The sequence below is a fragment of the Paraburkholderia polaris genome, assembly GCF_012927345.1.
Lineage (GTDB): Bacteria > Pseudomonadota > Gammaproteobacteria > Burkholderiales > Burkholderiaceae > Paraburkholderia > Paraburkholderia polaris.
In genome coordinates this window covers 1-45,294 of record NZ_JABBGJ010000062.1, presented here as the reverse complement: position 1 = coordinate 45,294, position 45,294 = coordinate 1, and the positions used below count along the sequence as shown (strand labels likewise).

The following is a 45,294-nucleotide window of genomic DNA, read 5'->3' as shown; positions in this document are numbered from 1 at the left end:
TATAAGCGCACCGGCGGCAAGATCGCATGGGACGACAGCCGCGATCTGTGGATGCACGAACTCACCCAGGCCGAATCGGATCAATGCGCACCCGAGTGGGTCGGCGCCGAGCATCCGCTTTTCATCCTCTATACGTCGGGTTCGACCGGCAAGCCCAAGGGCGTGCAGCACAGCACCGGCGGCTATCTGCTGTGGGCCGCGCAGACCTTGAAATGGACCTTCGACTGGAAGCCTACGGATGTGTTCTGGTGTACCGCCGACATCGGCTGGATCACCGGCCACAGCTACATCACGTATGGCCCGTTGACGCTCGGCGGCACCCAGGTCGTGTTCGAAGGTGTGCCGACCTATCCGAACGCCGGCCGCTTCTGGGACATGATCGCGAAGCACAAGGTCACGCTGTTCTATACCGCGCCCACGGCGATCCGCTCGCTGATCAAGTCCGCCGAAGCGGACGAGAAAGTGCATCCGAAGAGCTACGACCTGTCGACGCTGCGTATCATCGGCACGGTCGGTGAGCCGATCAATCCGGAAGCGTGGGTGTGGTATTACGAGAACGTCGGCGGCGGCCGCTGCCCGATTGTCGATACGTGGTGGCAAACCGAAACCGGCGGCCACATGATCACGCCGCTGCCGGGCGCCACGCCATTGGTGCCGGGTTCGTGCACGCTGCCGCTGCCTGGCATCATGGCAGCGGTCGTCGACGAAACCGGCCAGGACGTGCCGAACGGGCAGGGCGGCATTCTGGTGGTGAAGCGTCCGTGGCCGTCGATGCTGCGCAACGTGTGGGGCGATCCGGACCGCTACAAGAAGAGCTATTTCCCCGAAGAACTCGGCGGCAAGCTGTATCTCGCCGGCGACGGCGCGGTGCGCGACAAGGAAACCGGCTACTTCACGATCATGGGCCGCATCGACGACGTGCTCAACGTGTCCGGCCACCGTCTCGGCACGATGGAGATCGAGTCGGCGCTGGTGTCGAACCCGATCGTGGCTGAAGCGGCCGTAGTGGGCCGTCCTGATGCGACCACCGGCGAAGCCGTGTGCGCGTTCGTGGTGCTCAAACGTGCGCGTCCTGAAGGCGAAGAAGCGGTGAAGCTCGCCAACGAACTGCGCGCCTGGGTCGCCAAGGAGATCGGTCCGATTGCCAAGCCGAAGGACATCCGCTTTGGCGAGAACCTGCCGAAGACGCGTTCGGGCAAGATCATGCGCCGCCTGTTGCGCTCGCTCGCGAAGGGTGAGGAAATCACCCAGGACGTGTCGACGCTGGAGAACCCGGCGATTCTTGATCAGCTCGGCGGCGGAGTTTAATAGGTTGATAGTGATCGGCGACCGGACCACCATGGCCGATGTCCGATCCGCCGGACTGAAGTGAGGGCGGCACGGGTTGTAGAGGTCAGGTAAGCAACGATTGACTGCCGGTCTGGCTGATCGATTTATACACATTCAGATACATCTCCTCTTACTTCACACTGCGCCACGACTTTGTCACCTTGCCGGAGCTGTCGCGTAAGAGCGTGTGACGAAGAATTCAAAATCGCTTCATCACAGTCATCGCTTTCCGGCTCCCATTATCAGTTGCACTGTTCGCTGGTATTTTCGCTTTCAGTTGAGCGTACGCGACATAGAAGAGTTGCTGTTTGCGCGCGACATGGTTATCAGGAGTACCTTTGATTTTCGTGCATTTTTCCGGTTAGGGGCACGTAAGCGTGGCGCGGCTCCGCCTTGTGACCCTGTATAAATTTTAATTCCAATCAAGCACGTGCTGACTACTCGTTTTGGGGGGACTCGCATTTGCGTGATGGCGGTACCAGCCCGATGCGCTTCGAAAAGGGTATTGAAAAGCCAATAATGCAGACACCGTCTGCATTATCAATTCACTGGCAGGAGTCGACAGCGTGGGCTCGACGACTGGCGGTCGATGTGTGCAGATCACTCGCGGGACTTGGAAGGATTCGTCGCGCGTACCGCGCCACCGGGAAGTTGAATGTCCCGCGCAGATTGATGCCCTCCAGGTGGGCCGGCGCGATCCGCCTTAACTGTTCAGATTCCAGTGGCTGGCCCGCGGCTGCCTGTATTTCTCCAAGGACGCGTTGCATGTGGGTGGTGTTCCATGCCATCAGAATATTCGCTAGATGTGTCAGTGCAGAGGAAACCGCCGAGAGTGATTCCTGACGTCGGGCCAGTTCAACGGGAATCTTGCCGATATGGATTGCGCGTTGAACGTTGTGTACGGCTTCACCGCGGTTCAACACATGCTGCAACTCGGTCCTGAACGCGGTATTTGTGAAATAGTCGATCAGAAAGATGCTTCTGAACAGACGCCCGATGTGAACGCCACCTTCATACACGGCCTGCCCACGCGCTGCTGAGCCAAAGCGGGTGAGGGCGTCGACTGCAGTACTCTTTCCAGAGCGTATGGACGCGGCGATCCTCACAAACTCATCCCATACGTCCGCGATGAGATTGAGTCTGACATCGCGATCAGTAATCGGACAAGTCGCAGTGGGACATCGTGCCTGCGGGGAACGTGAAGTCGACGGTCACGAAGATGGAACAGACGAGGGCACAGATCAAAGCCTGGTGCCCGGGACATACCAATCGCAAAGTCGGTATATTGGAGGCTAGCCCGCAAGGACCTGATCCGACGCGCCACGCGTCTTTTTTGGCCTGTCACGGCTATTGATTTTGCAGTATGGGTAGGACGATGGGTAGGCCATCGCCTGGAGAAGTGGGAGTCAAACCTGACGGGGCTTTGCAGCCGCTTGTTGGAATCGGCTGCCTTCCGCCAGAACGCCCTGCAGGCGCTCCGTCAGCTTATCGTTGTAGAGGCAAAGCGACGTCGTCCCGGCGATCTCCTGCGCGCACGCTTCACCAATCTGCGGCCCGCGAAGCGCTGGGTCTGCTGCCTCGCTCACGAAAGTTCGAATCTTCACGACGGATGGTTCTGCTGCCCGGTTTACCATGTGTCGCGTCGACCTCACCGCGACTGCAGACGGGCCGTTGATGGGTCGTTGAGGCGTGGGCGCCGTGGATGCCGGTCGGCACTCCCACCCTTTCCGGAGGCGAACAAGTCGACTGTGCCCAACGACACGACGACACGCCGCTTGTTGCGACCTTGAGTACCTTTCAGTCAGACTCTGTAGATTAACGGATGAACGACCGATCAATCGTGGCCCGTTTTGACACAACTTTTGTACCCATCAGGAATAGATTCATGGACAAAATGGCAGCGCTGACCATGTTCATCGCGACGGCGGACTTTGGAGGTTTCAGCCGGGCCGCAGAGCAGTTGGGTAAGACGCTTTCCTCCGTCACCAAAGCGGTTATGCAACTGGAGGCCGAATTGGGTGCCCGGCTCTTCGAGCGGCCCACGCGAAGAATGACCCTTACATAGGCGGGGCAGATCTATCTGGACGGTGCAAGACAGGCGTTAGCGGAAGCGGGACAGCAGCAGATTGTGCCGTGCCCCCCCTGAAGGGGGGCATACCGGAGGGAGTCGAACCGATAACTTTGTCGACGGTTTCCTCATTCAAGGCACAAGAGATTCACATGACAAAACTGGTTCGAGACATCATTGCGCTGGGCGCGGGTATTGGCGAATACACAAAGCTGAACTTCGGCATGGACGAGAGCGATTGGCGCGCCGCGCAAGGCCAGAGCCGCAATTACATCGTCGGCTGGTGGGAGGGCAAGGTCGGTGCGGTGGAGTTTCCGGAAACAACGGCGGACGAAGTCGTCTGGCTTGTCGAAGGGCGAATCGCGCTGACCGACGCCGAGGGTAATCGCAAGGAGTTTCGTGCGGGCGAGGGCTATCTGCTGCCGGCGGGTTTTGCTGGCCGCTGGGAAACCATCGAGGACGCGAAGAAGTTCTACGTCCTGCTCGAGCAATCCTGAGCGCGTTGCGAACCGTTGCGCGCGCATGCGTACGGCGCGCGCCGACGCCTTCTATCCTCTGTACCGGTTCCCATTCATGAGTCAAGAAAACGAAAACAGGGAGACGCCGGCCGACGTCGTCTTCACGAATGCGCGCGTCTATACCGTCGACCCACACCGCCCCTGGGCGAGCGCGATTGCCACGCGTGAAGGGCGGATCGTGTTTGTCGGCGACATGGGCGCGGCACAACGTTTCGTCGGCGCGAAAACGCGCACGATCGACGCGGGCGGCCGGCTGATTTTGCCGGGCTTCGTGGAATCGCACTGGCACTTCTCGACCACGGCGTTCGCCTCGCAAGCCTTTCTCAACTTCGAAGACCCCCAACAGGTGCTCGAAGGGCTGCGCGCCTATGTCGACACGCACCCGGACGAGAAAAGCATTATCGGCATGGGCTGGGTGCAGGCTGCGATGCCGCCCGAGTTGCTGCGCCGCGAAACGCTCGACGCCATTTGCGCGGACCGTCCCGTGTGTCTGCTTTCCACCGACTTCCATACGATGTGGGTGAACTCGAAGGCACTGGAAGCCGGCGGCATCGACGCCGCCACGCCGCCCGTGGAAGAAGGGGCTAGCTGGTTCGAGAAGGACCCTGTCACGGGCGAGCCGACCGGCCTGGTGGTGGACGGCGCGGCCTATTCGCTGCTCATGCGCCGCCTCTCTGAGGCAGGCTATTTACCGCCGTGGGGCGAGCTCTATTACGCGTCGTTTATCGCGTGGCAGAAGAAGCTCGTGGCGGCGGGCATCACAACGGTCTTCGATGCGGGTTTTCTCGATCCAAGCGGCGACCAGACCTGGCTGTACGAAACGTTGCAGCGCATGGAGCGCGACGCTGTGCTCAAGCTGCGGGTGGTGGGCAGCTACGTCGCGGTCGAGACCCTGCGCGACCCCGTCGAGACCATCCTCGACTATCGTGCGCGTTACCAGTCACCGCTCGTCAAGGCGCGCACGCTCAAGCTGTTCCTCGACGGCACGGAAGTGAATCACACGGCCTATCTGCTGGAGCCCTATGCCGACCGCCCGCACTACTGCGGCGAACCGAACACGCCTATCGAGGACTTCAACCGCTACGTTCTGGAAGCCGATCGGCATGGCGTCGACGTCATGGTGCATTGTGTGGGCGACGCCGCGGTGCGCGGCGCGCTCGACGCGATCGAGCGCGCTAACACGCTCAATCCGCCACGTGACCGCAGGCATGTGATCACGCACGCGTTTCTCACCCATCCGGACGACATTCCGCGCTTCCGGCGTCTCGGCGTGCTCGCGAATACACAACTGCAATGGGGTGTGGTCGACACCTATACGAAGGCGATTCGGGCGTTCTATGGCGAGAAGCGCTGGAGCAGCATGTACAAGTTCCGCACCTTCATCGAAGAGGGGGTGACGGTGTCGATCGGGATGGATGGACTTGCCTGCCAGTGCCGGTGTCAGCACCGGCCGGTCGAGCATATCGAGTCCGGCAACACGCGTCAGCTGGCGGGCGAGCCCGACGCGCCCGTCTTTCCGGACATTAACGAACGGCTCAGCATTCCGCAACTTATCGCGGCCTACACGATCCACGGTGCGTACCAGCTCGGTATGGAGCACGAGATCGGCTCGCTGACGGTCGGCAAGCGCGCGGACCTCATCGTGCTTGAACAGGATCTGTTCGAGGTGGGCAAGTACGAGATCGGAAAGGTAGAGGTAGGCCTCACGATGATGAATGGCGAAGTCACGCATGCGCAGGGCCATTTCGTGGAGGAGGCCCAGTATGACTGATGCGACGATCCTGGGCCGTGTGCGCAACTCGCCCGAGGAATACGCAAAACCGCTGGGCGCGCCTGCCGCGCTCGCCGAGGCGAAGCTCTTTCCGTACTGGCTGGACAATCCGGCCGCGCCGGGCGCTGAAGCGGAACTCGTGGGCGCGACCGAGGCCGATCTGCTGATTGTGGGCGGCGGCTTCACTGGACTGTGGGCAGCGGTGCAGGCGAAGGAACTCATGCCCCATCTCGACGTGGTGCTGATCGAGGCAAACCTCGTCGCACACGGCGCCTCAGGGCGCGCGGGCGGCATCATTTCGACTTCGGTGATGCACGGGCTGCCGAACGCGGTGCGCGTATTTCCGAACGACATCGACCAGCTCGAGCACTTCGGCCAGCTCAACCTCGACGGTTTCGAGGCCACACTCGCGCGCTATGGCATCGATGCGGACATCGAATGGAACGGTGAGATGACCGTTGCAGTGGATGCCGGCCACCTCGATCATTTGCGCGGCGACTACGAGCTGCATCGCAAGCATGGCCACGATGTCGTACTGCTCGGCCGCGACGAGACGCGTGCGCAACTGAACTCGCCACTTTTCGAGGGCGCGTTGTGGTCGCGCAACCGCAGCGGCATCGTGCATCCGGCAAAGCTCGCGTGGGGACTCAAGCGCGCGGCGCTTGAACTGGGCGTGCGGCTCTACGAGCACACGCCGCTCGTCACGGTCACAGACGAAGGCAAGGCGGTGCGCGTCGATACACCGAAGGGCAGTGTGCGCGCGCCGCGCGTGGTGTTCGGCAGTGGCACGGCGAAGGTGGGTGTGCCTGACATCAACCGCCGCGTGATGCAGGTGCGCGACCACGTGCTCGCGACCGAGCCGCTCACCACCGAGCAGCTTGAACGCATTGGCTGGCGCAATCGTCAGGGGATCTATGACACGCGCACGCAGCTCAACTACTTCCGGCTGACGCGCGAGAACAACATTATCTTCGGTGGGCTCGTGAGCTATCACTTCGATGGCGACCCGGATCCGCGCACGGATGGCCTGCGCGAAACGTACGCCCGTCTCGCGCAGGCGTTTTTCCGGACCTTTCCGCAACTCGCCGACGTGCGCTTCTCGCACGCGTGGGGCGGCCCGATCGACTACTGTTCGCGCGGTTCGGTGTTCGCTAAACGCTACTTTGGCGGCAAGGCCGTGTTTGTGGCGGGTTATACGGGATTCGGCGTGGCGGCGAGCCGCTTCGGCGCGTTCATGGGATTGAACATCCTGTTTGATCGCAAGAGTCCGGAACGTCAACTCGATATTGCGAACGTGAGCCCGAGTTACATCCCGCCCGAGCCGTTTCGATGGATCGGCGCAAAGATCACGTTCCACGCATTCGACGGCGCGGATGCGCAAGGCGGCTGGAAGCGTGCCTGGATCAACGGACTCAAGGCGATGGGCTTTCCGATGTGAGGCGCGCGGCGGCGCGCCGCGCGGCAATCCGGCCTTTCTGCCGCGCTGCGATTAATGAGTCGCATGCGCGCCTGCCGATAAGCTTGCGCACGCGTTTCGCAAAACGGCTCGATGGGGGCAGAAGAACCCATGGCCAGATCGCAGGGGGAAGGGGAGCATGTTTTCGAATACCACCGATCTTGATTTGCGACTCATCCGCGTATTCCTCGCGGTAGTCGACGCGCGCGGCATTACGGCCGCCGAGTCTTCACTGGGCGTGCGCCAGTCGACCATCAGCAGTCATCTGGCCGCGCTCGAGGCGCGCGTCGGCTTTACGCTGTGCGAACGCGGGCGCGGCGGCTTCCGCCTCACCTCGAAGGGCGAGCGCTTCGCCGCGACGGCGCGCAGCCTTATCGCCGCGACCTCAGACTTCGTCGCGCACGTGCGCGACATCGACCGCAAGCTGGTCGGAACCTTGTCGGTCGGCTTGATCGGGCAGGCTCCCCTCGTCGAGAACGCCCGCATCGCCGAGGCAGTCGGCACGTTTCGCAAGCGCGACCAGGCCGTGCGCTTTACGATGAAAGTAGCCTCTCCGCAGGAACTTGAAGAGGGTGTGATCAACAACCAGTTCGACCTCGCAATCGGCTACTTCTCGCATCGCGTGCCGGGGCTTGTCTACACACCACTCTTCAGTGAGCAGCAGACGATCTACTGCGGGCGCGGTCATCCGCTTTTCCATGCGTCCCGCGCGCCGACCGCCGACGCATTGAAGGACTACGAATGGATCTGGCGCACGTATCCCGTGCCCGAAGAGCACAGCCCGTTGAGCGGTCGTCGCGTGACGGCCAACACGGACAGTATCGAGGCTGCGACGATCCTCATTCTCGCCGGAGGGCATCTGGGTTATCTGCCCGCGCACTACGCCGAAGCGTTCGAACAACGCGGCCTCGTCAGGGCGATCGGGCGCGAAGTGTTCAGCTTTGACGTGCCGTTCCATCTGTTGATGAAGCGCAGCATAGAGGGCAAGCACATCGTCAGAGCGTTTTTGCAGGATCTTGCGAGCGCGTTCACGATCCAGTCGGACGGTCGTGGCGGCGATTTCGAACGCCTGTGCGCGCCGCTTGATGCGGTGGAGCACGGGCGTCAATACGCCTCGACACGCTGAAATTTGAACGATGTCAGGAGGGTTGGGCCCATAGGTTTCGGCGCGCGCCCCCTTTATGGGGGCACGGCGCAATCCGCAACTGTGCCGCTCCCGCTCACATTGACGCAGGCCAACGTCAGTATTTCGACTTCGGAATCTATCGGCGGATATTCTCTACTACGATGCGCGGGTCCGTCTTTCCTTTCGTACCAGAACAAACAGGGACCCAGGCCCCATGACACCCGAATTCAACCAGCCGCTAGGCGGCAACGCGATGCCCCGTTTTGGCGGCATCGCCACGATGATGCGGTTGCCGCAAGCCGACACGACCGCGGGACTGGATGTCTGCTTTGTCGGTGTGCCTCTCGACATCGGCACGTCGAACCGTTCGGGCGCCCGCTTCGGACCGCGCCAGATCCGCTCGGAGTCGGTGCTGCTACGCCCGTACAACATGGCGACGCGCGCCGCGCCGTTCGATTCGCTCCAGGTGGCCGATATCGGCGACGTGGCAACGAACCCCTACGACCTCAAGGACTCGATGACGCTGATCGAGGCCGCCTATGACCGGATCGTCGCGAACGGCTGCCGGCCCATCACACTGGGTGGCGATCACACGATCGCCTGGCCGATCCTGCGGGCCCTCCACAAGAAATATGGCAAGGTCGCGGTGGTGCACGTCGATGCGCACGCCGACGTCAACGACATGATGTTCGGCGAGAAGATCGCGCACGGCACGCCGTTTCGCCGCGCGGTGGAAGACGGTCTTCTGCAATGCGACAAGGTCACCCAGATCGGCCTGCGCGGCAGCGGCTATCATGCCGACGACTTCGACTGGTGCCGCGCCCAGGGCTTCACGGTGGTGCAGGCCGAGGCCTGCTGGAACCGCTCGCTTGCGCCGCTGATGGAAGAGGTGCGGGCGCGCGTCGGCGACACGCCCGTGTACCTGAGCTTCGATATCGACGGACTCGATCCGGCCTTCGCGCCGGGTACCGGCACGCCCGAGATCGGTGGTCTGAGCGTGCAGCAGGGTATCGAAATCGTGCGCGGCATGCAGGGGCTCAATCTCGTCGGTGCGGATCTCGTCGAGGTGTCGCCGCCCTATGACCAGGCGGGTACCACTGCGCTCGTCGGCGCGAACCTGGCTTTCGAAATGCTCTGCGTGATGCCGGGCGTCCACTACCGTTGAGAGGCCGCGCGCCATGACGACAAACGACTCGCTCCGCGCGGCTGTGGCCGGCGGCTTGCCGGTTCTGCCTGCCGCCCGGATTGCCGGGCGCGCCGTACACGCCTGCGACACCTCCCAGCGCAGCGCGATTTACAACGCTTCGACCGGCGCCACGATCGGCTGGCGGGAGACCGCCTCTGCCTCCCAGATCGACGAGGCCGTGCAGGCGGCCCGCGCCGCGTTCGACCCGTGGTGCGCTACGCCGCCCACCGTGCGCGGCGCAATCCTGCGTACGGTGGCTGAACGCGTCGAAGAGGCGCGAGAGCCCCTCGTCGCGCTGCAGATGCGCGTGAGCGGCAAGCCGCGCGTCGAGGCCGAGGCCGACGTCAGCGACGTCGCCGCGACCTTCGCTTACTACGCCGGGCTGTGCAACGAAGCGGCAATGTTCGACGCCGAGCCCGTCGCCCTGCCCGATGCCACGGTCCTGGCCGAGCGCTTCTACGACCCGGTGGGCGTCGCCGCGTTGATCGTGCCATGGAATTTCCCGATGGTCACAACGGCATGGAAGCTCGCGCCGGCGCTCGCGGCGGGCTGCACGGCCGTGCTGAAGCCTTCCGAACTGACATCGCCCGCTGAGCACGCGCTGCTCGATCTGCTTGCACAGGCCGGCGTGCCCGAAGGGGTAGTCAACGTCGTGAACGGCGGTGCTGAGGTCGGCGCCCGATTGACCACGCATCCGCTCGTCGACAAGATTTCGTTTACGGGGAGCACGGCCGCGGGCCGCCACGTCATGCACGCCGCCGCCGAAGACATGAAACGCGTGACGCTCGAATTGGGTGGCAAGTCGGCACTGATTGTTCGGGAAGATGCGGACGTCGATCTCGCGGTCTCGCTAGCCGTGGGCGGTGCGTTCACGAATGCGGGGCAGATGTGCTCGGCGACCGCGCGCATTCTCGTCCATGACCATGTGTACCGCAAGTTCATGGCCGCATTCGAGACGGCCGTGCGTGCGCTCGTCGTGGCGCCGCCGGAGACGAGCGGCGCCACCATGGGGCCGCTCATTTCCAGCGCACACCGCACACGCGTGCAGGCGCTGGTCGAACGCGGTATGGCAGAGGGGGCGCGCGTTGCGTTCTGGGGCCAGGTGGCGGATAAGGTGATGGTGGAGGAGGCTGGCTTCTTTATGGCGCCCATCGTCGTGGCAGAGCCCACCGCCGACAACGTCCTGTGGACCGATGAAGTGTTCGGGCCGGTTGCCTGCGTGAAGTCGTTCCGTACCGACGACGAGGCCATCGCGCTCGCGAACGGGACGCGCTACGGCCTCGTCGCCACGGTCGTGACAGAAAACGAGGAGATGGCGCGGCACTATCGCCGGCGCCTGAAGACGGGGCTCGTATGGCACAACACGCCGCAGCTCATCTTTGCACAGACCGGTTGGGGCGGCTTCGGCCTGAGCGGGATCGGGCGCGAACTCGGGCTCGCCGGGCTGCGCAGCTATCAGGAACTGAGACACGCGATCGCGCCGGCCCCGCGCTAGCACCGGCGCCCTTTGCCCCTCGCACGTGCCTAATGGTGGCTTTCACGGATTTTGACCGGTTTATCTTTCTGATAAGGTTCAACGCACGACGGGAAAACGGACTAAGCGAAACCGGAGTCACCATGCTGCTCAACGTCGACCCTTTCAATCAACATAGCCGGCACGTCGACGTGTCGATCAAGGCGCTCGGCGAAGTCATCGCATCCGTGGGCCTGCCTCATTTCGCGCGGCGGCTCACGCTATTCCTGCACGAGATGATTCCGCTCGACTGTGCCCATGTCGAGCGCACGCGCTTCGATCCTGCCTCTCCGTTCGGCTATCGCTGCGAGTGGATTGGCAGCGGCACCGTCCGCGACGGTCAAGATATTCTTGACCACACGATGACGCTCTACTATGACCGCTTCCAGGCCATCGACCCGCTCTTCGCCGGCATTCGCGGCACGACGGGCACGCATCTCGCCGTGCGCGACATGAGCAGGCTGCCGGCCGGCGAGTTTCGCGATCTGATCTTCGATAGCCGGCAGATCGCCCATGAGTGCGTGCTCACGAAGAGCAGCCGCCACGTGCAGTATTCGCTCGCGCTCGTGCGCCGCGATGACCAGTCGCAATTTTCCCTTGCCGAGCTCAATCATCTCAGGCATCTCGGCGATTTCCTGTTTCCGCTACTGGAATTGCATGTCAGCACGGCGGCCGTGAAGCGCACTGCCAACGCGATGCCCGAAACCAATCCGCTGGTGCTTTTCGATGCGCGTATCGCGCGTGATGGCGTCCATCTCTCGAAGCGGGAGTACGAGAGCTGCCGGCACCTGATCGCCGGGCGTACAGTGCCCGAAACAGCAGCGCTGCTTGGGGTGCGCCAGACGTCCACCGAGTCGTATGTCCAGCGAGCGTTCGCCAAGCTAGGCGTAAGGACCAAACGCGAGCTCGCGCTGTGGGCACACGGCCAGATCGCACCGCAGATGGCGGAGCAATAGGACGCGCTGCTGTCGCCACTGCATAAAACGTCGCGCCAGGTGAAAGTGTTCGCGACCCATTTGCGAAGTGCCGGCGATTAAAAAACCGCTTCGCCGCTGACTTGGTTTCACGGGCACGACCCGGCTGCCCAATTTCTCGATGAAAGTTCTCCCGCCGCGCGAGTAGTAGGAGGGCATTGTCACAACCCGTTCGATCAGGCCAGCCACCGTTTCTGGTCCCGCCTTCCAGGCCTCCTGCTTGTCCCCCTCTCCACCACGACGCAGATAGTCAACTGCCTGCGCGGCCGTTCGCTTTACGCCGCGCAGCGGGACGGCCTCGCCTGCGCGCATTTGCATCGACGGTCCTGAATGTGAAGGACAACAAATAGTAATTCAACGCAAATTTGACGGGTTTAAAAATGCGCCCGTAGTACTTCGGTTTCCCCACCTGAGGCATGAGTCCGCAAGGCGCCCCCGCACCAGGCGAGGATCGGTTCATGTCCGCGAACAGCAATTGGATGAACGATTTATGAAAGAAACGCCATCAGCTAATTCCACTTCCGCGCCGCGGACGGACGACGAGCGCTTCGTGCGCATCGAACGTGTCGTCAAGAAGTTCGGCGAGAGTGCCGCCGTGGATAACGTGAGCCTCGACATCGCGAAGAACGAACTGTTCGCGCTTCTCGGCAGCTCGGGCTGCGGCAAGTCCACGCTGCTGCGCATGCTAGCGGGGTTGGAGACGACCACCGCAGGCCGCATCTTCGTCGATGGGGAAGACCTCGCGACGCTGCCGCCCTACCGGCGCCCCGTCAATATGATGTTCCAGTCCTATGCGCTCTTCCCGCACATGACTGTCGAAGCGAACGTTGCATTCGGTCTCAAGCAGGAAGGCGTTCCGAAGAACGAAATCAGGGAGCGCGTGGCCGACGCCCTCAATCTCGTGCAAATGACCCGCTACGCGCAACGCAAGCCTCACCAGCTCTCCGGCGGCCAGCAGCAGCGCGTCGCGCTCGCCCGCTCGCTGGTCAAGCGTCCCAAGCTCTTGCTTCTCGACGAGCCCATGTCCGCACTCGACAAAAAGATCCGCCAGAAGACCCAGCTCGAGCTCGTGAACATCATCGAAAAGGTCGACGTCACGTGCGTGATGGTCACGCACGATCAGGAAGAGGCGATGACGATGGCCAACCGCCTCGCCGTGATGAGCGAAGGTCGCATCGTTCAGATTGGTACGCCCAATGACGTCTACGAGTTCCCGAACAGTCGCTTCTCCGCTGAGTTCGTCGGCTCAACTAACCTATTCGAGGGCCGCGTGGTGGAGGACGAGCCGGATCACATCTTCGTCGAGAGCGAAGACCTCGAAGCGCGCTTGTACGTGAGCCACGGCATCACGGGACCACTCGGCATGCCCGTGGGCATCTCGGTGCGCCCCGAGCGCGTGCTCGTGACGCGTGAGAAGCCGGCCACGCCCCACAACTGGGCGCGCGGCGTGGTCACCGACGTCGCCTACATGGGCAGCTACTCGCTCTATCACGTGCGCCTTCCCGGCGGCAAGGCGGTCGTCTCGAACCTTTCGAGCTCGCAGCTCATGAGCGAGGGAGCGCCCGCCTGGAACGACGACGTCTACGTGTCCTGGTCGCCGGCCAGCTGCGTCGTAGTCACGCAGTAAGGAGAGCACCGTCCATGAGCTCCTCCATCGCTCGCGCGTTCTCGCGCTTCGCGCCCTCGGGCCGCATCACCGTCATCGGCGTGCCGTTCGCGTGGCTCACGCTGTTCTTCGCCGTACCGTTCGTGCTAGTTCTCAAGATCAGCTTCGCCGACCAGATGATGGGCGTTCCGCCCTACACGAATCTCGTCGAGATAAAGGATGGCATGGTGCATTTCGCGCTGCAGCTCGGCCACTACGCCTTCCTGCTGCAGGACGACTTGTACATCGCCACCTACGTCAGCTCCGTCAAGATTGCGGCGATCTCCACGCTGCTTTGCCTGCTGATCGGCTACCCGATTGCCTACTACATCGCGCGTTCGAACCCGGCCACACGCAACCTGCTGATGATGGGCGTGATGCTGCCGTTCTGGACCTCGTTCCTGATCCGCGTTTATGCATGGATCGGCATCCTCAAGGATGATGGCCTGCTCAACCACGCGCTGATGGCCGTCGGTCTTATCCACTCGCCGCTGCACCTCTATCACAGCAATGCGGGCGTCTATATCGGCATGGTCTATTCCTATCTGCCGTTCATGGTGATGCCGCTCTACGCGCACCTCGTCAAGATGAACCTCACGCTGCTGGAGGCCGCGTACGACCTCGGCGCCAAGCCATGGGTGGCCTTCACGAAGATTACGTTGCCCCTGTCGAAGAACGGGATCATCGCCGGCAGTCTGCTGGTCTTTATTCCTGCGGTGGGCGAGTACGTGATTCCCGAGCTGCTCGGCGGCGCGGACACGCTGATGATCGGCCGCGTCATGTGGGACGAGTTTTTCAACAACATGGACTGGCCGATGGCGTCGGCCGTGACGGTCGCGATGGTGCTCCTGCTGCTCGTACCAATGGCCCTCTTTCAGTACTACCAGGTCAAAGAGCTGGAGGAACGCAAATGATCAAGCCAAACCGCATCCTTTCCACGAGCGTACTCACGCTCGGATTTCTGTTCCTGTACATCCCGATCATCAGCCTGGTGGTGTACTCGTTCAACAGTTCAAACCTCGTCACCGTCTGGGCCGGTTTTTCATTGAAGTGGTACGGAGCTGTGCTGCACGACGCCGAGCTGCTCGCCGGCGCGTGGCTGTCCCTAAAGATCGCCTTGCTGACCGCCTTTTCTTCGGTAGTGGTCGGCACCTGGGCGGGCTTCGTGCTTGCACGCATGGGCCGCTTCAAGGGCTTTACCTTGTTCACGGCAATGATCAATGCGCCGCTCGTGATTCCTGAGGTGATTATGGGGATTTCGCTGCTGCTGCTCTTCGTGGCCATGGAGCAGGTGTTCGACTGGCCTGCCGGCCGCGGACTAGTGACGATCTGGATCGGCCACGTGATGCTATGTGTCTCATTCGTGGCGATCATCGTGCAGTCGCGCATGAAAGAACTGAACCTGGCGTTCGAAGAAGCCGCACTCGATCTCGGCGCCACGCCATTGAAGGTGTTTTTCGTCATCACGCTACCCCTTATTTCGCAGGCGCTGGTCTCGGGGCTGCTCTCCTTCACGGTCTCGATTGACGATCTGATTCTGTCGGCGTTCCTCTCAGGCCCGGGCTCGACCACGCTGCCGCTCGTCGTCTATTCGCGCGTGCGTCTCGGCCTGAATCCGGAGATGAACGCGCTCGCCACGATCTTCATTTGCCTTGTCACCACCGGCGTGGTGGGCGTGAACCGTTGGATGCAGAGTCGCGAACGTAAGCGCATGCGCGACATCCACCGGGCGTTTATTTCGGAGGCGAACGAGGATCAGAAGAGGGCGCCCGCCGCTGGAAAAGCGCCCAGCAAGCTCAATCCGGCCAAGGTTTGATTCACCCTGCTTCATTACGTGATTCGCAATAAGACCAATCAGGAGAACAATGAATGAAAAAGAAGCTAATCTGCCTCATGGTGGCCGGTGTCCTGCCGGCTGTCGCCGTGGCGGACACCACCAGCGACGAGATCAAGACGCTTGAGAAACAGCTTCAGGCGCTGCAGAAGGAGGTGAAGCAACTGCGGGCAGGACAGATGGCCGCCGGGACGGGGAAGAGCGCGGGCGCTTCCGATGCGGGACCGCCTGTCGCAGCGCCGGCCGCGGTGGATGCGTCCTCGCCTGACTACGGCAGCGCGCGGGCCCAACTGACGAACGACGAAGTCGACCAGATGAAGCAGCAGATCTCAAACCAGCAGTTGAAGGTCGATGCGCTCACGGACGCGGCCACCACGGGTCCGATCGCCGGCCTTTCGGTAACGGGCTACCTGGACCCGACCTACATCTATAACCGCGGCCTCGGCAGCGCGTCGTTCCTGTTCGCGAACCATGCGAGCGAGTACCAGTACTACAACAGCACGTTCGGCGACGTGTTCCTCGACATCAAGAAGACGTTCGGCGTCGGCCCGCTCGCGCCGTCGGCGGAAGTCACGCTGATGCCCAATCGCGGCTATGGCATCTCGCTGTTAAACGAGCACAACAGCACCGCCTCGGACATACTGAATACGGCGGTGATTACAGTGCCGTTCTCGATGACGACCTCGGTCGTCGCGGGTCTGATGCCGAGCTTCGGCGGCTATGAGGTGCAGCAGTCCACCCAGATGCTGACCCTCACGCACAACCTGCTGTATGACTTCTCGGATCCAGGCGCCTACGTGGGCGTGGGCCTGAACTACATGGGCGAGGGCAGCAACTGGGCGTGGAAGTTCATGCTCGGCAACGAACAGTTCCACACGTCGGGCTCGCAGATCCAGACAGGCACCAATGCGTTGGGCGACCCGGTCACGACCAGCAACAGGGTGCCGACCTTCACGGCGCGCGTGGACTATACGTGGTCGGGCGCGCTCGACATCGGCGGTTCGTTCAATATCGGCCGCCAGACGCTGATCCAGGGCGTGGGCCCGAACGGCAATCCGCTACCGGTCTACGGCGCGGGCGGCCAGTCGTCGAGCCCGTTCGGTACGTTCTTCTTCAGCGAAGCCGATATGACCTATCAGACCGCGGATATGCAGTACAACGCGGAACTCGACTACGGCCAGCAGGGGAATGCGGCATACAACGGCGGGACGGCGCAATGGTATGGCCTGTCGCTCCTCGCCAACCGCAAGTTCCACGTGCCAGGCCTCGGCCGCATGGGCGTGACCGCGCGCTACGACGTGCTGGCCGACCAGAAGAACGGCGGCGGCGCGAGCAGTATCCTGCTAAACGGCAACGGCATGGACCCGTACAACGGCTTCGGCATTGGCGCGAGTTGCCTCGCGGCGTCGAAGGCGAATGGCGGCTATGGGTTTGAATGCAAGGGCTCGGTGCGCCAGGATGTAGCGCTGGACCTGCTGTTTTATCCGACGCAGCAGATCACGATCAAGATGGAATATCGTCACGACTGGTCGACGCACGATACATTCCTGCGCAGCGACGGCTCGTATGCGAAGTCGAACGATCTCTTCGGTACTCAACTCATCTACGCGTTCTGAGTCTACTGGCGATGCAGTCGGACCGGTCGGTACGACGGTCCGCTTTTCGTTGCGCGCCCAGCATGGCACATTTCATTAGGCGCGGCTCCTACGGCAAGTGGGATCAAGCTGGTTGCGCCGCAAACTCCCATTCCCATCAAACTTTCTACCGCGACAAACATTGGCGTAACCGGCGGCAGAGCCGCCGGTTACCGAGACATCAGTCAGTCTTCAGCTTCGCCCAAAGACGGTTTTGCAGACGCATGAGGTCGGCCGGCAGGGGCGTGCTCACGTAGAGCTTGCGATAGACTTCGGGCGGCGGGAACACCGCCGGATCGGTGAGCACCTCGGGACGCACAAGCGCCTTCGCGGACGGCACGGCGGAAGGGTACGACGTGTAGTTCGTCAGATTTGCTGCCTCCTGGGTCGAAATGACGAAGTTGATGAACTTCATCGCGTTCTCGGGGTGCGGCGCACCCTTCGGAATCGCCATCATGTCGAACCACAGCGCCGTGCCTTCGTTCGGAATCACGTACTTGATGTGGTAGGACTTTTTCGCCGACACGGCAGCAAGGCGCGCCGAGTTCACGTCGCCTGACCAGCCGAGCGCGAGACAGATGTCGCCGCCCGCGAGGTCGTTGATGTAGCTTGCGCTGTTGAACTGCGTGATGTATGGACGGATCCCTTTGAGCAGCTCGTAGGCCTCCTGATAGTCCTTGGGGTTGATAGTGTTGGGGTCTTTCTTCAGATAAAAGAGCGCCATGCCGAATGCGTCGAGCGGAGAGTCAAGCAGGGAGATGCCGCAGCTCTTGAGCTTCTGCGCGTACTTCGGATCGAACAGCAACGCCCAGCTATCGAGCGGCACATCGTTGCCGAGGGCGGCTTTGACCTTCTCGACGTTGATACCGAGACCATCGCTGCCCCACGACCATGGAATGCCGTACTGGTTGCCCGGATCGTCCTGCCGAAGGATTTTCATGATTTCGGGGTCGAGCAGGCCGTAGTTCGGAATCTTCGACTTATCGATCTTCTGGAAGATGCCGGCCTGCATCTGGCGCGCCCAGTACATGTCGGAGGGCACCACGACGTCGTAGCCCGAGTTGCCGGACAGGAGCTTTGCCTGCAGCGTATCGTTCGAATCGAACTCCTGATATTCGACCTTGATACCTGTGGCCTTCTCGAAGTTGGCGATCGTGTCCTTGCCGATCGAGTTGCCCCAGTTGTACACGTTCACAACCTGGTCTTCCGCCCTCGCCGACGGCATGGTCTGCCATGCGAGGCCTGCGAGCGCAAGCGCTGCACAGATTGCCTTCATTCTCCTTGCGATTTTCCTATTCACTCGTCGTTCCTCCGCAGTCTAATGTGACCGCCCGGTTCGGGCGGCATGGTTTGGGCTGCGAAGAAATGTAGCTGGAGCAAAATCCCCGGTCTGCCCCCCCGCAGGCAGGGCAGACACCATTGCGATTCAACGCCGAAGCGGCAAGGGAATGACCCGCGGCGGGCAGGCCTGGGAAGAACATGCCTGGCTGCCGCCGTCGGCTCCGCCAGGCGCAACTGGCGGTGGAGCCGCCAGAGAGGGGAATGTTAGCCGACCTTGAGTTTGGCCCAGAGACGGTTCAGCAGGCGCGTGAGATCCTGCGGCATCGGCTTGCTCACGAACATCTTGCGGTACAACTCGGGCGCAGGAAACACAGCGGGATCGGCCAGCACGTCGGGACGCACGAGTGCTTTCGCCGCCGGTACGGCCGTCGGATACGACGTGTAGTTCGTCAGATTTGCTGCCTCCTGGGTCGAAATGACGAAGTTGATGAACTTCATCGCGTTCCCCGCGTGCGGCGCATCCTTCGGAATCGCCATCATGTCGAACCACATCGCCGCGCCTTCGTTCGGAATCACGTATTTGATGTGGTAGGACTTTTTCGCCGATAGCGCAGCAAGGCGTGCCGAATTTACGTCGCCTGACCAGCCGAGCGCGATACAGATGTCGCCGCCGGCGAGGTCGTTGATGTAGCTTGCGCTGTTGAACTGTGTGATGTATGGACGGATCCCTTTGAGCAGCTCGTAGGCCTCCTGATAGTCCTTGGGGTTGATAGTGTTGGGGTCTTTCTTCAGGTAGACGAGCGCCATGCCGAACACGTCGACGGGCGAGTCAAGCAGGGAGATGCCGCAGCTCTTGAGCTTCTGCGCGTACTTCGGATCGAACAGCAACGCCCAGCTGTCGAGCGGCACATCGTTGCCGAGGGCGGCTTTGACCTTCTCGACGTTGATACCGAGACCGTCGCTACCCCACGACCATGGAATGCCATACTGGTTGCCCGGATCTTCCTGCATGAGGATCTTGAGAATCGTCGGGTCGAGCAGGCCGTAGTTTGGAATCTTCGACTTGTCGATCTTCTGGAAGATACCGGCCTGCATCTGGCGCGCCCAGTACATGTCGGAGGGCACCACGACGTCGTAGCCTGAGTTGCCGGACAGGAGCTTTGCCTGCAGCGTATCGTTCGAATCGAACTCCTGATATTCGACCTTGATACCTGTGGCCTTCTCGAAGTTGGCGATGGTGCCCTTGCCGATCGAATTACCCCAGTTGTACACGTTCACAACCTGGTCTTCCGCCCTCGCCGACGGCATGGTCTGCCATGCGAGGCCTGCGAGCGCGAGCGCTGCACAGACTGCCTTCATGCTCCTTTCGATACTACCCTTCTTCATTGGTCCTTCCTTCATGGCTTAAAGGGACCGTCCGACGCGGACGGCGTGATTTGGATTCAAGAGAATTTAGCGAGCACGCACTCAGGCCGCGAGATGGTGGACGATGGCCCGGTAGGCGCAGAGCGCGAGGGCGTCTGCCGCGTCGTCAACGGGCAGCGGCTGCGCTGAGAGCCGGACGATCACGACGCCTGCGGCCGGGTCGATGTAGATCCACTGACCGTGAATGCCGATCGCCATGTAGGGGCTACCCGATTCGCCGGTGACGTACCACTTGCTGCGATAGCGTCCGCCCGGCAGGAAATCGGCCCATGTCGAGTGGTCCCACGCAGCGCGGCTGCCGTTGGCGAGCACGTCGTCGATCCACTCGCCGGGTACAACCTGACGGCCGTTCGCCACACCGCGGCAGCGCACCATCTCCGCGAAGCGCGCCAGGTCGGCGAGTGTCGCGCACATGCCAGCGGCGGCGCGAGGCGCGCCGAGCCGGTCGAGCGCCATATAGGCATCGTGCCGTGCGCCGATAGGTGCCCAGATGTGCCGCGAAAGCAGCGCGTCGAGCGGCTGCGCCGCCGCGCTTTCGAGTACCCAACCGAGAACGTCGGTGGTTGGCGAGTTGTAGTGGAAGACCTCGCCGTGGGCGCGCTCGCCGCGCTTGAGTTCGGTGAGGAAGCGCCGCAGATCGATCGGGTCGCGTTCGCTCGGCGGATTCCAGCCCATAGCGCGACGGTAGCGCAAGAAGTTGCCGCTCGTGTCGAGATAATCCTCCGCGAAGTCAATGCTCACAGTCATGTCGAGCAAATGGCGCACCGTGGCGCCATCGAATGCGCTGCCGCGCAGTGCGGGCACGTAGTGCGTGACGGCCGCATCGACGTCGAGCAACCCGAGGTCCGCCAGCACGCCCGCAAGCAGGCCGACAACCGATTTCGTCACCGAGAAGATCAAATGCGGCGAGTCCGGCGTGAGGCCATGGTCGTAGCGCTCGGTCACGATCGTGCCGTGCTGCATGACGAGGAAGCCATCGGAGCTCGTTGCCTTGAGCATGCGCTCGAGTGTCCACGTTTCGCCGGCGGGCGTCTCGAAGGTCAGCGTGCCGAGATCGGTCATGCGTGCAGGCTCCGCTGCGAAAGTGCTGGTGCCCCGCGGTTCTCCGTGGATGGGCGCGGTGGGCAGCAGACGGCGGACGTTATGAAACGCCCATTGGCTGTACGGCGCGGTGCGCCAGTTTGAGAGGGTAACCTGGTCCTCGGCGGGCACGGGTGCGCCGCACATGATGCGTGACATTGGCCATCTTCCTTTGGGTTAAGTTGCGGGCCACTATAGAGACGCCCCATGTGCCGGTCTGCCCCCCCGCGGAGGGGGCAAGGCCCCTTTGGTCCCCACGTGAGCGGGGGGCGCCGGTACGATGCGGCGTTGCCGTTGCGCACTGTGCATCAGCTTTGCGACTTCATGCTGCCGCTCGTCGTGCAGCATGTGCGGCTCGCGAGCGCCGCATCACAAGCTGAGGAAGTCACACTCGCGCAGCGTTTTGAGCAACGGCTCGCGAGCGACGGTGTGGCGCTCTCCCAGCGCGAACGTTTCTTGTGCCGAGCGTTGCTGGAAGGGCGCCAGGTCGCACAGATTTAATCCATGACTGGAGGAGAATACAGATGCAGTATGCTGACGCCGTTTACCTCAACGGAACGCTCTATACGGCGGACACCAGCCGCCGCTACGCGAACGCGCTTGCGGTGCGCGATGGCAAGATTCTCGCCGTCGGCCACGACGACGAAATCAGTGCCCTCGCGGGGCCGGCCACGCGGCGCGTCGATCTGCGCGGCGCGCTGATGCTCCCGGGGCTTATCGACGGTCACGTGCATCCGATCCAGGGTCATCAGATCCTCGGCGATTTCGACTTGTCAGGCGTGAACGACCCGCAGATCATCCTCGCGCGCATCCGCGCCTGTGCGGAGGCCACGCCCGACGAGCCTTGGGTCTATCTGGGCGGCGCGAACCTCGCCGCATTCGGCGCCTATCCGACCCGCCAGGTGCTCGACGAAATCGTGCCGGACCGTCCGCTCCTCGTCGTGAGCTTCGACGTCCATAGCGGCTGCCTGAATTCGAAGGCTCTGGAAGTGCTTGGCATTACGAAGGAAACCCCGGAGATGCAAGGCGGCGTGCACGAGCGCGACGCGGCCGGCACGCCCACGGGGGTGGTCCATGAGGCCGCGTTTTACAAGATCTGCGGGCGCGTGCCGCAACTGAGCCCGGACGGTTACCCGAAGGCGCTCGGCAAGGCGCACCGCATGGCGCATGGCTACGGCATCTCCGGCTGGTTCGACGCCCATGTCGAGAAGGCGGAACTCGAGGCCTATGCCTCCGCCCAGCGCGCGGGCACGCTCAAGGCGTACGTGAGCGCGGGCCTAATGGCCAGCCCGCGCGGCGACGCGCGCGAGACGATCGAGCGCTTCGTCGCATGGCGCAAGGAGTACGAATGCGACATGCTGCGCCTGCATACGGTCAAGATCTTTATAGACGGGGTACCCGAATCCAGGACGGCGGCGCTCCTCGAGCCCTACGCCGGCACAGAGGATTACGGCCTCACGCTATGGTCTCAGGACGCCCTCAATGAAATCGCGCAACTGGCCGACGCGGCCGGCTTCGACCTGCACTTCCACACGCTCGCTGACCGGGCGGTGCGCATGGGGCTCGATGCGCTGGAATACGTGCAGCGCCGCAACGGCATGCGCGACCGCCGCGCGCAGTTTGCCCATCTGCAAGTGGTTGATCCCGCCGACATGGGGCGCTTCCATCAGCTAGGCGCGATTGCGAGCGTGCAAGCTCTTTGGGGTGCTGCGCGGCCCGAGCAGCAGCAGTTTTACGCTGACCTGTTCGGCCCGCAGCGCGCCGCGCGCAACTACCCGTTCCGCAGCCTGCGCAACGCGGGCGCGCTGCTCGCGGCGGGCTCGGACTGGTCGGTGACGACGATGGACCCGCTGCAGATTATCCAGACCGGCGTCACGCGCGTGCTGGTCGACGAACCCGGCGGCGCGCCGTGGAATCCGGACGAGCGTCTCGATCTCCTCACGATGCTCGATGCCTACACGATCAACGCGGCGTATGCGCTGCGCTTCGACGATTGCACGGGTTCGTTCGAGCCGGGCAAGGACGCGAGCTTTGCGATCCTCGACCGCAATCCGCTGTTGCACCCGATTGAAGAGCTGACGCAGGCGCGTGTGGTGGAGACGTGCTTCCGCGGCGAAGTCGTTCATGCGGAGAGCCGGGCCGAGTGAACTCAGCCCCCGGGCGCTATGCCTCCATCAGCTCTGAAGTTATGAACGACTCCCGCGCTGGTTTTGTCGGATCAGGCCACCCGATCCGACGAATGTTGATGAGTGTGTCTCGCCCGACGTCTATCACGTGACCCATAGCCATTTCGATTGATTTCGATTACCAAACAGCGGGCGTTTTAAAAAAGAGGCACTGCGATGGGTAGTCGCAGTGCCTTGAACTACTCTCAGACGTGAGAGGAGGAAAACTGTTGCGCGAGCGCCTACAAAACCAATCGCTCAACGGCCACAGGCGTGCCTTGGTGTGCCTGCACGAACTCGATGATCGCATTTCCGGCTGAGTCCGGCGTTACCGCGATTCCTTCGCTGGTTCCAGCATAACTAACGCCGTTTTCCCCAAGGACTTGCTCCGTTATTGCAATGTCACGAACCTGAACTTGCAGAGCGATTCCGTGGGGCTTTTCTGTGTAACTGACCGGTAGACCTACAGCCGAGAACCGTTCCTCTGCCTGTTGCGGTGTAAGCGCGACGACCTTGCCGCAGCCCGTATCAGCCTCGACATGTCCGTCGACACGAACTGTCTGTTCCCCACCAAATAGCTTCGACCATCTTTCTTCCAGTGGGCGCAGGTCGCGCGCCACGTAAACGACCTCCAGCACTGCATTCGCGCCATTGGGATGATCCTGCCAGTCCTTGCGCCAGATGAATTCCGGGCGATGCTGCTGGCACAGGAAGTTCGAAACGTCGCCCAATTCAGTGTCCATAATCATCCCAAGGGAGACCACCGCCTCGTCCGGAGTGCCATCGGCCCTGGTCAGCTTGCGACGGAAATCGACGCGTTGTTGTGTCGGCAAGCCGCTCGCCTTGACTGCAGCAAAATCACCTTCGATATCTTTGCTGTGCAGCGAGACAAGCCCAAGTCCTTCGGAACGAGCCAGAAACTCACCCAAGGTTCGGCCGTAGCAAAAACCGTCCACTTCGCCGGTGCCGAATTTCGAAGGGTCGTCGACTCCGATGAGCTCGATGAAGTTGTTTTCGAACATCATCAGCGTCAAGACCGAGCCCCAAGGATGGTATGAAATCGGGCTTGGCGAGAAGCCAAGGCGAATGAACTTCTCGACCGCCTCGGGATGGTTGCGAACGGAAATCACCGGGTGGTCAATCCCGAGCCGATGCTGATTAGGAGGAATCATCCGTCAGTCCTGATTTATGGAGAGGGCTGTTATTTGGAAGGCGCAGTTATAGCGGCATACGTGCCGGAAACCGGCTTGATGACTTTTGCTGGAACGCCTGCGGCAATCATGCCTGCCGGAATAGACATACGAACGAGGCTGCCAGCAGCAATGACTGCGCCTTCGCCGATTTCAATGTTTCCGAGTATCGTCGCGTTGGCCGCGAGCGTAGCGCCCCGGCGCACTTTGGGATGCCGGTCGCCAGCTTCGGCGAAAGTGCTACCCAGTGTTACGCCATGCCAGATGCTGACGTCGTCTTCGACTACGGCCGTCTCGCCAATAACGATGCCCATTGCGTGGTCGACGAACAGGCCTTTGCCGATTCGCGCAGCAGGATGAATATCGACGTTATATGACTTCGCGCACCAGTTCTGCAGCAACACCGCGAATGTCTTCTCGCCCGCAGTCCAGTACGCATGCGCAATGCGATGGAACTGGACTGCCAGGACGCCGCGAAATGACAGGAAGGCGGTGAGCGCGTTTGGGCAGGCGGGATTTGAGGACGAAATTCTGGCGATGTCAGCTGCAGCCCCAACGTCAAGCCCTCTCTGTCTGGTGACGGCGCTGAACTCTTCGGAGAAGTCAGGTAGCGTGCCGTCGGAGCGCACGAGCTCCGCCGCCAGAAGAGACGCGAACGCGTCGCCCAAAGTCTCATGGTTCAACACAGCTGCGTCGAAGTACCGTCGCAACATCGGCCGCAACTGTGCTTCCCGCTCCGCTTCGGCGCGAACTGTCTCCCACAGCGCCTGGGGGTCGATAGTAGTCAAGACATGCCTCCTTTTGGTAACAGTCTGCGATGTCCAAAAAGAACAGCAAATGCCGCCGAATCAAAAATTTGTTCTGAAAATTAGATGGCTGAGGCTGCGCCGGGCTTGCGTGTGGCAACCGCGAAGTCACCGTGTGCTCGCAAGTCCAAGCCGCACCTTGGGTTTAACGGAATGCCTTCATTTGCGACGTCATCATCTGGAGCATCTTGTTCGAAGCGACAGATAGCTTGCGTCCGACACGGGTGACCAGATGAGCTTCCGCGTTCTGAAAAATTGGATGGTCAATGTCAATCGCGTGAAGTTCGCCTGCGGCCATTTCAGTCGTGACCGCGAATGCGGGCAGGACGACAACGCCAAGGCCAGACCTTGCGAACTGCTTGAGGATGTTGATGGAGTTCGTCGTCACAATCGGGTTCAGGCGTATTTTTTCTGCAAACTCTACGGCCTGAAGCATTTGCCGAGTTCCGTAGGTCGGATGCGTTGCGGCGATCGGATAGGTTGCCAGTTCCTGCACGGTCATGGATTTCTGTTTGCTTGAGCGCGGGAAATTCGGTCCGACGATGGCCATCATGGGCTGGCGCTTGAGTGCGCGAGAGACGATCTTCGGCTCGGCGGGCGGGTTGTAGACGAGCCCGATTTCGCCCTCGTCCTCCGAGATTCGCCGCATCACATCGTTCGTGCTACCCAGGTCGAGATTGACATTGATCGCCGGGTACAGCTTGCAAAACTGCTGCATCGGGCCCGACAGGACGTCCGACACGAAGCCTTCCCCGAGCACCACGCTGACGTGGCCGGTTCGAAGTCCGCGCAGCTCCTGCAATCGGGAGATTAGGTCGTCCTTGTGCGCGAGTTGCTCGCGGAAATACTCGATGAGGTATTCGCCCGCCTCTGTCGGCTTAACGCCGCGTGCATGTCGCTCGACCAAAGTCACGTCGAGCTCCGACTCGAGTAGCCCAATCTGCCGGCTTACTGCCGACGGCGCAACGTTCAACCAATCCGCAGCTGCGCGAATGGTGCCGCATCGAACCGCCTCAAAAAAATAGACGATTCGGCTTTCTGTAAGGTTGTCTGCCATAGCTTACTGTTCGAAAAAACAGAACGATTCCAATATTGGCGTTTATTGATTATAGGGTCCCAAAAGCCGACTATGGCAACTCCAAAAACGCAAACGGCGACAAATAGATGTCTCTATTCGGCCGGCAGCGTCATCGCAACGGAGTGCACTTATGAAGACGGTTGGTGTCATCGGACTTGGAAACATGGGGCGTGGAATGGCCCTCTCGCTCAAGCGCGGCGGTTACACCGTGCTGGGTTTCGACGCAGCTCCCGGCGTGGCCGGCAAGCTGGAGGAGGAAGGCGTCTCTGCCCGCGCGACCATTGCAGACATCACACGTGACTCCGACGTTCTCATTCTTTCCCTGCCCACCTCCGCAATCGTCGAAGAGGTCGTTCTGGGCAATGGCGGTGTGGCAGCGAGCGCAAAGCCGGGCCTCATCGTTGTGGATACCACGACAGCCGACCCGAACAGCACACGCAAAGTCGCAGCGGCTCTCAAGGAAGTGAAGGTCGGACTGGTTGACGGCCCAGTGAGCGGCGGACCGAAGGGCGCGGCCACCGCGACCATGACCATGGTTCTTGGCGGCTCCGATGAAGATGTCGCGGCAGTTGAACCCATCCTCGCTGTGATGAGCGCGAAGCGGGTCCACGTCGGCCCGGTCGGCGCAGGTCATGTCACGAAAATTATCAACAACCTGCTGACCGGCATCCATCTGCTGGCTACGAGCGAAGCTGTGCGCGCAGCTGAGTCAGTGGGTGTGGACCCAGAGAAGCTGATTGAAGCGCTCAGCGGCGGGTCGGGCAAGAACAGCGCGACGCTCACGAACTACCCAACCTGGATTTTCAACAACAAGTTCGACTCCGGCTTCACGATGAAACTGATGCGCAAGGATGTCCGTCTGGCAATGGACCTCCTGAGCAGCCAGGGCGTGAGTGCTCCTATCGCTGTCGAGGCGGGCCGCCTGTGGGCCGAAAGCGCGAAATCAATCGGCGACGCTGAAGACTTCAACCGCATCGTCCAATTCATCGAACAAAAGTAACCGGGTCCAAGGAGCATCGAAATGGAAAACAACGCAGCTGAAAACCTGCTGGCCGCATTTGCCCACTTCTTTCCGAACGCAAAGACCATCGGCTCGTTTGTCGGTGGAGAACTGGTCGAAGGTACGGGTGAACTCATCCAGTTGTACGACGCGGCGACCGGCAAGCCGAGCCTTGCATACAAGGACGGCGGTGCGGCAGTGGTTGAACTCGCGGCCGAGGCGGCTCAGCGCGCGCAGAAGCAGTGGTGGGCGCTGACTCATGCTGGACGCGGTCGCGTCATGTTTGAAATCGCTCGGGAATTGCGGAAAGACACCGAGAACCTTGCGCGGCTGGAGTCGTTGGGTTCGGGCAAACCGATTCGCGATTGTCGCGGCGAAGTTGCCAAAGTCGCCGAGATGTTCGAGTACTACGGCGGCTGGACGGATAAGTTCTATGGCGAGGTCATCCCTGTACCGACGTCGCACCTGAACTACACGCGCCGCGAGCCGGCCGGAACGGTTCTTCAAATCACGCCGTGGAACGCACCCGTCTTCACGTGTGGATGGCAACTGGCACCGGCAATCTCGATGGGGAACGCCGTTTTGCTGAAGCCGTCTGAACTGACGCCGTTCACGTCGCTCGTGGTCGGCATGCTGGCGGAACGTGCAGGTGCGCCGAAGGGGCTCATCAACGTGCTAGCCGGGCTTGGCCAGACGGTGGCGCAGGCCGCGATTGCGCACAAGGCAATCAAGAAAGTTGTGTTTGTTGGCTCACCGGCTACGGGTGTGCGAATCGCCGAAGCCGCAGCAAAGCGTGTGCTCCCATGTGTGCTGGAGCTTGGCGGGAAGTCGGCGAACATCATTTTCGGCGATGCGGACCTGAAGCGCGCCGCGCTCACCGCGCAGGCAGCCATTTTTGCGGGCGCGGGCCAGAGTTGCGTCGCAGGTTCACGCCTGCTCGTGCAACGCTCGGTGTATGACGAGTTTGTCGGCATGGTTGCGTCCGGCGCGAAAAAAATCAAGGTGGGCTCGCCCATCGACGACGCGACGGAAGTCGGTCCTATCAACAACCGCACGCAGTATGAGCACGTCATGAAGATGATTGCGAGCGGCGTGGCTGAGGGCGCCACACTTGCTGCGGGCTCGGTGGAACGCTCTGAGGGCGGTTACTTCGTCTCGCCGACCGTTCTCGCGAATGTCACCAACGAGATGGACGTGGCCCGCACCGAAATCTTTGGTCCGGTTGTCGCAGCGATTCCGTTCGACACGGAGGAAGAAGCTATTGCCATCGCGAACGACACGGAGTTTGGTTTGGCTGGCGCAGTGTGGACAAACGATGTGGCTCGCGCCCACCGTGTTGCCGGTCAGATTAATGCAGGCACGTTCTGGGTCAACGGCTACAAGACTATCAATGTCGCCTCGCCGTTTGGTGGCTACGGTTTGAGCGGTTACGGTCGTTCGAGTGGCGTCGAGGCGCTCTACGAATACACTCAGACCAAGAGCATATGGGTTGAAACGGCCAAAGAACCATCGACGGCGTTCGGCTACCTTTAAAGCGGAAAATGCCCTCGCCGATGCATAGCCGGCGCGGGCATTCCTGGAGGCGCGGCAATGGAAAATACGTTATACGCAGCGCGGTGGGGCGAAAGTCGGTTGAGAGGCGTGAAGCCATTTTTCTATGCCGCCGTCATTCTCCTCATCGCGGAGTTCATAGGCTCCTTCACGTTCAAGATCGGACCGGGCAAGGTCGTGCTGCTGCCGATGATTTGGGCACTTCTTATGGGCGCATTGCTCGGACTGGCTAGCGACCGGTGGGGTGGTGTTGCTCGCCTGGATGTGAAGAGCCAGTTCCTGGCCGCAGCCATTCTTCAGCCGGCCTTGCTGCTCTTCGTCGCCAAACTCGGATTGATGGTGGGTGGTGCGCTGCCGAAACTCGCTGCTGCTGGCTGGGCTCTCGCGTTCCAGGAACTTGGTCACTTTGTTGGAACAATCATGCTCGGGTTGCCGCTGGCACTCGTGCTCGGCATCAAGCGCGAAGCGATTGGCGCAACCTTCTCGGTTGGCCGCGAACCCAGTCTCGCCATCATCGGCGAGAAGTATGGAATGAATTCCGCCGAAGGTCGCGGGGTGCTCGCGGAGTATCTGACGGGCACAGTCTTTGGCGCGGTGTTCATCGCAATCTTCGCAGGATTCGTGGCAAGCCTGCATATCTTCCATCCTTTAGCTCTTGCCATGGGCTCGGGTGTCGGCTCGGGGTCGATGATGGCCGCTGCATCCGGCGCAATCGCGGCGCAGCAAACGCCGGAAATGGCAAAGACGGTGCTGACATTTGCGGCGGCAAGCAATCTCATCACAACCACCGTCGGCACGTACTTCACCTTGTTCATTTCGCTGCCGATGGCCATTTGGGGCTATCGTTTGCTCGAACCGGTTATCGGCCGCAAGAGCAAAGCATCCGAAGCGTCCAGCGTCATCGAGGAATCCCGACCAAAGTTGGGCGACGTTGAAACAGCGGCTCCGGAATTGAGTTATGGCGGCAGGCTGCTTGCGTGGGGCATCACAGCGTTGTTCGCGCTCGTTTGCGACTGGATTACCCACGGCACAAGCCCTATCGTAGCGCTGCCTGGCATGCTGATTATGGTGCTTGCAACGGTGGTGGGTGACGCATTTGCCACTGCGTCGGGAAGAAAAATTCCCGCTGTCTGCTGGGTTTCGATTGCGGCGATGTTCCTGACGTCACCATTGTGCCCCTGGGCATCACAAATTTCGGCGTACAGCGCGCAGAACGATTTTCTGGGGGTGACCACACCCATGCTCACGTTCGCCGGGCTGTCCATCGCAAAGGATATCCCCGCATTCCGCAAACTGGGCTGGCGCATCGTCTTGGTCTCGTTTGTCGCGAACGCCGGCACCTTCCTGGGTGCGACGATCGTGGCCCAACTCTTCCACGTCTAATCAATCGGCCACTACCGTTGACGTGAGCCATTCTGGCCTCGACCGAAATGGCTCGCTTTCCCTGCGATGTCCGTTCATGTACGTCGAGTGCATCCTGCCTCGCAAAACTCCCGGGCCGTTGTCCTGTAATCCATAAGCACCGATGGCCATGACATCCGCCATCCAACTACTCGACTGCGCGTAGCGTACCGCGCGACCTTTGCGGTCAAGTCAACGACTAATCCGCTAAAGGAAGTGGACGCAGTCGTTTTTTTCGAGGGACATCAGCATGGAATCAACCGTACAGACAAGTCCGGCATCTGAAATCTCGCACTCGGGCCTTGAATGGGTCAATACGTTGATGCGGATGGATACCACCAGCCGAAACTCCAATCTCGGTCTTATCGAAACCGTACGCGATTACTGCTATGCGAATGGTCTTGTCACGACATTGACGTATGACCCGAGCGGCAAGAAAGCAAATCTGTTCGCTACGGTTCCGAGCGCTGCAGGGGAGACAAATGGCGGCGTCGTCCTTTCAGGACACACAGATGTGGTGCCTGTCGACGGTCAGCAATGGAATTCGGATCCATTCTCGCCCTTGGTCAAAGACGGAAAGTTGTTCGGCCGTGGCTCTTGTGACATGAAGGGCTTTATCGGAATAGCACTCGGATTGGTGCCGCAGATGCGACAGGCATCGCTAACGAATCCGCTGCACTTCGCACTGTCCTACGACGAAGAGATCGGCTGTGCCGGTGCGCCCGTGATGCTGGCGGACCTCAAAAAGCGTGGCGTCAGGCTCGACGGATGTATTGTCGGCGAGCCAAGCAGCATGCGTGTTGTTGTCGCTCACAAGGGCATTAATGCCTACCGGTGCTGCGTGAAGGGCCATGCCGCGCACTCATCGCTGACACCCCGGGGCGTCAATGCGATTGAATACGCTGCTCGTCTGATTTGTCACATTCAGGACCTCGCAGAACGGTTCAAAGTGAAGGGGCCATTCGACAACGCATTCGACGTACCGTTTACCACCGCTCAGACGGGCACAATTCGCGGCGGCATCGCCGTGAACACGGTACCGGCCAATTGTGAATTTGAATTCGAATTCCGCAACCTGCCGGGTATCAATGTAAGCGGTATTTACGACGAAATTCGAGAATTCGCAGAGCGCCAGCTGGTTCCCAGAATGCGGCTGACTCGCGAGGAGGCGGACATCACTTTCGAGACCATCTCTACTGCACCTGCGCTCGATGTCGCCGAACAGGCTGCCATCAATGGACTTGTGCGGGCGTTGCGGCGAGACACCGATACGCGCAAGGTCGCTTATGCAACTGAGGCGGGGCTGTTCCAGAGCGCAGGGATCCCAAGCATTGTTTGTGGCCCCGGAAACATCGAACAGGCACACAAGGCTAACGAATTCGTGGAGCTGCATCAGCTCGCCGCTTGCGAGAGTTTCTTGCGGAAGCTCATCGTGAGTCTGTCGGGGAATTCGCTCTAAAGGCGAAGGGGCTGTGCACTGCGCGTTCTTCTGTCTAACCAGTGTGCGACTCGTTCCCTTGCGCGAGGTCGGCTTCGACCTGGTACCACCGGCGTTCTGTTAATTAGAACAAGTTTATGGCTTCGATGTGATGGGTGCAGATTTTTGTCCGGCAGATACTTGTCTCGCACTTGACGGCATGGGTGTCGACCGGCGGCCTGAGCCGGGACTCCAGATTCACACGGTGCAGCATCACGCGTAGAACCAGCCTGAACCGTAGTTCACGTGAACGATAGATATTGCGGTCGACTGAGTGTATTTTGCAGTGCAAATAAAGTTATAGCCATAGTTAAATAATTCGGTAAGGAGAAGACCATGAAGCTTTCGCAATCAGTCATCGCGGTCAGCAGCGCGGTTCTCGCGCTTGTATCGGCTCACTCATACGCTCAGGACGACGCCATCAAGCTTGGCTTTGCAGGCCCGCTCACGGGACAAAATGCCAATCTGGGAAAGGACGTCGAGCTCGGCGCAAAGATGGCCGTTGACGACATCAACGCGAACCCGCCAATCATCGATGGGCACAAAGCCAAAATCTCGCTTCAGGTTGAAGACGATGCGGGCGACCCACGACAGGCAACTCAGGTCGCTCAGCGGCTCGTTGACGCCGGGGTAAAAGGGGTCGTCGGCCACTTCAACTCGGGCGCAACGATTCCCGCGTCGAAAATCTATTACGACGCGCACATCCCCGAAATCACGCAATCCTCCACCAACCCCAAGTACACCCAGCAAGGGTTCGACACGGCATTCCGCCTGGTCGCGAACGACTCTCAACTTGGCTCGGTGCTCGGCAAATACGCTGTCCAGCAGCTCAATGTCAAAACATTTGCAGTTATCGACGACCGAACCGCCTATGGTCAGGGTATCGCGGATGAGTTTCTGGCGGCCGCAACAGCCGCAGGCGCAAAGCTCACAACCCGTCAATTTACGACCGATAAGGCAACGGATTTCAGAGGCGTCTTGACGGCGGTCAAAGCAGACGCGCCCGACGTTGTTTTTTACGGCGGCATGGATGCGCAAGGTGGCCCAATGTTGAAACAGATGCAGCAACTGAACATGGCATCCAAGTTCATGGGCGGGGACGGTATTTGCACGGGAGAACTTCCGGCGCTTGCGGGTACTTCGCTGCAAAGCAGAAAAGTCGTTTGTGCGGAAGCTGGCGGCATCACTCCCGAATATCAGGCAGGGATGGACAAGTTCAAAGAACGGTTCAAACAGAAGAATGGGCAGGATGTGGTCATCTACGCGCCGTACGCATATGACGCAGTCATGATTCTGGTCGATGCAATGAAACGCGCCAATTCCTCGGACCCAGCAAAGTATCTGCCCTATCTCAAGAAGACCGACTACAAGGGCGTCATCGGTGAAACCCGGTTTGATTCGAAGGGCGACGTGAAAGACGCGACACTCACTTTGTACACATACGGTGACGGCAAACGGGACAGCCTGGGCGTGCAGCACTAACTCAAGAGGTCCGTTGCGTTCCCGGCTGCTTATGAGCAGCCGGGAACGCTCCGACGGCGGCGTCAAGCGCGCTAGCGGTCGGGGAGTTCTGTCGTTTCTTACCAGCCGAGCCCTCAGGTAACACATGCAAATAGCCGACATTGCATCGTCCCCAGTGCGCGCAGAGGTTGATTCGCTGGACTGGGTTGAGAAACTGATCCGCATCGATACGACGACCTACAGTGGCAACCTCGCCCTCGTCGGGACAGTGAAGGATTTTTTGTCTGCAAGAGGGTTGGCCGTCAAGACCGCTACGAGGTCGCTGACGAGCGCCGGGATTCTATTCGCCAGTGTTCCAGATGCGGCTGGAGATACCCGCGGCGGCATTATATTTACCGCCAATTGCGACGTCGCCTCGGTAGTTGGGCAGGCCTGGAATTCGAATCCATTCCGTCCATTGGAACAAAACGGCCGTCTCTATGGCAGAGGGGCCTGCAGTATGAAGGGGTTCGTCGGCCTGCTATTGGGGCTCGTGCCCGTCATGATTTCCGCAACGTTGTCGTGCCCGATACATATTGCGCTCTATTACAGCCCTCGAACCACTGGCAGCCAGGCATCCGGAGTTGACGATGCCATTTCAGAGTTCGCCGAGGATGTGCATCCGGTTGCGTGGATATCTGGGCGTCCTACGAATATGCAGATCGTGAGAGGCCAGATGTGGAAGCAGGCTGCTCCGAGCGTCAGACAAACCGCTGCCTCTAATCGAAAACAGCCAGGCATGGATGCCGCATCCAGGGCGGCAACGTTTCGCGCACTTACTCGTTTATCCGCTCGGCAAGACAATCCGCTCGAATTCGGGTGCAGGCATAGCAAGGCAAACAGTCAGAACGATGGCAGTTGCAAAGCCCCAGGTCCAGATATTCGCCCAGAAAGTACTCGCACCGTCCCTAGCGGCGTTATCTCATCCGCAGAGAACATCCGTTGTCAGGACGGTGCGCAAGCATTCGACGTGTTGACGAAGGTGCTCGGTGAATCAGCAAACGGTATGCGCAGCGTAGAAATGTCCGACTTCTACGATTCCAGCGACGAGCATGTGAGCCTGGCTTGGGGGCCGGGTCAATCGCACCTGGTTGCAGCTAAGGACGAGTATGTCGAATTAGCTCAGCTCGCCAGATGCAGCGCCGGGTTGAAAGGACTAATAGCCGAACTCTCGATGGATTCAATGCCGCCGAAGCGACTGTAGAAATGGGCTTCTATCTGGTTGAGCGGAAGCTGCAGGTCACCCCGGCCCGAAGGCATCCCGACACGCCGCTCATCGGTAGCCTCGAGCAGGGCAGGGTGGCAGCCATCAGTGGTGTGCGATCAGAAGAACGCGCCGGTCGGCGGAAGCTGGCCGGTCAGCAGGTTCTGCCCGAGTAGCCGTTCCTTGTACAGGCGCGGATTGTGCGAAGCAATCACCTTGATGTTGCGCCAATGTCGGTCCAGAGCACCCACGCGAGACACGACCGAGCCCGACCCAAGGTCGATCAGCCAACTGGCAATCTTTGGCGCGAGATCATCGATCACCACCTTGGCTTCCGCCGCTGAGAGCGTTGCGGCCAGTGTGGTGTCATATTCGTTGGCTGTTCCGTAGCTATCCCAGGCATGCTGGAGCGCTGCCACCGCGCGATCGGCGGTTGCCTCGACGCTGGCTGCATACGCCCGAATCCGGCCAAGCAGCGTTTGTAATACCGGCTCGTCGGTGGGATGCGCGGCGTCGCCGTGATAGAAGTTGCGCCCGCGTGCGCGCAGAACCTCGACGGCATCCAACGCGACCCGCCGCACGATACCTGTGATGCAGTTGGTCAGATAGACCTGGTGAAAGGTGTATCCCCAAGGCGCAGCGTCGTCAGTGCGCGGCGAGTCTGGTGGATAGACGTGAGTCGCGGGCACGGTCACGGCATCGAACTTCGCCGTGCCTGAGCCTGTGAGGCGCTGACCGAATCCTTGCCAGTCGTCATCGCTGCTCACGCCTTGGCCCCGGTCGAGCACGTATTGCACGGTCCTGCCTTCGCGGCTTTCTACCGCGAGGCCAACGAACGCGTCGTTGTAGAGGTTGCCGGTCGCGTAGACCTTTTCGCCTGAGCCGATATACGCGTGCCGCGCTTCGTCCCATTCGAGCCGGCTCAGCACCTTGCTCGGACGCGCACCGGCCGCGACGGCGTCGGTCTCGGTGAAACTGAGGCCGACGGTTTTCTTTTGTCCCGTCAAATCGAGAACGTGCGCATGGAACGGGTGGTCCCGGCGTCTGAGCGCCGCTTCCACTTGCCACAGATGATTGCGAAACGCGTGAGCGATGTTCGAATCCGCCGCCGCAACGTCGCGCGCGACGACAAACAGTTCGCTCAACGATACGTCTTGCCCGCCGGCGTTGGCCGGCAGGCGCAGCGCGCCGAAGCCGAGCGCCTTGAGCGTCGCGATCTCCTCATGCGGCAAACGGTGATTGCGTTCCCGCTCCGCCGCGGTCGACGCGATATGGGTAATTGCATCGGCAAAGCCGAGTGCCGCGGACAAGGGTGAGACGAGCGTGGTTGCCATCGTGTCTCCCATCAAACCTTGACGCTGTAATCCGCGACCTTGATTCGCGACTTGACGATCTTGCGTTCCGCGAGCCAGTCCGCGGCGCGTTGGAACTGCGCGATGAATGCGGCGTCGTCGGGTTCGTGGAACTGATTCACGCGCTTGAGGCTCGTCAGATAGTCGCGCACCTGATCCGGATATTTGGCTTCCTGCTGCACGAGCAGTTCGGATTCGGCGGCATGCGCCGACTGCCACGCGCCTTCGACGTAGTACGCATCGATCACTGCGCGAATCAGCTCGGAATTCTCTTCGGTAAATTTCCGGCGCGTCACGAGCGAGCTGTAATCGATCAGGAAATCGAGGTCGCGTCCTTCGTTGAAAATGTCCTTGGCGTCGTTGGCATGACGTGCAATGTCCACTGCCGGGGACCACATCGACCACGCGTCGACTACGCCTTGCGCAAATGCCGGCGCGGCATCGGGCGGATTCAGATAGACGAACTCGACCTTGCTGCGGTCGATATGATGCTTTTCCAGCGCTGCAATCAGCAGGAATTCACCCAATCCCGACCGGTTGATCGCGACCTTGCGGCCCACGAGATCGGCAACCGAATTGATACCGCTCGTTTTCTTCACGATGATCGCAGTCGAGCGCGGTGAATAGATATCGAACGCATTGAAGACGAGGGGAGAGCCCGCCAGCATCGCGGCCAGTGCCGGCGTTGTCGATCCCCAGAAGCCGAAATCGGCGCTGCCGCCGACGACCGCCTGAATCGAAGGCGCGTGGTTGGGGAACGGCCCGACCCATTCGACCTTGATGCCCTTTGCAGCCAGCGTCTTTTCGAACACGCCGCGCTGTTTGGCAATGTCAGGCAGACTACCGTAGCCCCAGCCGACGCGAACCGTATCGGTGTTGCGTGTCAACTTGCGCGGCTCGGCTGCGCGAACCGGAAACAGGCTGCTGGCGGCGGCGCCGGCCAGCAGGCCACCCGCCGCGAGCAAAAGTTGGCGGCGGCTCAGTGAAGAATCGTTCATTCTTGTCAGGTCCTTGGAGTCATGCAGAAAGCGCTCAGTGGGACTGAACGCCGAGCTCTTCGAGCAGGATCGGCCGCAGTGCCTGCGGCGTGTGGTTTTTGGGTTGGAAGGATGCCGCGATGCGCCCCGCACGCATGACGAGAATCCTGTCGGCGAGCGTGAGCGCCTCGTCGACGTCATGCGTCACGAGCAGCACGCCGGGGTGATGGCGCGCGACGAGTTCCTTGACGAGTCCGTGCATCTTGATGCGCGTGAGCGCGTCGAGCGCCGCGAACGGTTCGTCGAGCAGCAGTAGTGCGGGATCGCGGGCGAGGCCGCGTGCTAACGCCACACGTTGCGCCTGACCTCCGGAAAGGTTGCGTGGCCAGTCGTCTTCGCGGCCGGAAAGTCCAACTTCGGCCAACGCACGGGCCGCGCCGGCACGACCGACCGTCTTCTCATGACCGAGCGCGACGTTCTCCCACAGCGTCGCCCACGGCAGTAGCCGATGCTCCTGGAAGACGACGGAAGGGCGCTCGGGCGCGCGGATCTGGCCGGCGTCGGGTTGATCGAGCCCGGCCAGCGCGCGCAACAGGGTGGTCTTTCCACATCCGCTTTCGCCGAGCAGCGCGACGAATTCACCTTCGCGGATGTCGAGATCCAGCGCGTCGATGACGACACGGGTGCCGTAGCGGCGCTCCAGACCACGCACCGAGACGGCGAGCGGTGAGCGGCTCGCTTGCTCTTCGGTGGGAGCCGGAACAGCGGCATCGTGGGGCAGTGCAAGATCGAGGCTCACTGGTGCGCTCCTTTGGCGTAATTCGCGTGCCACGAGAGGAAATGCGCTTCAAGCAGCCTCACCAGCGCGTCCGCGACGACGCCGATGATCGCGTAGATGATCATGGTCAACAGAATGACGTTGGTCTGCAGGAATTCGCGGGCATCCATCGCCAGAAAGCCGATGCCTTTCGTCGTCGCCAGCGTTTCGGCGATGACGAGCGCGAGCCAGGCGTGGGCGAGTGCATAACGCACGCCGGTCAGGATGGACGGCATCGCACCCGGCAGAATGATCCGCCGCACGACCGCGGTCCTGTCCAACCCAATGATCTTTGCGAGCTCCATCAGCTTCGGATCGATCTGGCGAATGCCAAGCATGGTGTTGATGTAGATCGGGAACAGTACGGCGAGCGCGACCAGAAAGATTTTCGCCACCTCGCCGACACCGAACCAGACGATGACGAGCGGCAGCATCGCGAGAAAAGGAATGGCGCGCACCATCTGGATCGAGCGATCCAGCAGCGCCTGCGCGAGCGGCGAGAAGCCGACCAGGATGCCGAGCGCAAGGCCGATCGTTCCACCGATTGCAAAGCCTGCTGACGCACGCAACAGCGAAACACCCAGGTGAACGAAGAGATCACCGTTTCTGGCCAGATCCAACGCGGTTGCCGCGACGCTGCTCGGCGCTGGAAGAACCTGTGGGGAAATCAGTCCAACGTGTGCCGCACCTTGCCAGAGCACGAGTATCAGAACAGGGACGATCCAAGAAAGCCACCTGTAGAGCGCGCGTTTCGACATGCCTCCGTAAAGCCGGGACGATGCGACATCGCTGTTGCGGGAATAGGTGACGTCTGCCATGTCGGTCCCAGATTAACCATGAAAAAGGACTGCTCCGGGCGGGAGCCAGTTCGGGTCAACACACCTGAGGGCGAATTCATTTTGCCCAGTGATCCGGATGGCGAACATGTATCGACAAAAGGCGGTTCCTCGCGAAGGCGAGTTTGCTATTAGAGGCTGACTGTATTGCGATGACAAACAGTTTTTTATGCTTTGCTTTTCAGTTCTCACGCATTGCTCGATGTTGCCGATAGTTGGTGCCGTGACGACACTGTCATTGATGTTTCTCATAGGTTTGCGCGACGCATTCAGGGCCGCATCACTTCGACCGCTGCCGGGAGCGCTGCGTTGGCGCGGCCTCGATCACGTGATCCATTTCGGGGCTCGAAGGGCGTACGGTGCTTGCGCGATCCGTTCAAACGCCAGGCGTCCCACAGACGCGGCCGGCGGCTAACCATCAAATGCGCATTTGCATTTCAGGTGCATCGCTGCCCGGCAATGGTGCGCGCGTTTGCAGCGACCCTCCGCAGGTGCCTAGAAAGCCGGAATGATTGCGCCTTGATAGTGCGACAGAATGAATTGCTTTACTTCAGGCGATTGATAAGCGGAAACTAGTTGCTGCATCCAAGGCTTGGTCGCATCCTGCTCTCGCACGGCGATCAGACATGCGTAGACGCTCGAGCCGTTCTCAACGAGAATCGTATCTTTTGCGGGATTGAGACCGGCCTTGATGGCGTAGTCCGCATTGACGGTGGTGGCGTCGAAGTCGTCGAGGGTGCGCGGAAGTTGCGCGGCGTCGACTTCCTTGAAGCGAAAATGCTTCGGGTTCGCGGTTATGTCGAGCGGCGTCGCGTTGATTCCGGTGACGGGATCGATTCCTTGCCGCAGTGTGATGCTGCCCGCCTTCTGAAGCAGCAGAATACGGCTTTCATTGGCGGGATCGTTTGGAATGCCAATTGTCGCGCCGTCCGGCAGGTCGGTGAACTTCCGGTAATGCTTTGAATAAAGACCGATCGGCCCAATCCATGTGCGGCCGATTCCGACGAGCTTATAGCCGCGCGCGCGAACCTGCGAAGCGAGAAAAGGCCGATGCTGGTAGCTGTTCGCATCGAGGTCGCCGGCGTCGAGGGCCGCGTCCGGCTGGATATAGTCGTTGAACGACACGATCCTGATATGCAGTCCATACTCGCGCTCAGCGACCTTTTTTACCACCTCAAAGATCTCTTCGTGCGGTCCGCTCGTCACACCGATCCATCTCGGTATTCGCGTTCTGCCTGCACCTATGACAAAATAGGCCACCGACGGCCATGCCAACTCAAGGGGCGGGGCCGTGACCTGGCATATCGAACCAGTGAATCCACTTTCCGCCACCGTACCTATCTCGCTGGTCAACGGCGTCCTGGCCCGTGCTGACCCTGCAGCGGTTCAGCGTCTGGCTGGACAATCGGGTATCCCTTACGAGTTACTTCACGAACCCGGATCCCGTGTGACGCAGGAGCAGTTTTCCACGCTGTATCGCCTGCTGGCCAGCGAACTCGACGATGAAATGCCGGGTATCTTCAGTCGGCCATTGCGCAATGGAACGTTGAAGTATCTGTGCCTGAGCCTCCTCGATGCGCCTCGACTGGAGGTCGCGATGCATCGGTTCGGTCAGTTCCTCCACCTGATTCTCGAGGAGTTCAGACTCGAATCGCGACGTGACGGGGCGGTCTGCCGCGTTGAACTGGTACCCAACCCGGACGGCCCGGCCCTAAACGTACTTGGCCGCGAACTCATGCTGAAACTCGCGCATGGGGTTGCTTCGTGGCTGGTGGGGCAGAAAATTCCACTGTTAGAAGTGGAGTTCGACTTTCCGCGGCCGCCGCGCGCAAGTGACTACCTGTATCTCTTCCCCGGGCCCGTTCAGTTCGGCCGCGAACGCACCTCCATGTCTTTCGACGCCACGTATCTCGACATGACCATCCGGCGCCACAAAGCCGACCTGAAGCGATTTCTTGCGCGTGCGCCGGAAGACTGGATTTTCGTGTCGTTTGCGGAACAGTTGGTGTCTCACCGCGTTCGCCAATACCTTGCCGGGTGCCTGCCGACGATCCCAACCATCGAGGTCGTCGCGCAGGATCTGCATTTTTCGGTTCGAACGCTGTGTCGCCGGCTGTCGGCCGAGGGGACGACGTTCCAGGCGATCAAGGACGAGCTGCGGCGCGATCTTGCCATCCAGCGGCTCATGCGCTCGTCCGATGCGATCGGGGCGATCGCCTATGACGTCGGCTTCGACGATCCTACAGCGTTTCACCGCGCCTTCCGGCACTGGACCGGCAGCACGCCTCAGGCGTATCGCAAGATGGCGTAAGTCAGGACGTTACGCAGAGGTGGGCGCGTTGACATAATGCTTGCCGAAGCGCTGCCGCCGGGCAAATTTCTGCAGTTTTCCGGTTGCCGTGAGCGGCGATTGTTCAGTGCCGAAGTAGCGATCCATCATCCAATGTCCGCCCGCCATGAGGTCACCCGCGGATTCTCCGTCCCACGGTAGTTCGGCTCCGCGTGGCCCGACGATCTTCAGGTCGATACCCGGGATCGCGCGGCGCTGCTTCGCATCTAGAGAGAGCCCGCAACTTAGGCAGAAGCAAGACTGGCCGATACATTGACAAAACCCGCCAATCGACGTCCCGGCAAATCGCGTCCTGCCGGGGCCGGAGCGAGTCCGTGCGAAGCGGCAGGTTTTGTCAATGAAAGGGCAGGTTTGGACATTGGGCGTGGCCGGCGAGGAAGTTACGATCGAGCATCTGGAGCGCGTTGCGCCGGAGTCAGTCCGTAGCGCGACGCGTCTTTTTGCTAAAACATACCGTAAGGAGACACGCGATGAGTTACACCGCGCCGATCAAGGACATGCTGTTCGTCATTAAAGAACTGGCCGGTCTCGAAGACATCGCGACGCTGCCGGGCTTCGAGGACGCGAACCTCGACACGGCGCAGGCCGTGCTCGACGAGTCGGCGAAACTGTGCGGCGAGGTGCTGGCGCCGCTGAATGTCGAAGGCGATCGCAATCCGAGTAGCTGGAAGGATGGCGTAGTCACCGCTACCCCGGGTTTTGCCAACGCATTCCGCCAGTTCGTCGAGGGCGGCTGGCAAGGCGTGCAACATCCGGTCGACTACGAGGGCCAGGGGCTGCCCAAGCTGATCGCCACGCCGTGCATCGAAATGCTCAATGCGTCGAACCTGTCGTTCGCACTGTGCCCGCTGTTGACCGACGGCGCGATCGAAGCGCTGCTGACCGCCGGCACAGAAGCGCAAAAACAAACCTACGTGCCCAAGCTGATTTCCGGCGAGTGGACCGGCACGATGAACCTGACCGAGCCGCAAGCCGGCTCCGATCTCGCGATGGTGCGTACGCGCGCCGAGCCGCAGGGCGATGGTTCGTTCAAGCTGTTCGGCACCAAGATTTTCATCACGTGGGGCGAGCACGATATGGCGAAGAACATCGCCCATCTCGTGCTGGCGCGCACGCCGAATGCACCGGAAGGCGTGAAGGGCATTTCGCTCTTCATCGTGCCGAAGTTTCTCGTCAATGAAGACGGCTCGCTCGGCGAGCGCAATGACGTGCATTGCGTGTCGATCGAGCACAAGCTCGGCATCAAGGCGAGCCCGACCGCGGTGCTGCAATTCGGCGACCACGGCGGCGCGATCGGTCATCTGATCGGCGAAGAAAATCGCGGCCTCGAATACATGTTCATCATGATGAACGCGGCGCGTTTCGCGGTGGGCATGCAGGGCGTCGGCGTGTCGGATCGCGCGTATCAGAAGGCCGTTGCGTACGCGAAAGATCGCGTGCAAAGCCGGCCGGTGGATGGTTCCGCGAAGCAGTCCGTGGCGATCATTCAGCACCCGGACGTGCGCCGCATGCTGTCGACGATGCGCGGCCTCACGGAAGCATCACGCGCGTTGGCGTATGTCGCCGCGGCTCACTGCGACATCGCGCATCGTCATCCCGACGAAGCCAAACGCGCCGAACACCAGGCGATCTACGAATACCTCGTGCCGATTGTGAAGGGCTGGAGCACGGAGCTGTCGATCGACGTGACGAGCCTCGGTGTGCAGGTGCACGGCGGCATGGGCTTCATCGAAGAAACCGGCGCCGCGCAGTACTACCGCGACGCGCGCATTCTGCCGATCTACGAGGGCACGACCGCGATTCAGGCCAACGACCTGATCGGCCGCAAGACCGTGCGCGACGGCGGCAAGGTCGCGAAGTCGCTGCTGGCCGGCGTGGCTGAAACGATCGAAGCTCTGGGCGCGCAGCAAGGCGCGGCGTTCGATTCGATGAAGAAGTATCTGGCGCAAGGCCATCAGTCGCTGAGCGCTGCTGTTGATTTCGTTGTCGCTAACACGAGGTCGGATCCGAACGCGGTGTTCGCCGGCAGCGTGCCGTATCTGAAGCTGGCGGGCGTTGTCCTGGGCGGCTGGCAGATGGCGCGTGCGTTGCTTGTGGCAACTGAAAAGCGAGCCGAAGATCCGTCGTTCTACGGCGCCAAGATCGCGACGGCGCAGTTCTATGCCGAGCACGTACTGCCGCTGGCTTCGGCGTTGGAAGCGTCGATTGTCAGTGCGAAGGGCGATGAAGGCATTCTCGCTTTGACCGAAGACCAGTTCTAACGGGGGAGATCGCATCATGACCCCCGCAAGTCTCATTGAGCAATACGGTCCACGCGAGTCGATGGAATACGACGTCGTGATCGTCGGCGGCGGCCCGGCTGGCCTGTCCGCAGCGATCCGCCTGAAGCAGCTGGCGGCTGAGAAAGGCGTCGAGATTGGCGTGTGCGTACTGGAAAAAGGCTCGGAGATCGGGGCGCATATCCTGTCGGGCGCGGTGATGGACCCGCGCGCGATCACCGAACTGATCCCCGACTGGAAAGAAAAAGGCGCGCCGCTGACGGTGGATGTGACCGAAGATAAATTCCTGTTCCTGACTGAAACCGGTTCGAAGAGCGTGCCGACCTGGGCGCTGCCGGATAACTTCAAGAATCACGGCAACTACGTGATCAGCCTCGCGAATGTCACGCGCTGGCTCGGTCAGCAGGCTGAAGCGCTCGGCGTCGAGATTTTCCCGGGCTTTCCGGCTGCTGAGATTTTGTACAACGACGATGGCTCCGTCAAAGGCGTCGCGACCGGCAATCTTGGCATCGGCAAGGACGGTGAGCCGACCGAGAATTTCCAGCTCGGCATGGAGCTGCACGCGAAGTACACGCTCTTCTGCGAAGGCGCGCGTGGGCACCTCGGCCGTCAACTGAACGACAAATTCAAGCTGCGCGAAGGCGTTGACCCGCAGGTCTACGGGATCGGCATCAAGGAACTGTGGGAAATCGATCCGTCGAAGCACAAGCCGGGTCTGGTGATGCATACGGCTGGCTGGCCTTTACAGAGCGATACGTACGGTGGCTCGTTCCTCTATCACATGGACAACAACCAGGTGGTGGTGGGCTTTGTGGTCGGCCTCGGCTACACGAACCCGTATTTGTCACCGTTCGAGGAATTCCAGCGCTACAAGACGCATCCGGCGATCCGCGCGGTCCTCGAAGGCGGCAAGCGGGTGTCGTACGGCGCACGCGCGATTACGGCCGGCGGCCTGCTGTCGCTGCCGAAACTGGTGTTCCCGGGCGGCGCGCTGGTCGGTGACGACGCCGGCTTCCTGAACGCATCGCGGATCAAGGGTTCGCATGCCGCGATCAAGACCGGCATGCTGGCCGCAGAAGCGGCATTCGATGCCGTGCAGGCAGGACGCACCAGCGATGAACTCACGGCATATCCGGAGAGCTTCAAGACGTCTTGGCTGCACACGGAACTGCATCGCGCGCGCAACTTCAAGCAGTGGATGAGCAAGGGCCTGTACCTCGGTACCCTGATGGTCGGCGTCGAGCAGAAGCTGCTGGGCGGCAATGTGCCCTGGACGCTGCATCACCAGCATTCCGATCACGAGATGCTGAAGCCCGCGTCACAGTGCAAGCCGATTGTTTATCCGAAGCCGGATGGGAAGCTGACGTTCGACCGGCTCTCTTCAGTGTTCATTTCGAACACCAACCATGAAGAGAATCAGCCGGCGCACCTGACGCTGAAAGATCCTTCGGTGCCGGTGAATGTGAACTGGCAGACCTATGCCGGTCCGGAAGCACGTTATTGCCCGGCCGCGGTGTATGAGTTCGTGAAGAACGACGACGGCAGCGAGCGCCTCGTGATCAACGCGCAGAACTGCGTGCATTGCAAGACCTGCGATATCAAGGACCCGACGCAGAACATCGTGTGGGTGACGCCTGAAGGCGGCGGTGGGCCGAACTATCCGAATATGTAATCCGAGAGCAAGCGCGTGTGCGCTAATGAACAGGAGCGAGACGATGAGTGGTGCAACGAAAGAGGTGGTGGTTGTCAGCGGTGTGCGTACGGCAATCGGCGGTTTTGGCGGCAGTCTGAAGGATTTTCCGCCGACAGACCTCGCCGCACGCGTCGTGCGTGAAGCGCTGGCGCGCGCGAACGTGTCGGGTGACGATGTCGGTCATGTGGTGTTCGGCAGCGTTGTGCATACCGAACCGAAAGACATGTATATGGCCCGCGTGGCGGCGATCAACGGCGGCGTCGCGCAACATACGCCTGCGTTGACCGTCAACCGTTTGTGTGGCTCAGGCTTGCAGGCTATCGTTACGGCCGCGCAAAGCGTGCTGCTCGGCGACGCCGATATCGCAGTCGCCGGTGGCGCGGAAAACATGAGCCGCGCACCGTATTCCATACCGGCTGCGCGCTTTGGTCAGCGTATGGGCGATGCGCGTCTCGTCGACATGATGCTCGGCGCGCTGCACGACCCGTTCCAGTCGATCCATATGGGCGTGACTGCCGAGAACGTCGCGCGCAAATACGAGATCTCGCGTGAAACGCAGGATGCACTCGCGCTCGAATCGCATCGCCGCGCGGCCAACGCGATCACGAGCGGCTACTTCAAGGACCAGATCCTGCCGATCACGATTCCGTCGAAGAAGGGCGACGTCGTGTTCGATACGGATGAGCACGCACGCATGAACGCAACGGCAGAAGACTTCTCCAAGTTGAAGCCGGTGTTCGCGAAGGAAAACGGCACGGTGACGGCCGGCAACGCGTCG

General features: G+C 61.0%; 37 protein-coding genes and 2 pseudogenes. 26 read left to right on the top strand and 13 right to left on the bottom strand.

Annotation, left to right across the window (positions count from 1 at the left end; translation table 11 throughout):
* Both HHL24_RS39025 and HHL24_RS44360 read left to right on the top strand, forming a co-directional pair.
* Positions 1-1,308 (top strand): acetate--CoA ligase (locus HHL24_RS39025; protein WP_169490632.1); only part of this gene is annotated, 1,308 nt, incomplete at its 5' end.
* Between the two features lie 208 nt (positions 1,309-1,516).
* A pseudogene (locus HHL24_RS44360) lies at positions 1,517-1,657 on the top strand (IS6 family transposase); the annotation flags it as partial.
* Between the two features lie 217 nt (positions 1,658-1,874).
* Here the strand turns inward: HHL24_RS44360 and HHL24_RS39015 are convergent.
* Both HHL24_RS39015 and HHL24_RS45220 read right to left on the bottom strand, forming a co-directional pair.
* A pseudogene (locus HHL24_RS39015) lies at positions 1,875-2,614 on the bottom strand (Tn3 family transposase); the annotation flags it as partial.
* A gap of 121 nt (positions 2,615-2,735) precedes the next feature.
* Entirely contained in the window at positions 2,736-2,933 is a 198-nt protein-coding gene (locus HHL24_RS45220; protein ID WP_206003210.1) for a hypothetical protein, read from the bottom strand.
* A gap of 281 nt (positions 2,934-3,214) precedes the next feature.
* On the opposite strand from HHL24_RS45220, the gene HHL24_RS39010 reads away from it, so the two are divergent.
* From HHL24_RS39010 to HHL24_RS38955, 12 genes are all read left to right on the top strand, one after another.
* Positions 3,215-3,394 carry a helix-turn-helix domain-containing protein gene (locus HHL24_RS39010; protein ID WP_206003209.1) on the top strand — a complete coding sequence of 60 codons (180 nt, stop codon included), beginning with the start codon at positions 3,215-3,217 and terminating at the stop codon, positions 3,392-3,394.
* A 155-nt stretch (positions 3,395-3,549) separates the two neighbouring features.
* Complete coding sequence (locus tag HHL24_RS39005; RefSeq protein ID WP_121113201.1) at positions 3,550-3,894, top strand: cupin domain-containing protein; 345 nt, start codon at positions 3,550-3,552, stop codon at positions 3,892-3,894.
* A gap of 76 nt (positions 3,895-3,970) precedes the next feature.
* Positions 3,971-5,686, top strand: a complete 1,716-nt coding sequence (locus HHL24_RS39000; protein WP_169490631.1) for an amidohydrolase — start codon at positions 3,971-3,973, stop codon at positions 5,684-5,686.
* Complete coding sequence (locus HHL24_RS38995) at positions 5,679-7,124, top strand: NAD(P)/FAD-dependent oxidoreductase (RefSeq protein WP_169490630.1); 1,446 nt, start codon at positions 5,679-5,681, stop codon at positions 7,122-7,124. The genes HHL24_RS39000 and HHL24_RS38995 overlap by 8 nt, the downstream gene beginning before the upstream one ends.
* Before the next feature lie 157 nt (positions 7,125-7,281).
* Entirely contained in the window at positions 7,282-8,268 is a 987-nt protein-coding gene (locus HHL24_RS38990) for a LysR family transcriptional regulator (RefSeq protein WP_169490629.1), read from the top strand.
* Positions 8,269-8,482: 214 nt separating this feature from the next.
* Positions 8,483-9,433 carry an agmatinase gene (gene speB, locus HHL24_RS38985; RefSeq protein ID WP_169490628.1) on the top strand — a complete coding sequence of 317 codons (951 nt, stop codon included), beginning with the start codon at positions 8,483-8,485 and terminating at the stop codon, positions 9,431-9,433.
* 13 nt (positions 9,434-9,446) lie between these two features.
* A complete protein-coding gene (locus tag HHL24_RS38980) occupies positions 9,447-10,949 on the top strand; it encodes an aldehyde dehydrogenase family protein (RefSeq protein WP_169490627.1) in 1,503 nt (500 codons plus the stop codon).
* 122 nt (positions 10,950-11,071) lie between these two features.
* Positions 11,072-11,923 carry a helix-turn-helix transcriptional regulator gene (locus HHL24_RS38975; RefSeq protein ID WP_169490626.1) on the top strand — a complete coding sequence of 284 codons (852 nt, stop codon included), beginning with the start codon at positions 11,072-11,074 and terminating at the stop codon, positions 11,921-11,923.
* Positions 11,924-12,431: 508 nt separating this feature from the next.
* On the top strand, positions 12,432-13,568 hold the full coding sequence (locus HHL24_RS38970) for an ABC transporter ATP-binding protein (RefSeq protein WP_169490625.1): 1,137 nt from the start codon (positions 12,432-12,434) through the stop codon (positions 13,566-13,568).
* 14 nt (positions 13,569-13,582) lie between these two features.
* Positions 13,583-14,500, top strand: coding sequence for an ABC transporter permease subunit (locus HHL24_RS38965; RefSeq protein ID WP_169490624.1), 918 nt, complete (start codon positions 13,583-13,585; stop codon positions 14,498-14,500).
* Entirely contained in the window at positions 14,497-15,402 is a 906-nt protein-coding gene (locus tag HHL24_RS38960; protein ID WP_169490623.1) for an ABC transporter permease subunit, read from the top strand. The genes HHL24_RS38965 and HHL24_RS38960 overlap by 4 nt, the downstream gene beginning before the upstream one ends.
* Positions 15,403-15,455: 53 nt before the next feature.
* Complete coding sequence (locus tag HHL24_RS38955) at positions 15,456-17,036, top strand: DUF3138 family protein (RefSeq protein WP_169490622.1); 1,581 nt, start codon at positions 15,456-15,458, stop codon at positions 17,034-17,036.
* 199 nt (positions 17,037-17,235) lie between these two features.
* On the opposite strand, the gene HHL24_RS38950 is transcribed toward HHL24_RS38955, so the two are convergent.
* The 3 genes from HHL24_RS38950 to HHL24_RS38940 form a co-directional block, all read right to left on the bottom strand.
* Entirely contained in the window at positions 17,236-18,330 is a 1,095-nt protein-coding gene (locus HHL24_RS38950; protein ID WP_169490621.1) for a polyamine ABC transporter substrate-binding protein, read from the bottom strand.
* Positions 18,331-18,599: 269 nt separating this feature from the next.
* The gene (locus HHL24_RS38945; protein WP_230417755.1) at positions 18,600-19,721 is read right to left on the bottom strand and encodes a polyamine ABC transporter substrate-binding protein; all 1,122 of its coding nucleotides are present in this window, start codon (positions 19,719-19,721) and stop codon (positions 18,600-18,602) included.
* 81 nt (positions 19,722-19,802) lie between these two features.
* Complete coding sequence (locus HHL24_RS38940) at positions 19,803-20,999, bottom strand: serine hydrolase domain-containing protein (protein WP_169490620.1); 1,197 nt, start codon at positions 20,997-20,999, stop codon at positions 19,803-19,805.
* Positions 21,000-21,128: 129 nt separating this feature from the next.
* On the opposite strand from HHL24_RS38940, the gene HHL24_RS38935 reads away from it, so the two are divergent.
* Both HHL24_RS38935 and HHL24_RS38930 read left to right on the top strand, forming a co-directional pair.
* Positions 21,129-21,341 (top strand): hypothetical protein, encoded by a 213-nt coding sequence (locus HHL24_RS38935; RefSeq protein ID WP_121113230.1) that lies wholly within the window; start codon positions 21,129-21,131, stop codon positions 21,339-21,341.
* 23 nt (positions 21,342-21,364) lie between these two features.
* Entirely contained in the window at positions 21,365-22,987 is a 1,623-nt protein-coding gene (locus HHL24_RS38930) for an amidohydrolase (RefSeq protein ID WP_169490619.1), read from the top strand.
* Positions 22,988-23,247: 260 nt separating this feature from the next.
* Here HHL24_RS38930 and HHL24_RS38925 read toward each other — a convergent pair whose 3' ends face one another.
* From HHL24_RS38925 to HHL24_RS38915, 3 genes are all read right to left on the bottom strand, one after another.
* Entirely contained in the window at positions 23,248-24,177 is a 930-nt protein-coding gene (locus HHL24_RS38925) for a VOC family protein (protein WP_169490618.1), read from the bottom strand.
* A gap of 29 nt (positions 24,178-24,206) precedes the next feature.
* Positions 24,207-24,983, bottom strand: coding sequence for a serine O-acetyltransferase EpsC (gene epsC / locus HHL24_RS38920; RefSeq protein WP_206003208.1), 777 nt, complete (start codon positions 24,981-24,983; stop codon positions 24,207-24,209).
* Between the two features lie 163 nt (positions 24,984-25,146).
* Positions 25,147-26,058, bottom strand: a complete 912-nt coding sequence (locus HHL24_RS38915; RefSeq protein ID WP_169490617.1) for a LysR family transcriptional regulator — start codon at positions 26,056-26,058, stop codon at positions 25,147-25,149.
* 115 nt (positions 26,059-26,173) lie between these two features.
* Between HHL24_RS38915 and HHL24_RS38910 the strand changes: the two genes are divergently transcribed.
* The 6 genes from HHL24_RS38910 to HHL24_RS38885 all read left to right on the top strand — a co-directional run bounded on the left by HHL24_RS38910 (position 26,174) and on the right by HHL24_RS38885 (position 34,212).
* Complete coding sequence (locus tag HHL24_RS38910) at positions 26,174-27,079, top strand: NAD(P)-dependent oxidoreductase (protein WP_329606812.1); 906 nt, start codon at positions 26,174-26,176, stop codon at positions 27,077-27,079.
* Positions 27,080-27,100: 21 nt separating this feature from the next.
* Complete coding sequence (locus HHL24_RS38905) at positions 27,101-28,612, top strand: aldehyde dehydrogenase family protein (RefSeq protein WP_169490615.1); 1,512 nt, start codon at positions 27,101-27,103, stop codon at positions 28,610-28,612.
* A 57-nt stretch (positions 28,613-28,669) separates the two neighbouring features.
* Positions 28,670-30,013, top strand: a complete 1,344-nt coding sequence (locus tag HHL24_RS38900; protein WP_169490614.1) for a DUF3100 domain-containing protein — start codon at positions 28,670-28,672, stop codon at positions 30,011-30,013.
* Between the two features lie 268 nt (positions 30,014-30,281).
* Entirely contained in the window at positions 30,282-31,490 is a 1,209-nt protein-coding gene (argE, locus tag HHL24_RS38895; RefSeq protein ID WP_169490613.1) for an acetylornithine deacetylase, read from the top strand.
* Positions 31,491-31,844: 354 nt separating this feature from the next.
* Complete coding sequence (locus HHL24_RS38890) at positions 31,845-32,990, top strand: branched-chain amino acid ABC transporter substrate-binding protein (protein ID WP_169490612.1); 1,146 nt, start codon at positions 31,845-31,847, stop codon at positions 32,988-32,990.
* 124 nt (positions 32,991-33,114) lie between these two features.
* Positions 33,115-34,212, top strand: a complete 1,098-nt coding sequence (locus HHL24_RS38885; protein ID WP_169490611.1) for a M20/M25/M40 family metallo-hydrolase — start codon at positions 33,115-33,117, stop codon at positions 34,210-34,212.
* 119 nt (positions 34,213-34,331) lie between these two features.
* Here HHL24_RS38885 and HHL24_RS38880 read toward each other — a convergent pair whose 3' ends face one another.
* The 5 genes from HHL24_RS38880 to HHL24_RS38860 all read right to left on the bottom strand — a co-directional run bounded on the left by HHL24_RS38880 (position 34,332) and on the right by HHL24_RS38860 (position 39,454).
* Positions 34,332-35,546: an acyl-CoA dehydrogenase family protein gene (locus HHL24_RS38880; RefSeq protein ID WP_230417754.1), complete on the bottom strand. Its 1,215-nt coding sequence runs from the start codon at positions 35,544-35,546 to the stop codon at positions 34,332-34,334.
* Positions 35,547-35,557: 11 nt separating this feature from the next.
* Entirely contained in the window at positions 35,558-36,562 is a 1,005-nt protein-coding gene (locus tag HHL24_RS38875; protein WP_169490609.1) for an NrtA/SsuA/CpmA family ABC transporter substrate-binding protein, read from the bottom strand.
* Between the two features lie 34 nt (positions 36,563-36,596).
* Positions 36,597-37,340 (bottom strand): ABC transporter ATP-binding protein, encoded by a 744-nt coding sequence (locus HHL24_RS38870; RefSeq protein WP_169490608.1) that lies wholly within the window; start codon positions 37,338-37,340, stop codon positions 36,597-36,599.
* Positions 37,337-38,176, bottom strand: a complete 840-nt coding sequence (locus HHL24_RS38865) for an ABC transporter permease subunit (protein ID WP_169490607.1) — start codon at positions 38,174-38,176, stop codon at positions 37,337-37,339. Before HHL24_RS38865 ends, HHL24_RS38870 begins: the two co-directional genes overlap by 4 nt.
* A gap of 513 nt (positions 38,177-38,689) precedes the next feature.
* Entirely contained in the window at positions 38,690-39,454 is a 765-nt protein-coding gene (locus HHL24_RS38860) for a MetQ/NlpA family ABC transporter substrate-binding protein (RefSeq protein WP_329606811.1), read from the bottom strand.
* A 31-nt stretch (positions 39,455-39,485) separates the two neighbouring features.
* On the opposite strand from HHL24_RS38860, the gene HHL24_RS38855 reads away from it, so the two are divergent.
* From HHL24_RS38855 to HHL24_RS38840, 4 genes are all read left to right on the top strand, one after another.
* The gene (locus HHL24_RS38855; protein WP_329606810.1) at positions 39,486-40,505 is read left to right on the top strand and encodes an AraC family transcriptional regulator; all 1,020 of its coding nucleotides are present in this window, start codon (positions 39,486-39,488) and stop codon (positions 40,503-40,505) included.
* 509 nt (positions 40,506-41,014) lie between these two features.
* The gene (locus HHL24_RS38850; protein ID WP_169490605.1) at positions 41,015-42,805 is read left to right on the top strand and encodes an acyl-CoA dehydrogenase; all 1,791 of its coding nucleotides are present in this window, start codon (positions 41,015-41,017) and stop codon (positions 42,803-42,805) included.
* A 16-nt stretch (positions 42,806-42,821) separates the two neighbouring features.
* A complete protein-coding gene (locus tag HHL24_RS38845) occupies positions 42,822-44,495 on the top strand; it encodes an electron transfer flavoprotein-ubiquinone oxidoreductase (RefSeq protein ID WP_169490604.1) in 1,674 nt (557 codons plus the stop codon).
* Between the two features lie 43 nt (positions 44,496-44,538).
* Positions 44,539-45,294 (top strand): acetyl-CoA C-acyltransferase (locus HHL24_RS38840; protein WP_169490603.1); only part of this gene is annotated, 756 nt, incomplete at its 3' end.

Excerpts from the sequence above, each read along its gene's own strand:
- HHL24_RS38960 (WP_169490623.1), top strand. The coding sequence starts at position 14,497 with ATGATCAAGCCAAACCGCATCCTTTCCACGAGCGTACTCACGCTCGGA.
- HHL24_RS38990 (WP_169490629.1), top strand. The coding sequence starts at position 7,282 with ATGTTTTCGAATACCACCGATCTTGATTTGCGACTCATCCGCGTATTC.
- HHL24_RS38995 (WP_169490630.1), top strand. The coding sequence starts at position 5,679 with ATGACTGATGCGACGATCCTGGGCCGTGTGCGCAACTCGCCCGAGGAA.
- HHL24_RS38965 (WP_169490624.1), top strand. The coding sequence starts at position 13,583 with ATGAGCTCCTCCATCGCTCGCGCGTTCTCGCGCTTCGCGCCCTCGGGC.
- speB (WP_169490628.1), top strand. The coding sequence starts at position 8,483 with ATGACACCCGAATTCAACCAGCCGCTAGGCGGCAACGCGATGCCCCGT.
- HHL24_RS38865 (WP_169490607.1), bottom strand. The coding sequence starts at position 38,176 with ATGGCAGACGTCACCTATTCCCGCAACAGCGATGTCGCATCGTCCCGG.
- HHL24_RS38875 (WP_169490609.1), bottom strand. The coding sequence starts at position 36,562 with ATGAACGATTCTTCACTGAGCCGCCGCCAACTTTTGCTCGCGGCGGGT.
- HHL24_RS38890 (WP_169490612.1), top strand. The coding sequence starts at position 31,845 with ATGAAGCTTTCGCAATCAGTCATCGCGGTCAGCAGCGCGGTTCTCGCG.
- HHL24_RS38905 (WP_169490615.1), top strand. The coding sequence starts at position 27,101 with ATGGAAAACAACGCAGCTGAAAACCTGCTGGCCGCATTTGCCCACTTC.
- HHL24_RS38845 (WP_169490604.1), top strand. The coding sequence starts at position 42,822 with ATGACCCCCGCAAGTCTCATTGAGCAATACGGTCCACGCGAGTCGATG.
- HHL24_RS38880 (WP_230417754.1), bottom strand. The coding sequence starts at position 35,546 with ATGGCAACCACGCTCGTCTCACCCTTGTCCGCGGCACTCGGCTTTGCC.
- HHL24_RS38900 (WP_169490614.1), top strand. The coding sequence starts at position 28,670 with ATGGAAAATACGTTATACGCAGCGCGGTGGGGCGAAAGTCGGTTGAGA.
- HHL24_RS38930 (WP_169490619.1), top strand. The coding sequence starts at position 21,365 with ATGCAGTATGCTGACGCCGTTTACCTCAACGGAACGCTCTATACGGCG.
- HHL24_RS38945 (WP_230417755.1), bottom strand. The coding sequence starts at position 19,721 with ATGAAGAAGGGTAGTATCGAAAGGAGCATGAAGGCAGTCTGTGCAGCG.
- HHL24_RS38980 (WP_169490627.1), top strand. The coding sequence starts at position 9,447 with ATGACGACAAACGACTCGCTCCGCGCGGCTGTGGCCGGCGGCTTGCCG.
- HHL24_RS38915 (WP_169490617.1), bottom strand. The coding sequence starts at position 26,058 with ATGGCAGACAACCTTACAGAAAGCCGAATCGTCTATTTTTTTGAGGCG.
- HHL24_RS38925 (WP_169490618.1), bottom strand. The coding sequence starts at position 24,177 with ATGATTCCTCCTAATCAGCATCGGCTCGGGATTGACCACCCGGTGATT.
- HHL24_RS38940 (WP_169490620.1), bottom strand. The coding sequence starts at position 20,999 with ATGTCACGCATCATGTGCGGCGCACCCGTGCCCGCCGAGGACCAGGTT.
- HHL24_RS38850 (WP_169490605.1), top strand. The coding sequence starts at position 41,015 with ATGAGTTACACCGCGCCGATCAAGGACATGCTGTTCGTCATTAAAGAA.
- HHL24_RS38950 (WP_169490621.1), bottom strand. The coding sequence starts at position 18,330 with ATGAAGGCAATCTGTGCAGCGCTTGCGCTCGCAGGCCTCGCATGGCAG.
- HHL24_RS39005 (WP_121113201.1), top strand. The coding sequence starts at position 3,550 with ATGACAAAACTGGTTCGAGACATCATTGCGCTGGGCGCGGGTATTGGC.
- HHL24_RS38970 (WP_169490625.1), top strand. The coding sequence starts at position 12,432 with ATGAAAGAAACGCCATCAGCTAATTCCACTTCCGCGCCGCGGACGGAC.
- HHL24_RS38955 (WP_169490622.1), top strand. The coding sequence starts at position 15,456 with ATGAAAAAGAAGCTAATCTGCCTCATGGTGGCCGGTGTCCTGCCGGCT.
- HHL24_RS39000 (WP_169490631.1), top strand. The coding sequence starts at position 3,971 with ATGAGTCAAGAAAACGAAAACAGGGAGACGCCGGCCGACGTCGTCTTC.
- HHL24_RS39010 (WP_206003209.1), top strand. The coding sequence starts at position 3,215 with ATGGACAAAATGGCAGCGCTGACCATGTTCATCGCGACGGCGGACTTT.
- HHL24_RS38885 (WP_169490611.1), top strand. The coding sequence starts at position 33,115 with ATGCAAATAGCCGACATTGCATCGTCCCCAGTGCGCGCAGAGGTTGAT.
- HHL24_RS38975 (WP_169490626.1), top strand. The coding sequence starts at position 11,072 with ATGCTGCTCAACGTCGACCCTTTCAATCAACATAGCCGGCACGTCGAC.
- argE (WP_169490613.1), top strand. The coding sequence starts at position 30,282 with ATGGAATCAACCGTACAGACAAGTCCGGCATCTGAAATCTCGCACTCG.